This window comes from Nonomuraea sp. NPDC048881, from assembly GCF_040649795.1.
Lineage (GTDB): Bacteria > Actinomycetota > Actinomycetes > Streptosporangiales > Streptosporangiaceae > Nonomuraea.
The window spans coordinates 173,015-219,982 of record NZ_JBEZGC010000014.1 but is presented as its reverse complement, the minus strand read 5'-3'; the positions used below and the strand labels follow the sequence as shown (position 1 = coordinate 219,982).

General features: G+C 69.3%; 40 protein-coding genes and 4 tRNA genes (1 of these 44 running past the window's edge). 26 read left to right on the top strand and 18 right to left on the bottom strand.

The window, feature by feature from the left end; all coding sequences use genetic code 11:
- Nucleotides 1–107: 107 nt before the first annotated feature.
- The 5 genes from AB0C33_RS37975 to AB0C33_RS37955 all read left to right on the top strand — a co-directional run bounded on the left by AB0C33_RS37975 (nucleotide 108) and on the right by AB0C33_RS37955 (nucleotide 5,590).
- Nucleotides 108–824, top strand: a complete 717-nt coding sequence (locus AB0C33_RS37975) for an ABC transporter ATP-binding protein (protein ID WP_358296804.1) — start codon at nucleotides 108–110, stop codon at nucleotides 822–824.
- Nucleotides 821–1,546, top strand: coding sequence for an ABC transporter permease (locus tag AB0C33_RS37970; protein ID WP_358296802.1), 726 nt, complete (start codon nucleotides 821–823; stop codon nucleotides 1,544–1,546). Before AB0C33_RS37975 ends, AB0C33_RS37970 begins: the two co-directional genes overlap by 4 nt.
- Entirely contained in the window at nucleotides 1,543–2,739 is a 1,197-nt protein-coding gene (locus tag AB0C33_RS37965) for a sensor histidine kinase (protein WP_358296799.1), read from the top strand. Before AB0C33_RS37970 ends, AB0C33_RS37965 begins: the two co-directional genes overlap by 4 nt.
- Nucleotides 2,740–2,743: 4 nt before the next feature.
- Nucleotides 2,744–3,370, top strand: a complete 627-nt coding sequence (locus AB0C33_RS37960) for a response regulator transcription factor (protein WP_352360982.1) — start codon at nucleotides 2,744–2,746, stop codon at nucleotides 3,368–3,370.
- 177 nt (nucleotides 3,371–3,547) lie between these two features.
- The gene (locus tag AB0C33_RS37955; protein WP_358296796.1) at nucleotides 3,548–5,590 is read left to right on the top strand and encodes a cellulose binding domain-containing protein; all 2,043 of its coding nucleotides are present in this window, start codon (nucleotides 3,548–3,550) and stop codon (nucleotides 5,588–5,590) included.
- Between the two features lie 129 nt (nucleotides 5,591–5,719).
- Here the strand turns inward: AB0C33_RS37955 and AB0C33_RS37950 are convergent, their stop codons facing one another.
- Both AB0C33_RS37950 and AB0C33_RS37945 read right to left on the bottom strand, forming a co-directional pair.
- Nucleotides 5,720–7,717 carry a protein kinase gene (locus AB0C33_RS37950; protein WP_358296793.1) on the bottom strand — a complete coding sequence of 666 codons (1,998 nt, stop codon included), beginning with the start codon at nucleotides 7,715–7,717 and terminating at the stop codon, nucleotides 5,720–5,722.
- Between the two features lie 435 nt (nucleotides 7,718–8,152).
- Nucleotides 8,153–9,136 carry a DUF5937 family protein gene (locus AB0C33_RS37945; protein WP_358296790.1) on the bottom strand — a complete coding sequence of 328 codons (984 nt, stop codon included), beginning with the start codon at nucleotides 9,134–9,136 and terminating at the stop codon, nucleotides 8,153–8,155.
- A 135-nt stretch (nucleotides 9,137–9,271) separates the two neighbouring features.
- Here AB0C33_RS37945 and AB0C33_RS37940 point away from each other — a divergent pair, with 135 nt between their 5' ends.
- Nucleotides 9,272–10,126 carry an isocitrate lyase/phosphoenolpyruvate mutase family protein gene (locus AB0C33_RS37940; RefSeq protein ID WP_358296787.1) on the top strand — a complete coding sequence of 285 codons (855 nt, stop codon included), beginning with the start codon at nucleotides 9,272–9,274 and terminating at the stop codon, nucleotides 10,124–10,126.
- A gap of 69 nt (nucleotides 10,127–10,195) precedes the next feature.
- On the opposite strand, the gene AB0C33_RS37935 is transcribed toward AB0C33_RS37940, so the two are convergent.
- The 5 genes from AB0C33_RS37935 to AB0C33_RS37915 form a co-directional block, all read right to left on the bottom strand.
- A complete protein-coding gene (locus tag AB0C33_RS37935; protein WP_358296784.1) occupies nucleotides 10,196–11,065 on the bottom strand; it encodes a hypothetical protein in 870 nt (289 codons plus the stop codon).
- A 130-nt stretch (nucleotides 11,066–11,195) separates the two neighbouring features.
- Nucleotides 11,196–11,272 (bottom strand) — tRNA-Phe (locus AB0C33_RS37930).
- Nucleotides 11,273–11,277: 5 nt separating this feature from the next.
- Nucleotides 11,278–11,352: transfer RNA gene (locus AB0C33_RS37925), tRNA-Asp, on the bottom strand.
- A 100-nt stretch (nucleotides 11,353–11,452) separates the two neighbouring features.
- Nucleotides 11,453–11,525: transfer RNA gene (locus tag AB0C33_RS37920), tRNA-Glu, on the bottom strand.
- Nucleotides 11,526–13,031, bottom strand: a complete 1,506-nt coding sequence (locus AB0C33_RS37915; protein ID WP_358296781.1) for a metallophosphoesterase — start codon at nucleotides 13,029–13,031, stop codon at nucleotides 11,526–11,528.
- Between the two features lie 96 nt (nucleotides 13,032–13,127).
- Here AB0C33_RS37915 and AB0C33_RS37910 point away from each other — a divergent pair, with 96 nt between their 5' ends.
- Nucleotides 13,128–13,469, top strand: coding sequence for a metallopeptidase family protein (locus tag AB0C33_RS37910; protein WP_358296778.1), 342 nt, complete (start codon nucleotides 13,128–13,130; stop codon nucleotides 13,467–13,469).
- A 109-nt stretch (nucleotides 13,470–13,578) separates the two neighbouring features.
- Nucleotides 13,579–14,865 carry an MFS transporter gene (locus AB0C33_RS37905; RefSeq protein ID WP_358296775.1) on the top strand — a complete coding sequence of 429 codons (1,287 nt, stop codon included), beginning with the start codon at nucleotides 13,579–13,581 and terminating at the stop codon, nucleotides 14,863–14,865.
- On the opposite strand, the gene AB0C33_RS37900 is transcribed toward AB0C33_RS37905, so the two are convergent.
- A complete protein-coding gene (locus tag AB0C33_RS37900) occupies nucleotides 14,866–15,162 on the bottom strand; it encodes a PspC domain-containing protein (RefSeq protein WP_358296772.1) in 297 nt (98 codons plus the stop codon). It lies immediately after the preceding gene.
- A gap of 91 nt (nucleotides 15,163–15,253) precedes the next feature.
- On the opposite strand from AB0C33_RS37900, the gene AB0C33_RS37895 reads away from it, so the two are divergent.
- Entirely contained in the window at nucleotides 15,254–16,408 is a 1,155-nt protein-coding gene (locus AB0C33_RS37895; RefSeq protein WP_358296770.1) for an acyl-CoA dehydrogenase family protein, read from the top strand.
- Nucleotides 16,409–16,457: 49 nt separating this feature from the next.
- Nucleotides 16,458–16,533: transfer RNA gene (locus AB0C33_RS37890), tRNA-Lys, on the top strand.
- 884 nt (nucleotides 16,534–17,417) lie between these two features.
- Here AB0C33_RS37890 and AB0C33_RS37885 read toward each other — a convergent pair.
- A complete protein-coding gene (locus AB0C33_RS37885; protein WP_358296813.1) occupies nucleotides 17,418–17,948 on the bottom strand; it encodes a transposase in 531 nt (176 codons plus the stop codon).
- Between the two features lie 640 nt (nucleotides 17,949–18,588).
- Nucleotides 18,589–20,079, bottom strand: a complete 1,491-nt coding sequence (locus AB0C33_RS37880) for an alpha/beta fold hydrolase (RefSeq protein ID WP_358296768.1) — start codon at nucleotides 20,077–20,079, stop codon at nucleotides 18,589–18,591.
- Between the two features lie 694 nt (nucleotides 20,080–20,773).
- Between AB0C33_RS37880 and AB0C33_RS37875 the strand changes: the two genes are divergently transcribed.
- The 4 genes from AB0C33_RS37875 (at nucleotide 20,774) to AB0C33_RS37860 (ending at nucleotide 26,240) form a co-directional block, all read left to right on the top strand.
- On the top strand, nucleotides 20,774–21,439 hold the full coding sequence (locus AB0C33_RS37875; RefSeq protein ID WP_358296765.1) for an HNH endonuclease family protein: 666 nt from the start codon (nucleotides 20,774–20,776) through the stop codon (nucleotides 21,437–21,439).
- Nucleotides 21,440–21,586: 147 nt separating this feature from the next.
- Entirely contained in the window at nucleotides 21,587–21,949 is a 363-nt protein-coding gene (locus AB0C33_RS37870; protein WP_358296762.1) for a hypothetical protein, read from the top strand.
- Nucleotides 21,950–22,675: 726 nt separating this feature from the next.
- Nucleotides 22,676–24,190 carry an Ig-like domain-containing protein gene (locus AB0C33_RS37865; protein WP_358296759.1) on the top strand — a complete coding sequence of 505 codons (1,515 nt, stop codon included), beginning with the start codon at nucleotides 22,676–22,678 and terminating at the stop codon, nucleotides 24,188–24,190.
- A 622-nt stretch (nucleotides 24,191–24,812) separates the two neighbouring features.
- Complete coding sequence (locus AB0C33_RS37860) at nucleotides 24,813–26,240, top strand: hypothetical protein (protein WP_358296756.1); 1,428 nt, start codon at nucleotides 24,813–24,815, stop codon at nucleotides 26,238–26,240.
- 404 nt (nucleotides 26,241–26,644) lie between these two features.
- On the opposite strand, the gene AB0C33_RS37855 is transcribed toward AB0C33_RS37860, so the two are convergent.
- The gene (locus AB0C33_RS37855) at nucleotides 26,645–27,562 is read right to left on the bottom strand and encodes an IS3 family transposase (protein WP_358296753.1); all 918 of its coding nucleotides are present in this window, start codon (nucleotides 27,560–27,562) and stop codon (nucleotides 26,645–26,647) included.
- A gap of 2 nt (nucleotides 27,563–27,564) precedes the next feature.
- The gene (locus AB0C33_RS37850) at nucleotides 27,565–27,933 is read right to left on the bottom strand and encodes a transposase (protein WP_357994166.1); all 369 of its coding nucleotides are present in this window, start codon (nucleotides 27,931–27,933) and stop codon (nucleotides 27,565–27,567) included.
- A gap of 170 nt (nucleotides 27,934–28,103) precedes the next feature.
- Between AB0C33_RS37850 and AB0C33_RS37845 the strand changes: the two genes are divergently transcribed.
- A complete protein-coding gene (locus AB0C33_RS37845) occupies nucleotides 28,104–28,511 on the top strand; it encodes an STAS domain-containing protein (protein ID WP_358296751.1) in 408 nt (135 codons plus the stop codon).
- 1,585 nt (nucleotides 28,512–30,096) lie between these two features.
- On the opposite strand, the gene AB0C33_RS37840 is transcribed toward AB0C33_RS37845, so the two are convergent.
- Nucleotides 30,097–30,309 carry a DUF397 domain-containing protein gene (locus AB0C33_RS37840; protein WP_358296749.1) on the bottom strand — a complete coding sequence of 71 codons (213 nt, stop codon included), beginning with the start codon at nucleotides 30,307–30,309 and terminating at the stop codon, nucleotides 30,097–30,099.
- Complete coding sequence (locus AB0C33_RS37835) at nucleotides 30,300–31,118, bottom strand: helix-turn-helix transcriptional regulator (RefSeq protein ID WP_358296746.1); 819 nt, start codon at nucleotides 31,116–31,118, stop codon at nucleotides 30,300–30,302. The genes AB0C33_RS37840 and AB0C33_RS37835 overlap by 10 nt, the downstream gene beginning before the upstream one ends.
- A 578-nt stretch (nucleotides 31,119–31,696) precedes the next feature.
- Between AB0C33_RS37835 and AB0C33_RS37830 the strand changes: the two genes are divergently transcribed.
- From AB0C33_RS37830 to AB0C33_RS37815, 4 genes are all read left to right on the top strand, one after another.
- Nucleotides 31,697–32,185: an ATP-binding protein gene (locus tag AB0C33_RS37830; protein WP_358296743.1), complete on the top strand. Its 489-nt coding sequence runs from the start codon at nucleotides 31,697–31,699 to the stop codon at nucleotides 32,183–32,185.
- A gap of 58 nt (nucleotides 32,186–32,243) precedes the next feature.
- The gene (locus AB0C33_RS37825; protein ID WP_358296740.1) at nucleotides 32,244–32,453 is read left to right on the top strand and encodes a hypothetical protein; all 210 of its coding nucleotides are present in this window, start codon (nucleotides 32,244–32,246) and stop codon (nucleotides 32,451–32,453) included.
- 61 nt (nucleotides 32,454–32,514) lie between these two features.
- Nucleotides 32,515–32,718 carry a hypothetical protein gene (locus tag AB0C33_RS37820; RefSeq protein ID WP_358296737.1) on the top strand — a complete coding sequence of 68 codons (204 nt, stop codon included), beginning with the start codon at nucleotides 32,515–32,517 and terminating at the stop codon, nucleotides 32,716–32,718.
- Between the two features lie 37 nt (nucleotides 32,719–32,755).
- Nucleotides 32,756–33,061: a hypothetical protein gene (locus AB0C33_RS37815; RefSeq protein ID WP_358296734.1), complete on the top strand. Its 306-nt coding sequence runs from the start codon at nucleotides 32,756–32,758 to the stop codon at nucleotides 33,059–33,061.
- Nucleotides 33,062–33,734: 673 nt separating this feature from the next.
- On the opposite strand, the gene AB0C33_RS37810 is transcribed toward AB0C33_RS37815, so the two are convergent.
- From AB0C33_RS37810 to AB0C33_RS37795, 4 genes are all read right to left on the bottom strand, one after another.
- Nucleotides 33,735–35,423 carry a site-specific integrase gene (locus tag AB0C33_RS37810; protein ID WP_358296731.1) on the bottom strand — a complete coding sequence of 563 codons (1,689 nt, stop codon included), beginning with the start codon at nucleotides 35,421–35,423 and terminating at the stop codon, nucleotides 33,735–33,737.
- 5 nt (nucleotides 35,424–35,428) lie between these two features.
- Nucleotides 35,429–35,704 carry a helix-turn-helix domain-containing protein gene (locus AB0C33_RS37805; RefSeq protein WP_358296729.1) on the bottom strand — a complete coding sequence of 92 codons (276 nt, stop codon included), beginning with the start codon at nucleotides 35,702–35,704 and terminating at the stop codon, nucleotides 35,429–35,431.
- 315 nt (nucleotides 35,705–36,019) lie between these two features.
- Nucleotides 36,020–36,964 (bottom strand): DNA methyltransferase, encoded by a 945-nt coding sequence (locus tag AB0C33_RS37800; protein ID WP_358296727.1) that lies wholly within the window; start codon nucleotides 36,962–36,964, stop codon nucleotides 36,020–36,022.
- Nucleotides 36,964–37,911, bottom strand: coding sequence for a hypothetical protein (locus AB0C33_RS37795; RefSeq protein ID WP_358296725.1), 948 nt, complete (start codon nucleotides 37,909–37,911; stop codon nucleotides 36,964–36,966). The genes AB0C33_RS37800 and AB0C33_RS37795 overlap by 1 nt, the downstream gene beginning before the upstream one ends.
- Before the next feature lie 585 nt (nucleotides 37,912–38,496).
- On the opposite strand from AB0C33_RS37795, the gene AB0C33_RS37790 reads away from it, so the two are divergent.
- The 7 genes from AB0C33_RS37790 to AB0C33_RS37760 all read left to right on the top strand — a co-directional run.
- A complete protein-coding gene (locus AB0C33_RS37790) occupies nucleotides 38,497–38,910 on the top strand; it encodes a hypothetical protein (RefSeq protein ID WP_358296722.1) in 414 nt (137 codons plus the stop codon).
- A 374-nt stretch (nucleotides 38,911–39,284) separates the two neighbouring features.
- Nucleotides 39,285–40,121, top strand: a complete 837-nt coding sequence (locus AB0C33_RS37785) for a hypothetical protein (RefSeq protein ID WP_358296719.1) — start codon at nucleotides 39,285–39,287, stop codon at nucleotides 40,119–40,121.
- A gap of 320 nt (nucleotides 40,122–40,441) precedes the next feature.
- Nucleotides 40,442–40,861: a pilin gene (locus tag AB0C33_RS37780; RefSeq protein ID WP_358296716.1), complete on the top strand. Its 420-nt coding sequence runs from the start codon at nucleotides 40,442–40,444 to the stop codon at nucleotides 40,859–40,861.
- 65 nt (nucleotides 40,862–40,926) lie between these two features.
- Complete coding sequence (locus AB0C33_RS37775; protein WP_358296713.1) at nucleotides 40,927–42,594, top strand: hypothetical protein; 1,668 nt, start codon at nucleotides 40,927–40,929, stop codon at nucleotides 42,592–42,594.
- Entirely contained in the window at nucleotides 42,591–43,550 is a 960-nt protein-coding gene (locus AB0C33_RS37770) for a PrgI family protein (RefSeq protein ID WP_358296710.1), read from the top strand. Before AB0C33_RS37775 ends, AB0C33_RS37770 begins: the two co-directional genes overlap by 4 nt.
- Nucleotides 43,547–45,418, top strand: coding sequence for an ATP-binding protein (locus tag AB0C33_RS37765; RefSeq protein ID WP_358296707.1), 1,872 nt, complete (start codon nucleotides 43,547–43,549; stop codon nucleotides 45,416–45,418). Before AB0C33_RS37770 ends, AB0C33_RS37765 begins: the two co-directional genes overlap by 4 nt.
- Nucleotides 45,415–46,968, top strand: the 5' portion of a protein-coding gene (locus AB0C33_RS37760) for a type IV secretion system DNA-binding domain-containing protein (protein ID WP_358296704.1). It continues 1,041 nt past the right edge of the window; the window shows 1,554 of its 2,595 coding nt (coding positions 1–1,554); its start codon is at nucleotides 45,415–45,417; its stop codon lies off the right edge, out of view. Before AB0C33_RS37765 ends, AB0C33_RS37760 begins: the two co-directional genes overlap by 4 nt.

Genomic DNA, 46,968 nt, shown 5'->3' with positions numbered 1-46,968 from the left:
TTTGAACACAAATAACTTTTAATCTGCCCCCCCCGGGGGGGGGGGCCCCCCCCACACCCCGTTTGGGGGGGGGGGGGGCCACGCCGCTCCCGCGTGATCCTCGGATCATGACAGTCATCGAGATCGACGACCTGCGCAAGAGCTACCGGCACACCCGGGCCCTCGACGGCCTCTCCCTGACCGTGGAACGCGGCGAGATCTTCGGGCTCGCCGGGCCCAACGGCGCCGGGAAGACGACGGTCGTGGAGTGCGTGTCCGGGCTGCGGCGTCCCGACGGCGGCAGCGTGCGCGTGCTGGGCCTCGACCCGCAGGGCGACCGGCGCGCGCTGCTCCAGCGCGTCGGCGCCCAGTTGCAGGAGGCCGCACTGCCCGACGGCATCAAGGTCGGCGAGGCCCTGCGGCTCTACGCCTCCCTGTACGACCACCCGGCCGACTGGCGGGCCATCATGGACGAATGGGGCCTGACCGACAGGAAGGACGCCCGCTTCGGCGGCCTGTCCGGCGGCTGGAAGCAGCGCCTGTTCATCGCGCTGGCCCTGGTCGGCGACCCCGAGGTGGTCCTGCTCGACGAGCTGACCACCGGCCTCGACCCCGACGCCCGCCGCACCACCTGGGGGCTGATCCGGGCCATGCGCGACCGCGGGATCACCGTCGTCCTGGTCACCCACTTCATGGACGAGGCCGAGGCGCTGTGCGACCGGATCGCCGTCGTCGACCGCGGCCGGGTCGTGGCCGAGGGCAGCCCGCGCGAGCTGATCGGCCGGACGCGGGCCGCCTCCCTGGAGGACGCCTACTTCACGCTGACCGGGAGGGCCGAGACATGAAGGGCTTCACGAGAGTGGTCGCCGTCGAGCTCAGGCTGGGGTTGCGCGACCCGATGTCGGCGTACTTCGCGCTGGGCTTCCCGCTGGTCATGCTCTGGGTCAAGCTGCGCGGCGGCGACCGGCCGCTGCCCGGCGGCGAGCGGCTGGTCGACGCCACCGTGCCGATGCTGACCGTCTTCGTCGTGGGGCTGGCCGCCCTGGTCGTCCTGCCGGCCACGCTGGCCCAGTACCGGGAGCGCCGGGTGCTCAAGCGGCTGCGGGCCACGCCCGCCACGCCGTTCATGCTGTGCGGCGCCCAGTGGGCCGCGCACATGCTGCTGGCGGTGCTCGGCAGCGTGCTGCTGGTCGTCCTGGGCGTGGCCGGCTACGGGCTGAGCGCGCCCGCCAGCCTGCCCGGCGTGCTGCTGGCCTGGCTGCTCGGCGCGCTCAGCCTCGGCGCCGTCGGGCTGCTCCTCGGCGCGCTGGCCCCCAGCGGGCGGGCGGCGACGGTGATCGGGCTCGCCCTGTTCTTCCCGATGGTGTTCCTGTCCGGCGCGGTGATCCCGCGCGAGACCATGTCGGGGTCGATGCGGGCGATCGGGGACCTGACGCCCATGGCGCCCGCCGTCCAGGCGATCCGGGACGGCTGGTCGGCCGGCGCGCTCCCGCCGCTCGCCCTCGGGATCATGGTGGCGGTCAGCGCCGTCGCGGGCGGCCTCGCGGTGAAGGCCCTGCGGTGGTGAGCCGGTGGGAGCGGACCACGGCGGCCCTGCCGTACCTGCTGGTGCTGCTTCCCGCGCTGTTCTCGCTGCTGCGGGTGTGGCGGGTCGAGGTGCTGGCCCTGGCGCTGTTCGCGGCGGCCTGGCACTGGTTCGTGGTGGCCTGCCGTCCCGCCTGGACCGCGCGGGCGTGGGTGGTGGCCGGGTACTTCGTGGTGCTGCTGGCGGTGGTGGCGGCGCTGGTGCGGATCGACCCGGTCTTCACCGTGACCGGGGTGGGGGTGTTCGTCCAGTGCTTCGCGCTGCTGCCGGGGTTGTGGGCGTACGCCGGGGTCGTGGTGACGGTCGGGACGCTGGTCGCCGCCCGTCCGCCGGCCGGTCGCACCCCGGTCGAGCTGCTGGCCTCCTTCGTGGTCGGGGTGCTGGTCGCGTCCATGACCGGGCTGGTCTTCCAGACCGTCTCCGAGCAGAACGCGCAGCTCAAGGAGAAGAGCGCCAGGCTGGCCGCGCTCGCCGAGGAGAACGCCGACCTCCAGGCCCGGCTCCTGGTCCAGGCCCGCGAGGCGGGCGTGCTGGGCGAGCGGCAACGGCTGGCCAGGGAGATCCACGACACCGTGGCCCAGGGGCTGACCGGCATTCTCACCCAGCTGGAGGCCGCCGACGAGGCCGCCGGAGCGACGCCGGCGGTGCGCGCGCGGCTGGCGACCGTACGAGAGCTGGCCAGGGAGAGCCTGACCGAGGCCCGCCGCTCGGTCCAGGCGCTGCGCCCGGCGCCGCTGGCGACGGCGGCGCAGCTCGGGACCGCCCTGTCGGAGGTGGCGGCGGCCTGGTCGCGGGCCTGCGAGGTGCCTGCTTCGGTGTCGGTCACCGGCGACGCCCGGCCGCTGCACACCGAGGTGGAGAGCACGTTGCTGCGGGTGGCCCAGGAGGCGCTGGCCAACGTGGGCAAGCACGCGCGGGCCTCCCGGGTGGGGATCACGCTGTCGTACATGGAGGACGTGGTGGCGCTCGACGTCCGCGACGACGGGTCCGGCTTCACCCCGGGGTCCGGCCTCACCCCGGGGTCCGGCGGCGGCTCGGGCGGCGGGTTCGGGCTGGTGGCGATGCGGCAGCGGGTCGCCCGCCTGGCCGGCAGCCTCGCCGTCGAGAGCGCCCCTGGCCAGGGCACGGCGATCTCCGCTACCGTTCCGGCCATCCCCGCCGACCCGGGAACGTGAGCCCATGCCGGTACGCCTGATCATCGTCGACGACCACCCCGTGGTCCGCGACGGGCTGCGCGGCATCTTCGAGACCGACGGCTTCGAGGTGGTCGGCGAGGCGGCCGACGGCGCCGAGGCGCTCGCGGTGGCCCTGCGCACCGCCCCCGACGTCGTGCTCCTCGACCTGCGCATGCCGGGGCCGAGCGGCGCCGAGCTCATCCGCCGGCTGCGCGAGCAGTGCCCCGGCACGCACGTGCTGGTGCTGACCACCTTCGGCGACGACGCCGACGTGGTGCCCGCGATCGAACAGGGCGCCACCGGCTACCTGCTCAAGGACACGCCGCGCGCCGAGCTGCGCCGGGCCGTGCTGGCCGCGGCCCGCGGCGAGAGCGTGCTGTCGCCGGCCGTGGCCGGGGTGCTGACGCGGCACGCGCACCCCCCGGAGCAGCGCGCGCTGAGCCCGCGGGAGCTCGAAGTGCTCGGCCTCATCGCCCGCGGCGCGACCAACCGCGAGGTGGCCAGGAAGTTGTTCGTCACCGAGGCCACCGTGAAGACCCACCTGCTGCACGTCTTCGCCAAGCTGGAGGTCAAGGACCGGGCGGCGGCCGTCGCGGCGGCCTACGACAGGGGCCTGCTCAAGCCCGCCTGACCGGCCGGGTCCTGCTCAAGCCTCCCCCTGACCGGCCGGGTCCTGCTCAAGCCCGCCTGACCGCCGTGAAAGTTTCAGCGCCGATTGACGGGCCGGACCCCACGTCGCATGATCATGCTTGCCTCCTGGTCAGGAGGGGGCGTCGAGCCATACCGCTACCCACGGCGAGGTACCCCGATGCCTGGCAAGATCCTGCCCAGGGCCGCGACCGCGGCCCTCCTGACCCTCACCACGCTGATCGCTCCCCCGGCGCGCGCCGACGACGTCACCCCCGTCACGGTGACCGTCAACGCCCGCGCCGCCCTGGCCACCGCCCCCGAGACCGGCATCGGTTCCAACCATGCCATCTGGGACGCGAACCTCGGCACCGACCAGACCGCCGACCTCCTCAAGGACGCCGGCGTCAAGCTGCTGCGCTACCCCGGCGGCTCCTACTCCGACATCTACCACTGGGCCGACCACACCGCCCCCGGCGGGTACGTCGCCCCGAACACCGACTTCGACACCTTCATGCGCGGCGTACGGCGCACCGGCGCGCAGGCCATGGTGACCGCCAACTACGGCACCGGCACCGCCGAGGAGGCCGCCGCCTGGGTCCGGCACGCCAACGTCACCAAGGGCTACGGCGTCAAGTACTGGGAGATCGGCAACGAGAACTACGGCAACGGCCACTACGGCAGCGCCTGGGAGGCCGACGACCACGCCGACAAGAGCCCGGCCGAGTACGCCCGCCACGTCGTCGCCTACGCCGACGCCATGAAGGCGGCCGACCCGACGATCAAGATCGGCGCGGTGCTGACCACCCCCGCCAACTGGCCCGACGCCATCACCGCCGAGGGCGACGACGGGAGCTGGAACAAGGTCGTCCTGTCCCTCGCCGGACCGAAGATCGACTTCGTGATCCTGCACTGGTACCCCGGCGCCCTGGACAAGGCCGGTCAGGTCCCTGACATGATCCGGCTCACCCGGCAGCAGCTCGCCGCGTACGCCGGGCCCGGCTCGGACCGGATCGGCATCGCGATGACCGAGTTCAACACCGGCTCCAGCAGCAACGGCACCAACACCCAGCCCGGCGCCCTGGCCGCCGCCGACGCCTACGCGAGCCTGCTGGCGAACGGCGTGTTCACCGTCGACTGGTGGAACGTGCACAACGGCATCGGCAACGTCACCGAGGTCGAGGGGCACACCGACTACGGCGACTTCGGGCTGCTGTCCAGCGGGGTCTGCAACTCCTCCGGGGTCTGCGAGCCGCCGCTGAACACGCCGTTCGCGCCGTACCACGCGTTGCGGATGGTCAGCGTGTTCGCGCGGGCCGGTGACCAGTTCGTCACGGCGGCTACCGACCAGCCGAAGGTCAGCGCGCACGCCGTCCGGCGGCCGAACGGCGACCTGGCGGTCATGCTGATCAACAGCTCGCCGGACACGTCATACCCGGTCGCCGTGGACTACGCGGGCTTCACGCCGGCCGCGGGCGCGCCCACCGTGCTGACCCACGTCAACGGCGCGACCGCCATCACCACCGCGACCACCGGCACCGCCACCAGCCAGACACTGCCGCCGCTCTCGCTGACCACCGTCGTCGTGCGTCCCGCCGCGCTTCAGGCCGGCCTGCCCGGCGCGCCCGGCCGTCCGGCGGCCTCGAACGTCACCGACCGGACCGCCGTCGTCTCCTGGCCCGCCGCCGCCCCCGGCGCCCGCCCGATCGTCAAGTACGAGCTCCACCGCCAGAACGGCGCCGTCAGCGAGCAGCTCGGCGAGACCGCCGGCACCTCCTACACGGTCGGCAACCTCAAGCCCGGCACCACCTACACGGTCAACGTGATCGCCCGCGACAGCGGCGGCGGCGTCTCCTGGGCCTCACCGCCCCTGACCTTCACCACCGGCACCCCGGCGACCAGCTCCTGCGCCGTCCGATTCACCGACCAGACCGACTGGGCCAGCGGCTACGTCGGCGCCGTCGAGATCACCAACAACGGCGCCCCGGTCAACGGCTGGACCCTGAGCTTCACCTGGCCGAGGCCCTGGCAGAGCCTCGGCAGCGGCTGGAGCGCCACCTGGACCCAGACGGGATCGAACGTCAAGGCCGTCAGCGAGCCCGGCAACGCCTCCCTGGCCACGGGCGCCTCGACCACGATCGGGTTCGTCGGCGACTACGCCGGCCCGAACCTCCTGCCCGCCGTCTTCACCCTCAACGGAACCGTCTGCACCACCAGACAGTGACCCGGCCTGCCGCGCCCGGCCCCTGATCACGGACGCGTGAGCGGGGCCGGGTGCGCCGGGAAGAGCTTCAGGTCCGGCTTGGTTGTCACCACAACATCCAGGGGCTCTCCGCGCCCTGCGGCTTGGTTGTCACCACAACATCCAGGGGCTCTCCGCGCCGCCGCCGAACGCCGCCGTCCCCGTCCGACGCCAGCGCTGCCGCACGTCGTGCTTGGCCTGGATGGCCGGCGCGGTGGTGGTGAACGGCCCGCAGGTGGCGACCTCGCCGTCGTTCCGCGGGGACACCCCGGAGCAGGTGAAGGGCTGGGAGACGTTACGGTCCGCGTCGGTGTTGTAGAGCTGGACGTGCACGTCCGAGCGGACCGAGCTCGCCCCTCGGATGCGTCCCATCAGATAGAAGACGTCGCCCACCATGGCCATGCACGGCGACATCTCCACGCCCGAACCGTCGCCCGCGGTGATCCACGAGCGGCATTTCCAGTCCGGCTGGGAGTTGCGCGGCGGGGCGTCGTCACCGTCGCTCTCGGGGTCCACGGTGTGCGGGGCCTCCGTCTTCCGGCCGGCCGACGTCCGGCGGGGGTCGGCGGTACCCGTGGGGTCCGTCGTCGCGCCCGGCGTCCGTTTCGGGACGGCCGTGCCCGGCGTGCGGACCGGCTCCTTCGGCGTCTTCTTCGCCGACGACTTGAGCGGTTCGTCCGCGGTGCCGGACGTCTCCTCGTCCGCCTCCGACGGGACGGGGCTCTCCTTCGCCGTCCCGGACTCGACGGAAGTCGGTGTGCCAGCCACGTCGGCCGACCTGGACGCCGAGAGCCCGGACGCGTCGTTCACGGCCCCCGCACCCGGCGTCCGCCATGGGGCCATGACGGCCACGGCCGCCGCGGTCAGCGCCACCGCCGTCGTGGTGCTCGCGATGACGACCAGCCGCCGGCGGGACCGTCCGGGCGGCCGCGCAGCCGCCGGGCCCGCCTGGGCGGCGGCGGCCCGCCCGGCGGAAGCAACCATGCCGGACTGGGCGGCGCCCCGCCCGGCGGAAGGAACCGTGCCGTCCCCACCGCCGACGCCCGAGGCCACCCCGCCCCCTGCGACATCCCCAGAGGCCGCCCGCGGACCAGGACCCCGAACGGGCTCACCGGACGGCCCAGCGGCGGCGGCGGCCGATGAGGACCCGGGCGGCGGCCCCGGCACCGACCCCGAGAGCGGCCCAGGCACCGACCCTGGGAGCGGCCCAGACGGCGGTCCCGGGATCGGCTCTGACGTCGCGGACGGGGCGTCGGCCCTGCCCACTCGCGGCAAGGCGGCCAGCCCCGCCACCACCGGCGCCGCCTCCCGCAGCGCCACCGCCACCTGCCCGGCCCCCGGACGCGTCGCCGGATCCTTCGCCGTGCAGGCCGCGATCACCGACCACAGGACGTCGGGCATCCCGGGCAACCGCCGCGGCATGGCCATCGCATGCTGCCGGAGCAGGGCCATCGGATGCTCGCCCACGAACGGCGGACGCCCGGCCAGCAGCTCGTAGAGGATCAGCCCGGCCGCGTAGACGTCCACCGCCGGCGTGGGGGTGCCGCCGTCGGCCACCTCGGGCGACAGGTACGTGGGCGTGCCGATGATCGAGGTGGTCTGCGTCAGCCCCGGCCCGAGGACGATCCGGGCGACCCCGAAGTCCGTCAGCCGCACCTGCCCCGTAGGCCCGTCGATCAGGACGTTCCCCGGCTTGACGTCCCGGTGGACGACGCCCGTCGCGTGCGCCGCCGCCAGCGCCTCGGCGACCTGGGCCATCAGCTCGGCGGCCATGGCCGGCGGGAGCGTGCCGTGCTGCTGCAGCAGGCCGCGCAGATCCCCGCCCTCGACGAGGTCCATCACCAGCGCGAGCCGCTCCCCCTCGATGACGAAGTCGCGCATCGTGACGATGTGGGGATGGCGAAGGGTGCGCAGCACATTGCGCTCCTGCACGAACCGCAGCACCAGGTCCTGGTCACCGGCGAGGTTGCTGCGCAACAGCTTGACCGCCACGATCTCGCCGGTCTCCCGGTGCCGCGCCCGCCAGACGGTCCCCATCGCCCCGGCGCCGATCTCGTCGAGCAGCACGTACCGGCTGCCCAGGAACGCCTCGGCCCCACCCTCGTCCATCGCCCGCCTTCCCCCCGAACAGTGGGGATCACAATAGTCAGGATGATCGAGACAAAAAAGATCAGCGCCGCCGCGGCCGCACCGCACGCCCCCGCCTGACCAGGCCCGGCCCGGCCCGCACCCAGCACCGCACCCGGACCGCACTCAGCACCGCACCCGGCCCCGCCCGGCCCGCGCACTCAGCACCGTCCCCAGCCGCGCACCCAGCACCGGGCCCAGCCGCGCGAACGCGTTCGACCAGCCGCAGCCGCAGCCGCACAGGGCCAGAACGCCCCCACAGCCCAGCAGCGAGCATACGACCCGAACACGCCCCCGTCCGGCCTGTCACCCAAACCACCCGCCGATCAACCGCAACCGCGCCAATGCAGCGAACAGCCGCAGATGCGGCGACCAGCCGCCCCACCCCCACCAGAGCCCCCTCACAAGGCCCGCGATTCACACCTGAGCCGTGAGCAGGGCGTCCGCGAGGCCCGTGCGGGCGTAGAACACCCTGCGGCCCGCCCGATGTGTGCTGGTCAGCCCGGCGGCCCGCAGCGCGGTGAGATGCTGCGACACCCCCGCCGCGGACATCCCCGACCGCTCGGCGAGCTCGGTGGTCGAGGCCGGCGAGTCGAGCTCGGCCAGGATCAACGCCCGGGAACGGCCGATCACCGCGGCGAGCGCGTCCATGGGCGCATGCCTGCGCGACTCCCACAACGCGCCGATGCCACGCGCCGGGTAGGCGAGCTGAGGCGGCTCGGACGCGACGGACCGCGTCAGCACCCGCGGCCACGCGAAGACCGACGGCACGAGAAGCAGCCCCGCACCGGTCTCGATCCTGGTGATCGCACAGTGCCGTTGTGCCAGCTGAAGGCCGCCGCTGTCCCAGCGCACGGTGTGGTGGAGCTGGTCCAGCGTGCGCGCCGTGCCGTGCTCGGCCACCTGGCGGCCCCGGTGGAAGACGTCCGCGTCCAGCACCGACCGGATGCGCGCCCAATAGGGCGCGATCGCGAGCTCCCAGTAGGTCTCGATCTCCGCGACGACCTTGGGCAGATACGCCCGGGGGTTGCGGTGCAGGTTCCGCAACCGGGGCGGCAACCGGCCGTCCCGCTCGGCGGACAACAGGTCGAGGTCGCGCCGTACCTGCTCGGGGTCGGTGGCCTCGATGGCCGCCAGCTCGTCGGGCAGCTCGTGGGACGCGGTCGTCGGATTGAGGAAGTCCGGGAAATGACCGACGGGCGCCACCATGTCGGCCAGCCAGCCACGATCGAGCCCCGCCGCCGCGAGCCGGGGACCCACCTGCCCGGCCCACCCACGATGAGGATCGGGCACCGTGGCCCCGGCCAGCGCCCGGCAACTCGTGACGACCTCCCACATGGCCGAGACGGCGAACCGGGTCTCGGCCAGATCGTTCACCGAAAAGGCCAGCCGTGCCTTCATGCCGCCTCCCGCGGGTCCACGATTCGGTCAGAGCTTAATCAATGGACGCCTACCTCGCGGCCCGGCAACATCCCGGACCAGGCGCCCACCGAGCCATGGTGCCGGATTCCGAACACCCCGAAGGCGGTCACCCACATGTCTGTGGACAACTTCCCCTCCACCGATGCGGCGACGACGAAAAAAGCTGATCTGTTCAGAAAGCTCCACGCCGACTCCGTACTGATCCTCCCCAACGCCTGGGACGCCGCCAGCGCCGCCGTGATCGCCGCAGCCGGCGCCACAGCCATCGCCACGACCAGCGGCGGCGTCTCCTGGTCCCTCGGCCGCGGCGACGGCCAGCACCTCACCCGCGACGAGACGCTGCACGCCGCCCGGCGCATCGTGCACACCGTGGACCTCCCCGTGACGGTCGACATCGAGGGCGGCTACGGCCCCGCCCCCGAGGACGTCGCGCACACCGTCCGAGCCGTGGCCGGAGCGGGCGCGGTGGGCATCAACCTGGAGGACTCCCAGGCCGTCGGCGGCCCGCTGTTCGACCTCGCCGACCAGACCGCCAGACTGCACGCCGCCCGGGAGGCGGCGGCCGCAGCGGGTCTCCCCGAACTCTTCGTCAACGCCCGCACCGACGTCTTCCTCTTCGCCATCGGCCCCTCCGCCGGCCGCCTGGACGAAGTGCTCAAGCGCACGGCGGCGTACGCCGAGGCCGGCGCCGACGGCATCTTCGTCCCCGGCCTCCTCGACCTCGACGCGCTGGCCACCCTCTGCGCCGAGTCCCCGCTCCCGGTCAACGCGATGGCCGTCGCCGGCGGCCCCACCGTCGCCGAACTCACCCAGGCCGGCGTACGCCGAATCAGCCTCGGCACCGCCCTCGCCCAAACCGCCTACACCGCCGCCCGCAGAGCCGCCGAAGAACTCCTCACCACCGGCACCTACAACACCCTCACCGACTCCCTCGACTTCAACACCCTCAACACCCTCTTCCACCCTTGACCCCGCCACGCCATGCCCCGACTGGTCGACAATGCGGCACGCCGCTGGACGGCGGCCTCGGTGGCCCCGCTATCGGGTGTGCCTCCATTTGATCCGATCTCGGAGTACGCGAACGTAGTCGAATCCCTGGGCCTCCAACTGCCGCACGACCCACTGAGCAGCACGATCGTCAGGATCGAGTTCCCGCAAGTGGAATCGGAGGCTCTCGATCGCCAGCCGCTCACGGGCCTTGGCCCTCTTGGGCAAGAAGTTCTGCGGAAGGTTGTGACACAGGTTCGCGATCATGCGCATCTGCTTCAGATGCCTCAGTGCCGCATCCGTTTCTCTATCAGCCAAGGCGTGCTCGACGAGGTGGCTTCGGGCTCGGATCTCAATGAACCCACTCGCCATCAGGAGCCTTATGGCCTCCTGTGCCGAACCACGTGCCAGCCCGGCGGGCCTGTCACGTGCTGTCCGCAGGTCTTCCAGAAACGTGAAGCAGGAGCAATGCCCCGCACGTTCTTCAAGGCAATGCGGGTGCTTGCAGCTGTGGTCATGCCGATGATCACGGGACCACACATGCATGTCCCGCCTGATCCCTCTCGCGCGTCGCGCAGCCCGATACTCCTCCCACCATGACATCGTCTTGGGAAGCTGCTGGAAACGCAGGAGTGGGACCTGCTCGTGAAGCCCCCTCATGATGAGCGCACCATCGCTCATTCTCAGCAGCATGACCGCAGAGACACAGCCCTCGACGGGCGCTTCCCACGACCTGCGCGGCCAGGGGATCACATAGTGGGTCCCTCCTGGAGCAAGGTGAGCAGCCAGAATCTCGGTGGCCTGCGGTTTTGCAGCCCCTGAGGTCTCACCCAGCAACTCGATCATCGTGGCGGTGTCGACGGCGCGAACGGTGTGAAGCGCCTTGGGCAATACGGTGCCGTGATCCAGATCTTTCGCCACGGGCCAAGGAAGTAACCGCACGAGAATCAGCCTGCCATGGACTGGATCAGCAGAGGCGGCGACGTTACTGTCACAGGAACAAGAAAGCCCCGAAGCGAAAATGCTTCAGGGCTTTCTTGATGTTCAAAGCTGGTGGTCAGGGGCAGGGTCGAACTGCCGACCTTCCGCTTTTCAGGCGGACGCTCGTACCAACTGAGCTACCTGACCCAGAGCGGTCCTGACGGGACTTGAACCCGCGACCTCCACCTTGACAGGGTGGCGAGCACTCCAAACTGCTCTACAGGACCTTGCTTTTGTTGCGTTTCTTTCTGTTTGCGCTCGCTTAGCTTACCAGCTTTCCGGTGGCCTTTCGACCAGCCGGTTCGCGGTGCGCCAGGCGCTCGCAAGTGCCCCCAACGGGATTCGAACCCGTGCCGCCGCCTTGAAAGGGCGGTGTCCTAGGCCGCTAGACGATGGGGGCTCAGGATTCCCTGTCGCCTTCCGTCGGAGACCTCTGAAGCATAGGGGACGATTGCCCTTGATGCCAAAGCGGCTGACCGGCGGTCGGTGACGCGGTGCCAGTGACCGTTCCCGTTGGAGACGGGGCGTTCGTTGGCTCCGGAGAAATCATACGTTGTGGGTCGGCCTCCACGTGACGCTGGATGTACACCGACTGCTCCCCCAGGCCGCCCAGCGTGATGTCGTCCCAGGCACGCAGGCGGCGTGTCTCCCGGTCGAAGTACAGGACCGAGGCCTGTACGGGCGTGGGCTGGGCGTGTTCGAGCGCCCGCAGGCCGGCGCCGCCGGTCGAGCCCTGGACGAGCATGCGGGTGCCGGACGGCAGCATGGACGTCGACCGGTCATGCGTGTGACCGGCCAGGATCATGGGCGCGGCCCCGCTGAAGCCGCGGCCGACGACGGGGTCGTGGACGGCCACCAGGTCCGCCTTGTCCACCTTGGGCAGGTGCGAGCGGGCGAATTGTTCGAGCGCGTCCGGGTCGGAGTCGACGGCCACCGATTTGTCGGGGGTGAACCGTGGGTCGCCCAGGCCGTAGATGCGCAGGCCGGCGACCTTCTCCACCCTGTCGTCCAGGACCACGGCGTTCTTCTGCCTCTCGACGGCTCGCTGGGTGATCATCGAGTCGTGGTTGCCCCGTACGTACACGTACGGCACCCCGAGGCGGCTGATCTCGTCGACGAACTTGTTCTCCGGTTTGGTCCCGTGGTCGGAGATGTCGCCGGTGTCGATGATCATGTCGACGGCGAACTGGTCCTTGAGCGAGCGGATGACGTTCCAGGCGATGGGGTTGATGTGGATGTCCGAGACGTGCAGGACCCGGATGGAATTGGGGTCGGCGTCGTACAGCGGCAGGGTCGAGACGGTGTCGTACAGCTTCGAGACGTTCGTGACGAGCTTGGTGAGCTGCGACCGGTACGACTCGAACTTCGTCACGATCGACTCCGCGCTGCCCACCAGCGACGGCGCCGCGGCGACCAGACCCGAGTAGCGCGGCTCCACGAGCGAGCTGGGACGGAACGTGAGGGCGGCCAGCGCCCCGGTGGCCGCAAGCCCCACAGAGGCCGCCAGAAGCCCCACCAGAGCCGTCCTGGGGCGCCTGTAGACCATCAGGACGGCGATCAGCGCCCCCGCCCCGGCACAGAGCATGCTGCGGATCGCCAGGGCGCGCACACCGTCCAGGAGGTCGCTCTCGATGAGGCCCGGCAGGCGGTCGGCCAGTTTGGGGTCCTCGATGAGCGCCTTGGCGCGCTCCTGGTCGATGTTCTCCAGGGTGATGCGGAGCCTGAGCGGGGCGTCGTGGGTTCGGAAGGTCAGCGTGCCGAGGGGGCTGGCGTCGACGACCGTCTCGCCGTTCCAGGCGGGTCTGAGCGACATGCCCGTCTCGACGGGGCCGACCTGGGCGTGCACGGTGCCGCTCAGGAAGATGCCCAGCCAGGCGCCGGCGGCGGCCACCACGAGCACCGCCACGGCCCTCGTTGCGCGTGACCGAATGACTGCTTTCGACCTGTCAACGAACTTCATACAGTTTCTTGCATACCTGACTGACAGGGCAGAATGGCATGCGTGATCGAGGTTTCGCGGGAGAAGTTCGAGGAACTCGTGGCCGAGGCTTTGGACACGATCCCCGCCGAGCTCGCCCGCGTCATGAGCAACGTCGTCGTCACGGTCGTCGATGATCCGCCAGAGCCCCACCTGCTCGGCCTGTACACCGGTGTCCCCCTCACGGAGCGCGGCGACTGGTACTCAGGTGTCCTGCCCGACCGGATCGAGATCTACCGCAATCCCATATGTCAGATATGCAAGACAGAAGAGGAAGTCGTTAACGAGGTGCGCATCACCGTTGTCCATGAGGTGGGACACCATTTCGGGATCAGTGATGACAGACTTCACGAACTGGGCTGGTGACCCTTTGCAGCTCGTTGACTTCTTTGGGTTGCGCCTTGCCTCATGATCGGGCACCTTAGGTCACATAGCGAACACGGTGAGTCAGGCGCAGCGGAGTCCAATGGGGGCCATGCAGGCAGGTAGGCCGCCGGGACGGCATCGCCGTGCCGAGACAGACCAGGCCACCTACGGCGAGGTCATCGCCATCCGGGAGTTCCGGGCACTCTGGTACGGCCAGGGCCTCTCCCTCCTTGGTGACCAGCTCGCCCAGGTGGCGCTCGCCGTCCTCGTCTACTCCCGCACCGGGTCGCCCCTGGCCACCGCGGCCGTCTACGCGCTGACGTACCTTCCGTCGATCGTCGGCGGGCCGCTGCTGGCGGGGCTGGCCGACCGGTTCGCGCGCCGGGGCGTCATGATGACCTGCGACGTCGTCCGGGCGGTGCTGGTCGGCGTGATGGCGCTGCCGGTGATGCCGTTCTGGGCGTTGTGCGTGCTGGTGTTCTTCGTGGTGCTGCTCAGCGCCCCGTTCTCGGCGGCGCGCGCGGCGCTGCTGCCCGAGGTGCTCGAAGGCGACCGGTACGTCGTCGGCTCGGCGTTGCAGAACATGACGAACCAGGCCGTACAGATGCTGGGTTTCGCTGCGGGCGGAGCGATGATCGCCACCTTGGGCCCCTACCGGGCGCTCGCGCTCGACGCGGCCACGTTCCTCGCCTCGGCCCTGATCCTGGTCTCCGGGGTACGGCCGCGGCCGGCCGCCCGCCAGGACGGCGCGAAGCCGTCCATGTGGGCGATGACCAGGGCGGGAGCCCAGCTCGTCTTCGGCTCGCGCAGGCTGCGAACACTTGTCCTGTTCGCCTGGTTGTGCGGCTTCTACATCCTTCCTGAGGGCATCGCCGTGCCCTATGCCGCCGAACTCGCCACGGGGTCGTTGCCGGTGCCCGTGATCACCGGTCTGCTGATGGCCGCGATGCCCACGGGCACGGTGGTGGGCGCGTTCCTGTTCAGCAGGTTCGTGACCCCGGCGCGGCGGCTGCGGCTGATGGGGTGGATGGCCATGCTGAGCTGCGCGCCCCTGGCCGTGACGGCGCTCCGGCCGCCGCTCGCGGTGGTGCTGGCGGCGTGGGTTCTGTCGGGGATCGGTGGGGCGTACCAGCTCGCGGCGAACGCGGCCTTCGTCCAGAACGTGCCGCCGGAGCGGCGCGGCCAGGCGTTCGGGCTGGTGCAGTCGGGGCTGATGGCCGTGCAGGGGATCGGGATCCTGGTCGGCGGGTTCGCGGCGGAGAGACTCGGTCCTGAGCTGGTGGTCGCGCTCTCCGGCATCACCGGAGTGATCGCGGCGGCCGTGCTCGCCCTGATGTGGACCGAGTCCCGGGACGACCGTGATGCCCAGGAGCTGCCCGCCCAGGCGCCGGCCTGATCACTGCTGCGGCTTGTGCTCGCCGGTCCAGTCGGTGGCGTTCCGCTGCTGCTGCTGCTTGCTGATCAGGTCCTGGACGATCGAGGTGTCCCGCTCCTCGTCCGGCAGCAGGAGCCAGCCGATCGCGTACAGGCCGACGCCGACCCCGCCGAACAGGGTGGCGATGGCGAGGCCGACCCTGATCAGGTTCGCGTCGATGCCGACGTACTCACCGATGCCCGAGCAGACGCCCGCGATCATCCGGCCCTTGTTGGTGCGACGGAGCTTCTTGACGTTGTGCTCGCTGTATTCGTTCATGTCTCAAGACTGCCCCTGGGGCCGGTGTTAGCACATCAGGATTGTCCCTGGTAGAACCCTGGTAACCCCTTACGCGAGGAGAGGACCCGCCATGGACGATCTGCTGCGCCTCGACGACCGCCTCAACGGCGACCAGCGGCTGATCCGCGACACGGTCAGGTCCTTCGTCTCCGACCGCGTCCTTCCGCACGTGGGCGACTGGTTCGAGGAGGCCGTCTTCCCGGCGCGCGAGCTCGCGCCGGAGCTCGGCTCGCTCGGGCTGCTGGGCATGCACCTGGAGGGGTACGGGTGCGCCGGCACCGACGCGACCTCTTACGGCGTGGCCTGCCGCGAGCTGGAGGCGGGCGACTCGGGCCTGCGCTCGTTCGTGTCGGTGCAGGGCTCGCTGGCGATGTTCCCCATCTGGCGGTACGGCTCCGACGAGCAGAAGGAGGAATGGCTCCCGCGCATGGCGGCCGGCACGGCGATCGGCTGCTTCGGCCTGACCGAGCCGGACCACGGGTCCGACCCCGCCAACATGCGCACGTACGCCAAGCGGGACGGCTCCGACTGGGTGCTCAACGGCTCCAAGATGTGGATCACCAACGGCTCGATCGCGGACGTCGCCGTCGTGTGGGCGCAGACGGACGAGGGCGTCCGCGGCTTCGTCGTCCCCACCTCCACGCCGGGCTTCTCCGCCCCTGAGATCCACAAGAAGCTGTCCCTGAGGGCCTCGGTCACCTCGTCCCTGTACTTCGACGACGTCCGCCTGCCCGCCTCCGCCGTGCTGCCCGGCGTCACCGGCCTCAAGGGGCCGCTGTCGTGCCTGTCCGAGGCCCGCTTCGGCATCCTTTGGGGGGTCGTCGGGGCCGCCCGCGCCTGCCTGGAGTCGGCGGTCGACTACGCGAAGACCCGCGTCCAGTTCGACAAGCCGATCGGCGCGTTCCAGCTCACCCAGGAGAAACTGGCCTGGATGTACGTCGGCGCCGCCCAGGCCCAGCTCACGGCCCTGCACTTGGGCGCACTGAAGGACGAGGGACGCCTGGAGCCCCGGCAGATCAGCTTCGGCAAGCTGGCCAACGTACGGGCCGCCCTGGACATCGCCCGGCAGGCCCGTTCCATCCTGGGGGGAAACGGGATCACCCTGGAGTACCCTGTGATCAGGCACATGAACAATCTGGAATCTGTGCTGACGTACGAGGGTACCCAGGAGATTCACACACTGGTGCTGGGGGAGGCTCTGACGGGGCTGCCCGCTTACCGGTGATGGATGCGTCGCGGGCGGGGCGGTAATCTCTGTACCCTTGCTCGTGCGAGGGGCGTTAGCTCAATTGGCAGAGCTGCGGACTTTTAATCCGTAGGTTCCGGGTTCGAGCCCCGGGCGCCCTACCACTCCATACCCATCCCGACCTGCGCTTTCTCGGTTCGCACCCCTCTCCTGAGAGGCGAGAATGCCGGAGTTCGTGCTCGTCCAGTGCTCTTCGGCACGCGTCCGGCACATCGACGACCGGACAGCGGGGGCAGGAATGGCGCGCTGCCCGCTTGGCAGACCAAGTTAGGCGTGCGAGAAAATCAAGGGAACACCAAGCCAGGAGACCGGCCACATGCCTCGGGTGCCGACTTCGCCTGAAAGGCGCTTAAGGATTGATCAAGTCGCTCACCAATCGACGTAGAAGCTGCTCCTGCCTGGCCTGTGACAGGTGCGCGCTGCTCGTCTGGGGGCGGGGCGTGGAGTACGAAGGGCTTCTCACCGGACGAGGCGAGGCGGAGTGGAAGCTGCTCCCCGCACACATGCGCGGCGACTTCGACGACGCCCTGATGCTCTACGCCGGAGGCAACAACCGGACCGTGTTCATCAAGGGCGACCAGGCGATGGACTTCCACTGGATCGACGGCCCCACGAAGATCGGCACGTGGGCGCAGGTCCTGCCGGGGCTCGGCGCCCTACCCGCCGCCTACCGGACTCCCCGGCTGCCCGCCGCCGGACGTTTCTCCGGGACGGCCGACGGCGAGCGGATCGATCTGCGCATCGACCTGACGGGCGCGCTGCCGGTGATCTCCGGGGACACGTTCGACGTGGCCGACGACGCCTACGTCAACTCCTTCGTCCTGCAGGGCAACCAGGCCGTCACGCTGCCCGCCACCGTCTCCGGCACCGCGACCTTCGCCAACCCCACCCAGATGCCCAAGATCTCGGTACAGGTGGACAAGCTCGCTCCCGGCGGCACCGCCGTCCTGACCCGCAGCACGGCCGACGAGACCGGTTCCACCACCACCTACACCTGCACGTACGTCTCCCGGTTCCTGCGCACCATCGACTGGGAGGTCGACGCCATGGCCGGCACCAAACCGGCCGCCCGCGCGAGTTCTTCCTGCTTGGTCTTGGAGGTGGGCATCCGCCAGGAATCGACCCGCAGCTGATAGCGGTCGGCCCAACCGGGCACCTCCAGCACCTGTTGCACCCAGCCGGGCGCGGCCACCGCAAGCGCCTCCACTGCGGCCCGCACACATTCCCCGGCCAGCTCTACCCGGTTGACGTCCCGCACCGCAGAGATCACATCAGTGGAATCGGTACGCTGCCGGCCACCCGCCCCCAGCAGGCCTCGCTCCTGCAACGCCGCCAACAGCAGATCCAGCGGCGTCTCCTCCAAATCATGAGCGATCACCCGGGAACGGAACTCACTCAGCACACTGGCGTCAAACCCTGGGTCATCCAAGCTGAGGCCGAGCGCATACTTCCAGGTCAGATCAGTGGCGACCGCCTCGGCGGCCTGCCGGTCGGTAAGGTTGCCCACCCGCTGCAACACCGTGATCAACGCCCGGTGACCAGCCCGGCCTGCCCTCCTTGCCGAAGGCTCCTGCGAACGCCTCATCGGCGAACACCTCGCCTAATTCATCACGCACCCGAACCGGCAACGGCACCTGCCTCTTGCCCCGGTAGATCGTCCGGATCGCCGCCACGACCTCCGGCGTCGGCTCCGGCCAGGCCTGGGCTGCATCGACACGGCTCCCTCTATCCATCCCGCAGCCAGGGCGGAGGCAACGGCTGCTCCCACGAATGTGATCAAGGACAGAAGCCATCAGATCACGAACCAGCCGACACCGCGCGAGTTAACCAGCAGGGTCCTTCAGGGTCACATGGGCTCCTGTGGTGAAGTCGCGGGGTACGCGAAGTGTGTCTCTGACGGCCGCCGGATTCCCCGATGATCTCCGAGGCCGCACTGCCGATCGTCGGCGAGTGACAGCGATTCGGTCTCCTCCCGGAGGGTGAGCCTGCGGCCTGAGGGAGGACTCGTTCCGTGCCGTAGGAGGACGGCACCGCGGCCTGCAACGATCGGCCTACTTTGGGCTGGGGACGCCATCGGGAGGAGGATGCCTTCTCCGTCGGGCCGCCGTGGCCGATGGCGTTCAGGGCAAACGGACAGGAAGACGAGGCGACGCCGGAGGTCAGGCAGCGGGGCAGGAGGTTCCCTTGGCGGGGACCTTGCCGGTCACCATGTAGTCCTCGACGACGCCGATGACGCAGGGGCCACCGGCCGGGTAGGCAGCGTGCAGATCGCCTCCATAGGTGACCAGCACGCCGTTGGTGAGCTGCCTGGTCAGGCTCGCCGCCTCCTTGGTCGGCGCGGCCGTGTCCTTCTCCGAGCTGATCACCACGATCGGGGCCAGACCGGTGTGCCTGACCGTGCGGCCTTCCGGGTCGACGGGCACCGGCCACTGCGCGCAGGTGGGGATCAGGAAGGCGGTCGTCGGGCTGAGCTGGCCGAAGATCGGGGAGATGCGGGTCAACTCGGCCTCGATCCGGGGCAGGTCCCGTACGGCGGGCCGTTCGCGGTCACGGCAGTAGACCGCGCTGTTGTACGGAGCCGAGCCGAAGACCCCGAGGGACGGGTAGGCGCCGTCCTGGCGTCCGGTGATCGCGTCGGCCAGCTTCAGCAGCGGATCGCCATCACCCTTGATCGCCTGGGCGAGTCTGGCCTCCAGCTCCCGCCAGAGCGGCTCTCCGCCGCCCGCGGCCTGCAGAGCGGTGATCGCCAGACTGGCGCCGAGAGGACGGTCGCCAACCTTGAGCGGCTTGCTCTTGAGTCGCTCGACCAGTCCCTCGATGGCGCCGTTGACCACCTTGGTGTCCTTGCCAAGGTCACAGCCCTTCTTCACGCACCAGGCCAGGAACCTCTCGTAGGCGAGCTGGGAGGTGCGGGTGAGCTGCTTCACCACCTCGACCAGTGACTGCCGGGGGTTCAGCCCAGCGTCCAGAACCATCCGACCGACCCGCTGGGGATGCAACGTGGCGTAGACGCCGCCGAGGACGCTGCCGAGGGACATGCCGTAGTAGTCGAGCCTGTCCTCGCCCAGCGCCGCGCGCAGCCGGTCCATGTCCCTGGCCGTGTCGCCCATGCCCGCGTGCGGCAGTATCCCGCCGCTCCCCTTCTCACAGGCGCGGACGAAGTCGGCGGTCGCCTGCAGGAACGCCTTGCGGTCGTCCGGGTTCCTGACGCCCGGGTTGACGGCGAACAAGCGGTCGGCCACGGCACCCGAGCCGCAGACCAGCGGGGAGGTGCCGCCCGAGCCACGTGGGTCGAAGCTCACCAGATCGTAGTGTTCGCGCAGGGCCGCGTACTTCTGGTGGCTCGCCGCCAGGTTGATGACACCGTTGCCGCCACCGCCGAAGTTCATCACCAGCGAGCCGATCCGGGTGCCGGTGGCCTTCGCCCTGATCACCGCGACGTCGATGGTCCTGGCTCTCGGGTCGCCGTAGTCGCGCGGTACGGTCAACTTGCCGCAGTCCAGGCCCGCGGGGGACACGGGCAGTCCGGCACACGCCTCCCAGGAGATCGCGGGTGCTACGGCGGCTGTACCGGCGGTCGTGCCCGCGACGGCGGCGGTGGGCGCGATGGCATACGCGGGGGTGAAGGCGGAGCTCGCGACCAGAGCCATGGCGAGGGCCGCTCCGGTGAGCGCGCTAGGCAGGGATCGATGTAGGGATCTTCGCGTCATGCGGTCAACTATGGGCACCGCTCACGTGGCATGCCTCCTGCTGAGGAGGGAGCCCGCTTCTCCGCCGATTGGCCGCCGCTCCTCCTTCAACAGGTCGCCAGGTCAGCTGGCCCAAGCGGAATGCAGGTCGAGTTGGCGTACTCGGATCCGGTTCGGCATCGACGCGGCAGGGGCGGCCCTGATCCCGGAAGCCGCTCGGGTTGCAGCCGTCGCGGTCGGCGTCGGCCCCATGGCTGAGAGGGCTGCGCTGTAACTCTCACGTCGCTCGTCGGCTTTCGGCAGCGATGGCTGGTCCGCCGCGCAGTACGGCGGGAATGACCTGTTTTAATCTCGGGTCTAGGTGCCGCGCCATGTGGGGGTGTTCTCGCCGGTGAGTCGGCGGGTACGCATGCAACTCGGTGCGCTTAATGACCTCCACGGTGACTCGGGCGACCGCGTGTACCACCGTGCGAGCGGCTGACCGTCGTAGCCGGAGTCGGCCCAGATCAGCTTCAGTCGGGCTGCTGGAGAACCACCGATCGCCGCTGGCTCTCCGGAGGAAGAGGGGTCTTACCGCTACGGCAGTGACTCCCCCACCTCATAGAACTACTGTCTGCATGTAGTCAGTTGCAGACAGTTATGGTTCTGGAGGGTCATGCGTCTCCCCTTGCGGCACACGGTACTCGCACTGGCACTACTGGCCCCTCTCGTCGGCGCCGGGCCCGCCCAGGCGCAAGCGACCCGCCATGCCGTACCCCCGCCCCTGCTGCGAGCGGCCGTCGCCGATCTGACCGTCGCCACCGAGAACCGGGAAGGCTACAAGCGCACCAGCTTCAAGCACTGGGTCGACGCCGACGGCGATTCGTGCAACGCCCGCCAGGAGGTCCTCATCGCCGAGGCCATCGACGCCCCCGAAGTCGGCCCGAGGTGCGCCCTTGCCGGCGGCGTCTGGTACTCCTACTACGACGATCAAATCGTGACAGACGCAGGCAAACTGGACGTTGATCATCTAGTTCCGCTGGCCGAAGCCTGGGATTCGGGCGCCTCGACATGGGACGCGGCCCAGCGCGAGGCCTACGCCAACTACCTCGACGCCCCCGAGCACCTGGTCGCCGTCACCGCCCGCTCCAACCGCCAGAAGGCCGACAAGGACCCCGCCGACTGGCTGCCGATCGAGGCCGTCCGCTGCCGCTACATCGCCGAGTGGACCGCGGTCAAACGCCAGTGGAGCCTGACCGTCGACGAGCGGGAGAAGCAGGAGCTGACCTCCATCGCCGCCCAGTGCCCGAACGCGCCCCTGCCCACACCACCTGCCCACTGACCTCCCGCCGACTTCCGCTGCCTCACCACTGTCTGCCCGCCCTCTCCGGCCGCTGCTCACACACCTGCCCGCCCGGGGCCGGCCGCCAGCTCCGTCCCTCGGAAGGCGCTGAACGCTTTCCCTCATGACCTGAGGAGGTCACCCAGCATGAACATCGCCCGCCGTACTCTGGCCACCATCGCGCCCTTGACCGGCGCCCTGGCCCTCGCCCTGGCCGCCGGTATCGCACAGCCAGCCGCTGCGAACGCTCAACCAGCCGCAGCCGACTTCGCATGCCCGCTTGTGGCGGGCATCTGCGCCTACGACGTGGACGACAACCTCAGGGTGCTCTACGACGATGAAGCGGACATCATCCCGCCCATCGTCCGGGCGGCCAACTTCAGCGGCGACTCCTGGTGCTTCTACAACTGGTTCGGTTACGGCGGTGCCCGCCAAGAGCTGGCCCCGGGACAGGTCGCCGACGACTTCGGCTTCGTCGTCCGCGCCGCACGACGCGGGTCATGTGACTGACCATGTGACTGACTGACACGGCGGCCGAAGGCCCTCCGGCTCGCCTCGCGCGGCGTCGCGCGTTCTGGAGGGCCTGGACGCTGCCCGCGCCGCCGACGGTCTGCGAGCTGTTCCGGCTGTGCCGCGACCTCATCGACATCCACAACGTCCGCGACCGGTGCACCGCGGACGGCGTCGCCCTGCGCGTCCTGTCGGGGCCGCTCCCGAACTTCCAATCCTCGCCACGAACGACCCCACCACGGCGCTCCTCATCAACGTCATCACCGCGGTCGGACAGTTTCAGCGCGACCTGCAGAACGAGCTCACCGACGAGGGCATCGCCGCGCCGCCGAGGGCCAAGGCCGCTACCGAGGCCGGCCACCCGCGCTCAACGGCGCCCGCCGCGCCGCCGTCCGGACCGCTCTGGCTGACTTGCTGCCCGACCAGCCGACCTGACCGGGGCTCGTCACCGAACGGGGCACCGTGATCCTCAGCCGGGATAGGTGGGTGCGCCGTGCGTGACGGGCGACGGATCGCCTCCCGACGTCGGAAACCGTGCGATTCTGTGGCGGCCCGGATGATCTCTGGGGCGGCGCTGCATCGCGCCTGAATCCGCGGTGCGCCGTGGGGCATGGCCGAAGCGATCCCGTCTTGTTGCATGTGCTTGAGATGGCGCAGTGAAACCTCTTGTCACCTGCTGTTTTCACAGGTAGTTATTTATCAACTACTTAAAGTGAGGATAGCTAGTTGAACCCCACACCGCGTCTCCGACGCCACCTCGCCTCCCGGGTCAAGGTCATGGCGACGGCGACCCTCACCGGAGCACTCATGCTCCCCCTGCTCGCTGCCACCTCCGCCATCTCACCGGCACAGGCCGATGCCCGCACCGCCGCCGGCGCCACCGCATCGCGCAGAGTCGTCCATCAGGCCGCCGGCCCCTGTGTCCGGCACGGCCAGGCCAACTATCCCGTCGAGTACTACTGGAAGAACATCGCCGGCTGGCGGCTCGGCAACGGGAACATCTCCGTCACCACCTCGCCCAGTCTGTGGGGCGGCCAGATCGCGCCGGGCAGCACGTTCACCCTCACCTTGCGGCACCAGACGGCGAGGTGGCCGCTGGTGGTCAGCTCCTACACCACCACCTGGGACGTGTCGTCCCTGCTGGCCAACGCCACCGTCGTCGGGCCGGTGCAGAACGGCTCCCTCGGCGGCAACACCCTCACCGTCCGGTCGCCGGGCGGCAAGACCGACCCCGGGCCGACGGTCATCACCTTCCGCGTCAATCCCGGCACCGTCGGGCGCAGCATGACCATCCGGCCGAGCGGCATCAGCAGCGTCATCGCGCTCCCCGGCCAGCTCGGCAACAACACCGCCGCGCCGCCCATCCAGATCGTCAGCGGCAACTCCATCTCGCCCACCAACGCCGCCGACGACACCGCCTCCACCACCGACAACACGCCCGTCACCGTGCCCGTCCTGGCCAACGACACCGGGACATCACCGACGATCAGCGCCGTCACCCAGCCCGCCTACGGCAAGGTGACGATCTCGGGTGGCAGGCTGATCTACACGCCGGACAAGGACCGCGCGGGCACCGACACCTTCACCTACACCATCGAGACCGCCTGCGGCACCAGCACCGCGACAGTCACCGTCACCGTCGAGTGCACCCGCCAGCCCATCAACCTGGTCAACGGCAGCTTCGAGACACCCGCCGTCGCCCGCATCGACTGGGACATCCCCGACGCCTCCACCAACCCCGCCGTCGGCTGGCACACCACCGCCTCCGACCGCAAGCTGGAGTTCTGGAACAGCGCCAGCGGCGTCCCGGCCGCCGACGGCCAGCAGTTCGCCGAACTGAACGCCACCCAGGTCTCCACGCTCTACCAGGACGTCCCCACCGTCCCCGGCACCGTGATGACCTGGTCGCTCTACCACCGCGGCCGCCTGGGCACCGACGTGATGCAGGTGCTCATCGGCGCCCCGGGCGCCCCCACCCCCCAGAACCCGGACGGAGCTTCCTCTCCCGACATCTCCGACGGCAACACCGCCTGGGGCCACCACACCGGCACCTACGTCGTCCCCGCCGGGCAGACCGTCACCCGCTTCGCCTTCGAGTCGGTATCGGCGGCAGGCGGAAGGCCGACATTCGGCAACTTCCTCGACGGCGTGGTCTTCCAGACCCCGTCCTGCCTGCCCATGACCAGCAACGCCGCATCCAGGAACGCTGCCAGGAACACTGCCAGAGCGCACCGTCGGTAAGGCGTTGGTGCGCACTCATCACTGATCAGCGGCTCCTTGCAGTCGAACGCCGACGGTAGTGGAAGGGGAACCGTGAACAGAAGGGGTGCGCCGCATGCCGCCGCCCCCTCTGTCTTCCCTTCCTGGACCGGTCGGCGGCGACCGGCCGAGAAACGCTGTGCTGGCCTGAGGAGGATCCATGGCTTGCGGCCATCCGGCTCGAACTCTGCGGCTCGTTCATCGCCGCGACCAGCGTCAATTACGTTAAGTGGACGATCGAGAACGGAAAGCATTCGGAGTCGGAAGGCCCTGACCGCCCCGACCTCTGCCGAGTAGGAGAAGCCGGGCGCTGACCGCCAGGCCGTCAAGCCTTCTGCTGAGCACAACCGGATCACTTCTCGCCGCAGACACCCGCTCACGACCCGACGACCGCGCTCCTGGCTCGCTTACCCGACCTCGACTCCGCCCGCCTACCACGCAAGGCCATTCGCTCGTGCACGCCGACAAGTCATCCCAAGCCGCCCGTCTGTGGTCCGCCCTGCGCTCTCGCACCCGTAGCAGCCCACTGCGCAGGCCCCAGACGGCGCACACGAACGCCGGCGACGCCGACCAGTTCGCCGCCACCTCGACGGAAGGACACCTCATGGCCGTACCCCAAAACCCCGCCCCCGGCGGATGCGGACCACGCATCTCCCTGATCAACGGCAGCTTCGAAGCACCCGTCGTCAGCAACTACGAGATACGGCCCGACGCCTCCCACAACGACCCCCGCGCGGTGCCCGGCTGGCGCACCACCGCCTCCGACGGCCGGATCGAACTCTGGCGCACAGGCTTCCAGAACGTGCCCGCCGACGACGGCCAGCAGTTCGCCGAGCTCAACGCCAACATGGTCTCCACCCTGTACCAGGATGTGCCCACCACACCCGGCACCAAGCTGTACTGGAAACTCTCACACCGCGGCCGCCAGGGCGCCGACACCATGGCACTGCAGATCGGCCCCCCGAACGCCCCGGTGGAACAGGCCCGGATGACCGACGGCAACACCGCCTGGGGCCACTACACCGGCGAATACGTCGTCCCGCCCGGCCAGAGCACCACCCGGTTCGCCTTCAAGTCCATCTCCGCCGCCGGCGGCAACCCGGCGATCGGCAACTTCCTGGACGGCATCGTCTTCGGCACCGCACCCTGCGTCGTGCTCACCAAGGCCGCCATCCCCGAGGGCGAGGTCGAGGTCGGCGACGTCATCACCTACCGGGTCAACGCCAGGAACGAAGGCGGCGCCCCGGCCGACAACCTCGTCCTGACCGACGACATCCCGGCCGGCACCAGCTACGTCCCCGGCTCCCTGCGCGTCATCGACGGCCCCGGCAGCGGCGGCAAGAGCGACGCGGCCGGCGACGACCAGGCCTACGTCGACGCCGGAGCCGGGCGTGTCGTCTTCCACCTGGGCCAGGGCGCCACCGCCCAGCAGGGCGGCAGCCTGCCCTCGACCGCGGACGCGCCCAACGGAACCACGGTGGAGTTCCGTGTCCGCGTCGAACGCGCCGGAGCCGGCCGCCAGATCGAGAACCAGGCCCGCGCCACCTACGACAACACCCTCGGCAACGCGCCCGACCACCTCACCTCCACCTCCAACGCCACCACCACGCCGGTGAAGCGGGTCGTCGAGCTCGCCGTCGTCAAGGCCGCCGACCGTACCGAGGCCGCCGTCGGCGAGGCGGTCACCTACCACGTGGCCGTCACCAACAAGGGGCCCAACGACGCCACCGGCGTCACGGTCGTCGACCAGCTCCCCGAAGGGCTGGCCTTCATCTCCGCCACTGCCACCGCCGGCAGCTACGACCCGGCCACCGGCCTGTGGGACGTCGGCGCGATGGACGTCGGCACCACCCACACCCTCACCCTGCTGGCCAAGGCCACCCAGCCCGGCCCGCTGACCAACACCGCCACCGCCACCGCCAACGAGACCGACGGCCCCGTCACCGACGAAGTCGTCGTCTGCGCCCGCCCACCGGCCCCCTGCCCGCCCCACGGCGGGTGCGGTTGCGGGGGAGGCTGCGGCGGCTGCTGAGCCGTTGGCGCCAGGCTGACTGTCGATGTGCCTCGTCCGCCAGGACGAGGCACATCGAGGCTTTCAGAACCACGTTCTCAGCATCAGTGCGCGAGCTCAACACGGGGTACGCGTCGGTGGAGAAGCGATGGCGGCAGCCGCGGAGGGCCGGCAGGAGTGGCGGCCGCCTGGCCACGGTCACCGATGACGCGCTGGCCGTGGCGCGGGCCCGGCGCGGGCGCGGCCAGTCGGTCACCCAGATCGCCCGCGAGCTCGGCGGGGATCGCTCGACGCTGTACGGCTGTCTCCTCCCGAACGTGTCCACGCGGAAGGCATACCGACAGGCTGGAGTTGGCCCGGTTTGGTGGACAGCTGATCTCTGGGGAACCCTGGTTTGTCAATCCCCTGAAAACGTGGAGACGGTTCTATGCCACAGCGGTCCTCAGCAGGGCCGATGAGGCTTGTCTCTTCTCGATCATGTGACGTTCGAATGTGATGGGCGGCAGCCCGTCGTTGGCGCTGTGCCGCCGGGTGGTGTTGTAGAAGTCGGCGATCCAGGTGGCGATCTTCAAGCGCGCTTCGGCCCGGGTGCGGAACCGGTGGCGGTGCACGTACTCGACCTTGAGGGTGCTGTTGAAGACCTCGGCGGCAGCGTTGTCCAGCGCGCAGCCCACGCGGCCCATGGACTGGACCACGCCCAGGCGCCGGCATAGCTCCTGGTAGCGGGCCGCAGTGTATTCCGAGCCGCGATCCGAGTGGAAGATCACGCCGTCGATGTCGCCGCCGCGGGTGGCCACCGCCATCTGCAGCGAGGCGCTGGTCAGCACGGCGTCGTGGTGCTCGGACATGGCGTAGCCGAGTAGCCGGCGGGAGAACAGGTCCTCGACCGTGGCCAGGTAGAGCTTGCCCTCGTCGGTGTCGATCTGCGTCACGTCGCCGCACCACAGCACGTCCGGAGCGACCGCAGTGAACCTCCGGCGGACCAGGTCCGGGGCGGCGGGCCGCTTGCCTTGCCGGGTCAGCGAGCGCGGCTTGCGGCGCACGCGAGCGACCAGGCCGAGCTCTGCCATCCGCGCCGCGACCGTGTTCTCCGACACCCGCCAGCCCGCCTCGTGCAGGTCACGGGTGACCCGCGGCGAGCCGTGGGTGCCGCCGGACGCCTCGAACGAGCGGGTGATCTCCACATCCACATCGGCCCGCCGACGTTGGCGGGTGGTCAGCTTGTCCTGGTCGATGCGGTTCTTCCACTTGTAGTACCAGGACTGCGACACACCTAATGCCCGGCAGGAGGTGACGTGGTCGATGCCGTGCTCGGTCTTCTGGGAGCTGATGAAGGCCGCCACGCCTATCGGCCCATCGCCTCTTTGACCCACAAGACCACCGAGCGCTTGAGCACGTCACGCTCGTCTTCCAACTCGGCGCGTTCCTTCTCCCACGCCGCCTTCTCACGGGCGTGCTGCTTGGCCAGCTCGGCCTTCTCCCGCCGCAGCCGGGCCAGCTCTTCCTGCTCGGTCTCCTCCAGCGTTCCGCTCCCATCGCCGTCGCCGTTGTAGTGCTCGGCGAGCCGATCCATCTGCACCCAATTGTGCAGCGTGTACGGACTGATCCCCAGATCCCGCGCCACCTGCGCGACGGGTTTGCCGGTCTCCTTCACGATACGCACCGCACCTGCCCGGAACTCCGGATCAAAGCGCCGCCGCGTGACCCCTGCCACGACCAAACCTCTCCCGGTTCGGTCTCCACGCTATGAGGGGAAGGCCACGGCCTGGCTCCCCCTCCAGCAGCCCCGGCCGCCCACCATCTATACCACCAGCGGAGCAGGCCAGGGGGCTGGATCGCGCATGGCCACCGCCCGCGCCGGCTACCCAGAGGATGATGGTCGTCATGGAAGAGCAGAGCGACCCCAGCGAGCGCTTCACCGTCTCCATCGGCCTGCACGAGAACTTCATCGTCGCGCGCGCCGCCGGCGAGCTCGACTATGCCTCCGCCGGACTGCTGAACCAGCAGGTCAAAGACGCCTGGGCGACGGCGCAGTCCGGCGGACTTGTCGTGGATCTGGACGGGCTGACGTTCTGCGACTCGATGGGCATCGGCGTGCTGGTGCTGCTGCTGCGCCAGAGCCGCGAGCAGCAGAGCACCCTGGTGTTGTCGGCCATCCCGCCACATCTGGAGCGCATCTTGACCATCACCGGCCTGCGCACCGCCTTCCAGGTCGAGGCATCGGTGGAGGAGGCCATCCAGACGGTTCAGGCACCGCCGAAGCCTCCGCAAGCAACGGACTCCGATGATTGATCCCCGGGACGCCGATCCCCTCGGGTTAGCCGCTCACCGAGCCAAGGAGTATCCGATCCCCGCTTGGCGACCGCCAGAGCTGGCAATGATCCGGGATCTTGAGTGCCCTCGATCGTGGCGATGGCGAAGGCTAGATGAGATGGATTCTCCCCCACCCACTGCAGCACCGGGCCGGCGCATTGTGGACAGCGCGGGCGACAGGTTCATCGCCATCCGAGAGGTATCTCAGGAGGGCTGGGACCATCCCCACGGGATAGCCGGGCCGTACACGCTGCCAGAACGCCCACATGGCCGCACCCCTGCTAGTCAAGCAGAAACTATGTCGCTGCCCCGAAGTCTGGACTCCGGCAGACGCGCATGCATTTAGCGCGTACGCTGTCCCCTCACCCGAAACTGTGCCACCGGATCACGGACGGGAAGTCAAATTCCAGGATTGCGAGCCCGGCGGCCAGGGCAAGGTGAACGAGACGCGAAACCCCGGCCGTCTCCCCTTCTCCGTCGCAGTGCTAGCTGCGGCCTTGGGGCGACGATCCGGGGTCTGCGTCTTACTTGTGCATCTGCCTGGACTGGCAGTTACTTGATGAAGTAGGCCCAGGCTGCGGCGCCAACCGCGATCAAGATGCACAGGCGGATGGTCCGGGGCGTGCTGTCCACGACGACCTGGACCATCCGCACCACCTCTCCTATCCAGGAGGAGGATTCGGAGCAGCTTCGAACTTCCGCTGGCAAAGTCGGTTCCTGTCGGTCATCTGCTGGAGAGCTGCTGGCCTCCATCGGCATCCCTTGCCTCTCATCATTTGATCGTGCATTCCCCTTGTAAAATGACGAAAGGCCCGCACGGAAACGCCAGACCTATCGTTCATCTGGTCGCTACCGTTGCGAGCCATCCGTCACACCTCCGGCCGTGACACATCCTGACGCTCCCTATGGCGCAGCCTTTCCAGGCGTACGCCATCGTCTCCGGAGCGCCCAATCCCACCATCCGGAGCTTTGTCGGATCACACTCAACAGCGCTCGGTCGAGATCTGCAACCGATTCCGCACACTCCGCCACATGACTACTCTCAGTCATGAACAGTTACAATGAGCGAAGGCGATGCGTCTGCGGCACGATTAGGGATATTTACGACATCTATGGAGATCCGAGCGCAGTCTGGCTTACATCTGCAAGATCGAGATCCCATAGATATACGCATTTCCTGCTAAGCACACATGGACGGCTGGCACCGACGCGGAAGATTGGATGACCGGGCCAGAACATTTCAGACCCTGGGCAGGTGATCGAGCCGCGCGCTCGTCCGCCCTCGACTCCGGCGCCTCGGGGAGCTCGACGGCGCCGACTGCCCGCGGTCAACGCCACGACCGATCCCACCGGGCTCTTGATGCAAAGATCGACTATTGGGCTGACTGCCTGTACTAGGGCAATCCATCGATGACAACCGGCCGGCCTTCGAGCACGGCCACGAACTTAAGCATCGATCGCCTTGACCTGTTTATGCAACTTGGTGAAACTTCGTCACAGTCAGGCCGAAGAGCGAAGGGGGCTTCGGCAAGCGCCGAAGCCCCCTTCGTCTGCGCCTGGCGTACTAGAAGTCGAACTCACCGTTCTTCGCACCATCGATGAACGCGGCCCATACTTCGGATCGGACAACGAAAGGGGCCTGGTCAGGCGCTTCGGTGTCACGGATACCGACCCGACCACCGGACAGTGGTGCGACTTCGATGCAATCTCCGCCATTGCCGGTCGAGCGTGTCGCCTTACGCCAGGCCGCCGTCTCCAGCTCGGCCGTCAGGTCCATTTCTCCACCATCTTCCTGATGAACTCGACCGACGCCCTCTGGGGGAGAGCATCCGCCCGGATGGCGTCCAATTTCACGGTAACCACCTCAACCACCTCGGCATGGCTCGTGACGAGCGGTTCCGCGGCAGTCTCCAGATACACCGTGCGACGGGTGCCATTGGGAGCCTTCGCGATGACCATACCTCCGCTCAAGCCCGGGTTGGCACCCAGCGGGCAGATCTGCACGGTGATGTGTGGGACGTGCGTGGCCTCCAGCAGCCGTTCCAGTTGCTCGCGCATGACGCTGGTCCCGCCGATGGGCCGACTGAGTACCCCTTCGTCCAGCACCACCAGGTAGCGGGGCGGATTGGTGCGCGTGAGGATCTTCTGTCTGGCCAGGCGGGTCGCCACGAGGGCATCGATGCGTTCGGCGTTGTAGCCGTTCTCGCTTTCCAGTAGGGCGCGGGCGTAGTCGGCTGTCTGCAGCAGCCCGGGGACCACCAGGGGCTGCCAGGTGCGCAGGGACTGGGCTTGTTCCTCTTCCTGCAGCCAGGGGGCGAACCAGGTTGGGGCGGTGTCGCGGTGGTGCGACAGGGAAGCCCACAGGTCACGCAGTCCGGGCCCGAGTGCCTTCTCGACCTCGGTGAGGAATTGTTCGGTTGGTGGGCGTTTGCCGACCTCGACCGCGCCGATCTGGCTGGATGAGTATCCGGCGCGACGTCCGAGTTCGGCCTGGGTGAGCCGCGCTTCCTCGCGCATGCGCCGCAGCTCAGCGCCGAATGCCGCTGTCCTGCTCTCGTTCGGGTCGAGTTGGCGTGGTGCGGGCATTTCCACCTCCACATGTTTGGTCCCACATCGGCTGCGCATCCCACAATCATGAATGCGACAAGCTGTCGGATAAATGGCGGCGAAGACTACGCCACAACCTACCGCCAAGACGCCAAGCTATGGAGGGAACACAGGGAGTTAAGAGGTTCGCAACTCTTCATCCCACAAGTGATCTCGTAAATGGCGCGGCACTTCCGGCCACAAAGAGAACAAAAGCGACAGAAGGTGCTTCGCGTGAATTCGCATCCGTATGGCGATTCGGTGCGCTTCGGCCTGGGCTTGCGCAAGAAGTGGCACGCCGTCATCCAGACCAGAGAGATTCACGCCAGCATCAACCTGGGGGCCCTGAAGCAGGTCGCCGATGCTGGCAGAGGTCGTGGAGCATTCCCGAACTCAGACATGCTGCGGCTGACGGAACCTGGTCTGGCCTCCCATGTAGGGCCTTGCCGACTCACCGCCAACCATCGGGTCTCTTTCCCGGACATGCGCGGAGGTCGGCGATCACCACAGCGTTTGTCTTCACTTCAAGAGGATGCAGATGGCGCCGCTAGGGGCTGGGACGCAGGGAGGCGAATTAGGTGATCCATCCGATGACTCACATCACCCACTTTGAGGAACTCGGCGTCAGCCAGCTAACGTGCAGCGATCAAGCGCCATACATGGCGCGGCAGGCGGTGCGCGCATGGCTGGGAACCGAACATGCTGCCTTCGAGATCGTGACGTTGGCGACCTCTGAACTGGTCACCAACGCCGTGAAGTACACCGACGCCCCCACCGCTGACGGCGACCCTGGCCAGATCACGCTCAAGTTGTCCCAGGACGAGGCCGTCCTGCGGCTGGTGGTGACCGATCCTGGCTCACGCTGCTCGGCACCTGCCCGCATCCCGATGCAGGGGCCGAACCTGCACTCCGAGCACGGGCGCGGGCTGGCGATCGTGGACTACCTGTCGCGCAGCCGATGGGGAAGCTACCGGCTACCCACAGGTGGCTATCGCTGCGTGTGGTGTCACCTGGACCGCGAGCCCACCCCGGCGCAGCTGGAAGAGCTCTTCCAGGCCCCGATCTAGTTCGCCGCCGAACCACGCCCTGAGTTCTTGGCTGACATCAGACAAGGGGAGAGCATCCGTGCGACGCCATCACCTGATCATGCTCCTACCGCTGTTCGTCACCGCCGGCTTCGTCGGCTGGGTCACCGTCTCCCCCGAGAGTGTCCCCATGCCGGTCATCGTGGTGGTGCTGGTGCTGGGGCCGGGCGCCTTCGTGGCCGCCGTGCTCGGGCATCAGTCGCGGGGCCGCCGCCGAAGGGCCAACGGCCGTTCGCTGTTCGGCCGCTGACTGCTGCGGACTACGATCCCGCCTCCGTTCTTCTCCACCACCTGTGAAGAAAGGTTCCTCCATGTCCCGTGACAAGGTGCTCTCCGCGCTGGCGCTGCTCCTGACCGCTGGGTTCGTTGCCTTCGTGCTCCTGGCCCCCGCCACCTTGGCCCGGCCGGTGTCCCAGGCGGTGCTCGGCGCCATCCTCTGCGGCGTCGTTGCAGTGATCGCGCGGAAGGTCTACCTCGCCCGGCGTTCGGCCGGCCGCACCCAGCCGCCCGCCTAGAATCCGCCGCTGCCCGACCTGTTTGGGAGACCGTCTCATGTCCGAACCCGTCTCGGCCGCCGTAGCCGACCAGGCCACCGCCTACCTGGGCACCCTGCAAACTCTGCTGCAGGCGCAGGGCCTGCACACCCGCATCCTCACCCAGCCTGAGCGGCTGCCGCGCCTGCGAGTGATCAACCCCGGCTGCACCTCCCTGTGTGAGGTCATCACCGCTGCACCGGTGGAAGACGAGTGGAGCTTCTGGTGGTCGTGGGCCGAACCGATCACCCCAGTCAGTGAAGCGGCCACCGCCGCCGACCGCATCAGCCACGTGCTGACCCAGGCCGCCCATCAGCCCTCTTGACCTACTCCGGACGGGAACCGTCCCCCGATGTCGTGCGCCCGCCATCCCATGACGACGGCGGGCAGGGGTCGACGCCGACTCAACCCCGCGCACGAGGTCGCCGGACAGGTCGCACAACCCTGTCAGCCGCAAGCCGCCACAGGTAGTGGCTTCCTGCGGCTGGCAGCGCTCTCACCCGGCCCTGTCTGGAGGCCAGGTGAGAGCACCCTTCTCGGGAGCGCACGACCGTCGACCAGACGAGCTCGGCACGCTCTCGAGAGGGTGACCGCGAACGCCTGTAGTGCAGGCGTGGACGCGGTCACCTCCGAGGTGGCTGGCCGGTAGGTGGAGACCGGCCTGCCACCTGTCCGGCGGCGATCACGGCGGTGCCCCCGTCCGCCTGATCGCCGCCCAGGGCGGCCCCTCGAGTCAGATGGCGTCGCGAGTAGAGCCGCGCGACACGAGGGGCCGCCCACCTCCGTAGACGTCCGGCAGCAGCACGCCACCTTCCCAGCCTGTGCTGCTGCCGGACCGGGCCCCTTCGGGAAGCGCCGCAGTCACGCCCGCACGCCACAGCACCGATAGAGCGCAGTGTCCCCTTCCCGACGATCTGCTCTCGGTTGAGAGACCAAGAAGCACGTCGCAGGCCGTCAGTCGTACGACTGACGGCCTGCGACGTGCTTCTTCCTGACAGCTACCTGGTGGGCAGGTGGATCACTTCCCCCCTCGTCTCGCTGGCCATCTCGGTCCCTACGGGATCAGTGGCGACTCGTCCGGACGGCACGGGACGGGGCGCGGGAACGGCCGGTCCGGTAAGGAAGGCTGCGGTGGCTTCGGCCGCCGCAGCCGCTGCTTCGGGGTAGACGCTGGTGTAGGTGTCGCGGGTGAACGCGGAGGTCTTGTGCCCGAGCGTCTCCTGCACGATCTTGATGTCCACCCCGGCGGCGAGCATGGCGGTGGCCGCGCCGTGGCGCAGGTCGTGCAGCCGGATCGGTGGCAGGCCCGCTTGGTAGCAGATCTGGTAGAAGCGGTCGGTCACGTGCTGGGGGTGCAGAGGCCGGCCGAGCTCGTCGGTGAATACGAACGCCGAGTCCCCCCAGTCCGCGCCCGCAGCCAGCCGCTCTCGGGTCTGCCGCTTCTTGTGCTCCCTGAGCAAGGCCATCGTCTCGGCGTCGACGGCGATCTCGCGGTCGCTGGCGTCGGTCTTGGGGGTGCCCTGGATTGGTTCCCAACCGAGCTGGGTGATCTGCCAGTGAATCCCGATCCTCGACCGCTCGAAGATGACATCGCGCCAGCGCAGGCCCACTCCCTCCCCCCGCCGCAGGCCGCGCATGGCGATCAGCCGATACAGGATGAACAACCGGTCCTTTCGCGCGTGAACGAGGAAAGCATTCGTCTGCTCGGGTGTCCACACCATGACCGGCGAGGGCCGAGGCGCGCCGATGTAGACGGCCACCGGGTCGACCCGCTTACCCTGGCGGGCCCGCTTGAGCCGGTCCAGATGAGCGGCGTGGTCCTGTCGCCACTGGGTCACGCGCTCCTCGGTCCAGATGACCGGCTTGGGCCGCGTCACCGCGCCGAGCTCGACAACGGCGGCCGGGTTGAAGTCCAGCAGCCGATCTTGTCGAATCGCCATGTTGAGCGCGTGCCGGAGCGTCGCTCGGATGCGGTGCATCGTGGTGGGACCGACAGGACGCCGATACCGGACGGCCTGTACGCGGGCGGGGTCACCGCTAGCTCGCTCGGTCGCGATGATCTCGTTGAACTCCTCGATCGCGTCGAACATGCCCGCGATATCCGACACCCGCAGCCGATCCAGCCGGATGTCGCCCAGGTACGGCTTGAGGTACAGCCGGATGTGGGACTCATAGGTGCGCTTGGTGGTCGGCTCGATGGCGCGCTTGCGCTTAAGGAACTCCTCCAGCCACTCGGCGACGGTGACATGCCGGTTCAGGTCCTGATGCATGCGGACCTTGCGCCGCACCTCTTCGGTGTCGGGAAGCTGTTTGGTGTCCTTGAGCACCGACAACATCAGAGCGGCGATCTGCCTGCGCACCGCCGGGTCGGAGTCCAAGGCCAGCAGTCCGCGAGCGTGACCCAGCTCCGCCTCCGCGTCCTCCAACGTCGCGAACCCCCGCCGCCGCAGCGGGGATCGCCGCCTGCCATCGGCGTGCGCGGGCAACTCCAGTTGATAGGCCCACGTGCCGTGCGTCGAGCTCCACCGCTGACCGCCGTCGGCATGCCTGCTACGCAGCTTCGGACACGTCTTACCGACGTTCTTGCCGGTCTCGGGATCGATACAGGCGCAGATCTTGTGTGTGGTGCCCTTGGCGACGGTCGGCCCCCTGCCCGCCGTCGTCTTGATGTTCGGCTTGCTGGCCATCGTGGTCATCCTTCCGCAGTGGTCGGACGGCTGCCGCTGTCCGGATTGATGTGCTCGAGTCGTTCTGCTGGCGGGTCGAGTAGCGCCCGCAGCCCGCGCACCGGTACGGCGTACCGGCCGCCGATGCGCAGCACCCGGCACGGGAACTCACCCGCCTTCGCGAGCCTGTATGCCTTGGTGCGGCCCATCCCGAGCAGCCGTCCGGCCGCCAGCAGGCTCACCACCTCCGGCCGCTCGACTGCCCCGGCTTCGAGGAGCTTGTTCGGGGTTGTGCTGGTCATGCGTCACCTCCATGCGCGTTGATGAACAGGGGCCGGGTCCGTGCCTCGTGGGATGCGCGGCCCGGTTCGGCCAGTGCGGGCTGTGGTGGGCGCTACGCCGCCGACCCGCCCGCGCCCGGTCCGGGGCCGGGGGTGGCCGTCCCGTTGACACCGGGCGGTCACAGCCCCCCGGCACGCCGCGCGCGGGCGGGGTTGGGTTGGCGACGGGCGGTATCGACGCCCACCTTCATGGCCCGTGTCAAGCGAAATCCGCAGGTCAGGGCACGAACCTCTGGTCCTGGCCCGAAGCCGGGCCAGGAACAGGGCCACGCGGCGCTACTCCAGCTCGCGACCGTCTCGAAGGTGCGAGCCCGGCGCCGCTGGCGCCGGACGAGGCAACTGCGGGCGAACGAACACCAGCAGGTCCTCGTGCGCCACCGCGTGCACGGGCAGGCCGCGCGCCCATGCCTTGCGCGCCTCGTGGAGCTGGAAGAACGACGCCCGGTTGAGGAGGTGGCCGTCGCTGAGGCCGCACAGCAGGCACACGATCCGGTCGGCGAACACCAGCCCGGCGGCCTCAGCTACCTGGTGGACGTGGCCGGGCAGATCGACCAGCTCGCCCCGCACCCGGTACGGGCGCACGGTGATCGCCACCACCCCGCCGGGACGCAGCAGGTCCTTACATCCGGCCAGGATGCGGCCGAACCCCTCCAGCAGCGCCGGGAGCTGCTGATGGGCCAGGTTGCCGCGATCGTGTGAGTAGTGGTGGTTCCACTTGCGCACCCCTGGCTCGCCGGTGTCTCGGGTGGAGCGGATGTGCCCGTGGGTATAGGTCCCGTAGGGCGGGGAGGTGAGCACCAGCGCCGCCTGCCCGGCCAGGTTCGGCAGCAGCCGGGCGATGTTGCGCGAGTCCCCAGCCACCACCCGGCCAAGCCCTGCGGCTCCCTGCTTCCGGGCGTGGGCGAGGTTGGCGACCGCCAGTCTCGCCCATCTCTCCTCGTACTCCACCCCTGCGGCGTGCCTGCCGAGGTGCGTGGCTTCGACCAGGGTGGTGCCGATCCCGCACATCGGGTCGACCACCAGCTCCCCCGGCCGCGTGTAGGTGTCGATCACGCGGGCGGCGATGGAGGGGAGCATCTTGCCTGGATGCCCCATCGACTCCGGCAGATACCGGCCGCGCCGCTGCAACCGCGACGGCTGCTGCCCAGTCGCCCATACTGATGTGGTCGTCGTGATCGCTGTCGCCTCGGTCGAGGGCCGGTCCTTCGTCGGCTTGGTCATCAAAGCTTCCCTCCCGCTGGTGCCGCCGTCGCCGGCTCGTTGGCTTCGCCGTGCTGTTCGGTGGGCCCGGGTTCCGGCATCGATGTACTCGAAGGCGTCATCGGCTTGGTGAACAGCAGCACGTCGCTGTGCGCCCTCGCGCTCGTCGGCAACCCGGCATACTCTGGCGACTTCTGCCAGGCGGCCGGCGCCTGACGGGAGAGGCGGGGTTCGATGCGGTCGCTGCGAGCGGGCTGGCGCAGGGCGATGATGTGCTGCAGATACACCAGCCCCGCCTCACGTGCTCGGGCGATGATCTCCGGTAGCGGATCGACCACACGATCGGCGCGGTGCAGTCCGGTGACCACGGCCAGATGTCCGCCCGGCTTCACCAGCCCCGCCATGTCGGCGAGGTCCAGGACCTGCGCCTCAGGGCTGGAGTCTGGGCGGCCAGCAGCAGCGAGCGCCTGTGGGCAGGACCGCTCGGCCACCACCAGGCCCGCCTTCCCTGCCAGGTCGGCCAGCACTGACGGCCCGTAGTCTGCGGGGTCGGTGACGCGCAGGTCGGTGACCTCCAGGTCGTAGTCCGGGTGGGTGCGCGCCAGCCGGGTCCAGGTCACCCCCGCCCGTCCCGCGTCGGCGAAGACGGCGACCGGCAGACAGCCCGCCGTCAGCGCGGCCGAGACGACCTGGTGGTCGGTGGCGCCCAGATGGATGACGCTCTCGCCCACGTGGGTGCAGGCGGCGATCAGGTGACAGGCCAGCGGTCCGGAGACCGGGTGGCAGCAACCCGCCTGGCAGGCGGCGGCTGTTTCGGTGTCGGCTGCGGCCAGCCACACCGTCAGCGGCACGTGTCCCCGTGAAAGGTCCTGAACCTCGCGGCTGACGCACAACTCCCGGAAGAGATCGATAGCCGGGGTGGAGGTGGTGGAGGTGCTGGACGATGAGGTGGTGGTCGGTTCGGTCATGTGGGTGTGGCCCGAATACCGGGTCAGCGATCCCTGTCACTGATCCAAATACCGATGCAGGAGCCTGGGTTGGGACATCAGGTCAAGCAAAGATCCCGTAATGCCTACCCGTATCGGACTCGCCCTGGCTCCTGCCCGGGGCCTCTCACCGATTGTCCACAGGCTGTGGCCAGCCTGCGCCAACCGGGCCGCCTGCTCGCTCATCGAGACCGCGCCAGCATCCGGTAGGGCGCATTACCGGATTTCGATAACGCCATTCACCCAACGTCCTCGCTCGATTACCCACAGGCTGGTGTGGCGGGTCGGACGCTGGGGGGGGTCCGCCCCGTCCCGGGTTGTCCTGGCCCGGCCGCACCCTCGCCTCACGCCAGCACCCCAAGACTGCCGCCGCCGTACCACCGCCAAACCTCGCCAACCTCCGCCTCTGTTCCTGTTTCCGCAGGTCACGGCTTTCTTGTACACGTGCCGTACACCTCTCGGGCAGCGATCCGTCGCCCCCTTTATCTCGGTTAGCCGCCACGGCCTGGCAGCATCGGCCTAGGGCGGGAAGACACGCCCCAGCCGTGTCAGCGGGAGGTGGTGCACATGCCAGACCGGAAGAACGAACTGGCCGAACGCCGCTTCGCCAGGCTCGTCGATCAACTCAAGGCAATGATGAGCGCCGGCCTCAAGCCGGAGTACCGCGGCTTCTACGGCCAGCTCATCCTCACCCACGACGCCGTGACGGAACTGGGAGAGCTCGCCGACCTACGACGAGCCGCCCGAGCAGCCGGACGCCAGCTCGGCTGGCACGTACGCACTCACGTCGCCGACAACGAAACCCTCTTCATCATCGACGACCGTGACCCTCCGCAGGCGATCCGCCAACTGGCGGACCGTCACGCGGCCGAGGCTGTCTCGGCTGTCATCACCCGCGCCCGGAACGAAGCCCGCATGCGCCGCACCAGCCAGCCCACCGCCTTTCCCGGCCAGCCGGACGACGTTGACCAGGATCACTGAACGCCCGGTCCGGCAGCCAAGACTGTGACCGGGCTGCAGCACTGGATCACCAGACCGAACTTGTGAGACCGCGGCCAGATGATGGCCCTACCCCCTTGACGCAAGCTTGACCCGACAGTTTTGGCGACGTCTTGTTATCGCAGGTCAACGCAGTTTCCTGCGTCCAGTACCACGAAAAGCGATCTCCTGCCCACCTGTGTCCCCCCGCCCCACAATCGGGGTTTCCGCAGGTCACGCATGGTTCCCGAGCATGGCTAGATCCTGGTGTGATCATTGCCGTGCCCGATGTCTGATCATTTCCCGCCCGGTTCCTGCACGGGCGCTCTGACCAGATGGCGACGTCCGAACCGAACCTCCTCTTCGGGAGCGTCGCCATGTTCCACACCTCGGTCCATCTCTCCACGGACCCCACCTCGACCACCACCACGTCGACCACCTCGGCCATCACGAGCGCGAGTTCGCTGCCGCTGGATGTGGCCGGGCACGCGTTCGAGCTGCTCATGCGCGGCCCGCAGCCACTGTCCGTCGATGGAGCCGCGCTCGGGGAAGGGCTCCCCGCCCGGCTCATCCCGCTGGACGAACTACGGCATCTGCTGCTTCACCCGTCCTGCACGCGCACCACCCGCGACCACGTGTGGCGGCACCTCATCGCCCAGGCCCGCACGCACCGTGACGCGTGGATGGTCGCCGCCGTCGCACTCGCCCGCCCCCTGCTGGGCCGCCTCGTCACCGCCCTGACCGACAAAGCCTGCATCGAACAGAGCGGCCATCCGGACCGGCTCGCCCGCGTGGACCAGGAAGACCTGGAAGCCGAAGTCCTGACCGCCTACATGGAAGCTCTGCTCCGGGTGAACCTTGCCTGGTCGCACCCGCTGCTGCGGCTGTCCCGGCTGACGCAGTTCGCCGCACTCCGGGCTCTGGCTGTCGAGCCGCCGCGTCCGCTGGCCGATCCCGATCTGCTCGACCGCGCCGAGAGCGGGCAGCGGGCGCTCACCTACCCGGCCGGCCACCCCGATCTGCTGCTCGCCCAGGCGGTCGCCGAGGGGGTCATCACGCGGGGTGAGGCGGAGCTGATCGGCTTCACCCGGCTGGAGGGCATCTCGCTCAGTTCCTACTGCCGCCGCCGCGGCCTGCTGTACTGCACCGCGCTCAAGCGGCGGCAGCGCGCCGAGAACGCCCTCTACCAGGCGTTTCTTATGCGCAACCTGTAGCGATCGGACCGGCGCCAGCGCGAGTTTGCCAGCAAACACCACGCAAAATCCGCTGGCCGCCATGTCCTAACTCGACGCTTCGACTCGGTCTTTGGACAGGTGAAGGCAGCGCGGAAGATCGCCGAGCCCGGCAGCGGGACCCGTACCTGGTCACCGGTCCCTGTCACCCGGCCCAGCCCACGCTCCGCACCTCGAAGGAGGACGCCCACCTCGGCCCCGCAGCCGGGCCCGGCACCTCCGCGCCGCCCTCTCCCCGCACCATCGGCCCGCCGGCTACCACGACCGCCGTTCGCTCCGCTTCACGCCCTGGGAGGCAGCACATGACCCGCCCGCGCCGCACCACTTCGCCGCATGCCCACAGCTTCAACATCTGTCTCATCGTTCTGGTCGTTCTCGGCGGTCTCGTCATGGGCACCCTGCTCGAATACGTGATCGTCCACACCGTCGCCTTCGCTGCCGCCTACGCCGACTCCACCGGCCTGGACCCGGTCAACGCGGCAGCGGCTCCGTCCTCACTGAACGCGGTGATCGACAACCTGCGCAACGTCATCGTGGGCCTCCTCGTAGCACTCGCCACCCTGTTCCTCACCATCGCAGGAGTCCGCTACATCCTGGCCGGCGGTGACCCCGGCGAAGTAGAGGCCGCCAAGAAGGGCCTGCGCTACGCCGCCCTCGGCTACGGCATCGCCGCCCTCGCCCCACTCCTGGTGACCATCCTCAAAGGCATCGTGGGCGCGTAGTGATCCGCCGCCACGAACCGGGCGGAGCAGGAAGGCGGCCGACGGCCTGGCTGGTTCAGGCATGCTTGAGCTTCCTGCTCGCCGCCGCCGCAACCGGGCTCGCCGCACCTCCACCAGCCTGCGCCGAACCCACCCCGACGCCTTCGGCCATCACGAGCCCGAGTCCGGCTCCGTCGCCGCAGGTGACCTGGATTCCGCCCGCCACCACGCCACCTTCCGTTCCGTCCGGCGGGGTGCCGGAGTGCGGGTGGATGGATGTCGGTTGCAAGATCAACCAGGCGATGAACGGCTGGTTCACCAGCCTTGTCACCGACGCGATCAACCCCGCCTTCGTCCTGGTCGGCAGCACCCTGCTGGCCGCCCCGCCGCCGATGATGCTGGAGCGGGTTCGGGAGCTGTCCGGCCATGTGCAGCTCGTCGCCAATGCGCTGCTTGTGCTCATGGTGCTGGCCGGTGGCGTGATCGTGATGGCCTACGGCAGCCACCCCGGCAACTCCACCACGCCCGGCGAGATCATCCCACGCCTGATCGTCGCAGTGATCGCGTTGAACGCCTCGCTGACCATCTGCCAGTACGCCATCGAGCTGACCAACGCCATGGTCACCGCGCTGCTCGGCGATGGAGTCGACGGAATGCGCGCGGGGAACCTGATCGCGGCCAAGGTGGATGGCCTGATCAAGGACCCGAAGGGCACCGTGCTCTTCCTCATGCTGCTGATCGGCGCGGCGGCGCTGATGGGCCTTGTGCTTGCCTTGATCGGCCTCATCCGCATCACCCTGCTCATGTTCCTGATCATCGCCGCGCCGCTCGCCCTGCTGTGTCACGCGCTGCCGCAGACCGAAGGGATCGCGCGCCTGTGGTGGCGCTGCTTCTTCGGCCTGCTCGCCATCCAGGTCCTGCAAGCCATCGGGCTGATCTTGGCGTTCAAGCTGTTCCTCACGGACTCCGCCGCCGCCTACCCCCTCGCCCCCGCCAGCCCAGGCACGGGCGATGCGGTCGAGGCCACGATGCGGCCCACATTCAACCGGGCCCTGGACGCGCTCATCTTGATCGGTGTCCTGTTCGTCCTGATCAAGATCCCTGGCTGGGTCGCCAAGACGATCTGGCAGCAGGGCCAGCCCACCACGCTCAAACGCCTCGTCAAAGCCGTGATCGTCTACAAGGCCCTCGGTGCCGCCCGCTTCCTCGGCAAGACCGGCCGAGCCGCCGCTGCCCGCAAAGGCGGTCCGGCAGGAGCCCGCCGGCACGGCGGACCAGGCAACGGCATGAGCGGCCCCGGTCGAAGCCCGAAGCCGGGCAGCCCGACCATGCCCAAGCGCCCTGGCCCCACAACTCCGACCAGCCCGCAGACGGGAGCCGCCATGCCCAACCGTTCACCGTCCTGGCAGCAACTCGAGCTCCCGCTCAACCTGCCGGCGTCCATCCCATCCGCTCCAACCCCGGAAGCGGCTGCCGCCTCAGCCCGCCGGGCCCGGCAGGGCACCCAGCTCACGCTGCCGTTCCCGGTCACCCGCGCCTCCCGCCCACCCGTTCCGCTGGGTGCTGCGCCGTCGCGCACGCCTTCGGTGTCGGCGTCGGGGCCGTGGATTCGACCCCGCCCGCCGTGGGTGCAGGACCGGCTACCCGGCATGCCCACGCGCGCGCCCCGCCCCGGCCAGCTCCGCCTGCGGCTCGACCCGCCACCCCGCCGCACCCCCCGTGCCCAGCGCCAGCCACGAGGAGGGAACGGATGAAGCACGAGGCAGAGCCGCCGCCGTTGCTGGCCCGTATTCCGGCCGACATCAACCAGCCCGACAAGATCGCCTACGGGCTCTCCTTCCGCCAGCTCCTCATCGTCGCTCTGACCGGCGGCATCGCCGCCGCTGTCTATTACCTGTTCCACCAGCTCCTGCCCATTGTCATCCTGGCTGCGATCCTGCTCCCGCTCATCGCCCTCGGCATCGCCATCGCCCTCGGACGACGGGACGGGCTGAGCCTGGACCGGTTCGCCCTCGCCGCCGTACTGTTCGCCCGGACCTCCAAGAGGCTGGTCGCCGCGCCGGACGGAGTCACCGAGCCGCCGAGGTGGTGCCGCCTGCGCGGCAGGCTGCCCGCGCCCCTGCGGCTCCCGGTGCGGGCCATCCGCACGGACGGCGCGCTCGAACTCGCAGACGGCGGCGTCGCCGTACTGGTCGAGACCGGCACCCTGTCGTTTCACCTGCGTACCACCGGCGAGCAGGCCGCGCTGGTCAGCGGGTTCGGCAGGTGGCTGAACTCCCTCGAAGCACCCGTACAACTGCTGGCCCGAGCACGGCCGGCGGACCTGTCCGACCTCATTCAGGCCGTCGAGGCCCAAGCAGAGGTCCTGCCGCATCCGGCGCTGGCCCAGGCAGCACGCGAGCACGCCGCCTACCTGGCCGAGCTGAACACCTCCCGCGAACTGCTGACCCGGCAGGTCCTCGTCGTGCTCCGTGACCAGGCGGCCTCTGGCCGAGGCCGACGGTCAGTACGGCGGGACACCTCCGCTGCGGTGGTCTTGCGCCGGGCGGCAGAAGCCGAACGCGCCCTGGCCTCGCTCGGCGTGACCACTCGTGTCCTGGCCGCCGATGAGGCCACGCACACGCTCACCGAATGCCTCGACCCCGGCGCCCGTCATCCCGCAGGCCAGGCTCTGCCCGACGAACTCACCTCGACCAGGAGTACGTCATGAAACTGCGCCGCCGTACCCGAGAGCAGGAGCCGAGCGCGCTGACCCGTCCCGCCGCTGTTGGCGTGGGCGTTCGCACCATCGCCCTGCCCAACGCCGTCGCAGCGTCCTTCGCCGTAACCGGCTACCCCCGCGAGGTCGGCGCGGGCTGGCTCGAACCCCTGCTCACCTACCCCGGCCACCTCGACGTGTCCCTGCACATCGAACCCATCCCGCAGCAGGTCGCGGCGATGCGGCTACGCCGCCAGCTCGCCCGCCTGGAATCGGCCAGCCGCGCCGACGCCCAGCATGGCCGCCTCCAGGACTTCGCCACCGAGGCCGCTGCCGATGATGCCACCGACCTGGCCGACAGCCTCGCCCGAGGCCATGGCCGCCTGTTCAGAGTTGGCCTGTATCTCACCATCCACGCCTCCAGCGAGGTCGAGCTGGCCGCTGAGGTCGAACGCGTGCGGGCGCTCGCCTCCTCGCTGCTGCTCGACGCGCAGCCTGCCACGTTCCGCGCGTTGCAGGGGTGGACGACAGGTCTGCCGCTCGGCGTCGACTCCCTGAACCTGACCCGCACCTTCGACACCAGCGCTCTCGCGGCGGCCTTTCCGTTCACCTCACCCGACCTCGCTACCGAGATCGGCGAGACGAGCGTGCTGTACGGACTGAGTGCCACCGGCTCCGGCGTCGTTCTGTGGGACCGTTACGCCCAGGACAACCACAACTCCGTCGTGCTGGCCCGCTCCGGCGCGGGCAAGAGCTTCTTCACCAAACTCGAAACGCTCCGCCTGCTCTACCAAGGGGTCGAAGTCGCGGTCGTCGATCCCGAAGACGAATACGCCCGGTTGGCCCGCGCGGTCGGCGGCACCTGTCTGAGCCTCGGCGCGGCCGGGGTCCGATGGAACCCGTTCGACCTGCCCGCCAGCCACGGCCCACGCGATGACGTGCTCTCGCGCCGGGCGATGTTCCTGCAGACGCTCATCGCCACCATGCTCGGCGGACAGCTCAGCGGCCAGGCCAGAGCTGTTCTGGATTCGGCGATCATCGCCACCTACGCGGCTGCTGGGATCACCCGCGGCCCTGCCACCTGGACGCGGCCCGCCCCGCTCCTCGCCGATCTGGTCACCAGCCTTACCAGAATCGGAAGCCGAGGCGGAGAAGCCATCAGTTCGGCCGGGGCGGAGCTGGCTGCCCAGCTCGCACCCTACGTGTCCGGCTCCTACCGCGAGTTGTTCGACGGCCCCACCACCACCCATCCGTCCGGGCACCTGACCGTGTTCTCGCTGCGGGATCTACCGGAGGAGATGAAAGCGGTCGGCACCCTGCTCGCCCTGGATGCGATCTGGCGGCGGGTGGCCAACCCCCGCGACCGCAGAAAGCGCCTCGTCGTCGTGGACGAAGCCTGGCTCCTCATGAAGGAGCCCGAGGGCGCGCGGTTCCTGTTCCGGATGGCGAAGGCCGCACGCAAGCACTGGGCCGGGCTCGCCGTCATCACCCAGGACGCCGCGGATCTGCTCGGCTCAGAGCTGGGGCAGGCGATCGTCGCCAACGCCGCCAACCAGGTCCTGCTCCGCCAAGCCCCTCAGGCCATCGGCGCGGTCGGGGACGCCTTCGACCTGACCGACGGCGAACGCCAGTTCCTCCTCACCGCCGAACGCGGCGAGGCGCTCCTAATCGCCGGCCCCGCCAGCCGAGCCGCCTTCCACATCATCGCCTCTCCCCGAGAAGCAGACCTGATCACCACCGACCCCGCCCACCTGGCCGAACTCGAGCAAGGCGATCAGCACGCCCCGCAACCGGCCGGGGCCGCTTGTCCGCTCGATGCGCCCGGCTTCACCGAGTTCAGCCGTGACCACCAGGACGATGAGGAAGGCGACCCGCTGTGATAACGGACCTGCGATTCAGCTCAGGACCGACGCCCTCGGATCCGAACTCACCCTGTCTGCTGTGCGGCATCGATGAGAACCACGTCCAAGACGCCCTGGACTTCCTCGCCCAGCTGCCTACCCGCCTGCCCGAGTTCGCTCTCGCCCACGGGCCCTATCTGCTCGCCGTCCTGGCCCTGACCTGGGTGGTGGACCGCGCGGTACGCTCCCTACTCGGCTGGGCCCGTCACGCCGACATGACCCCCCAGGCCCGGCTCATCGAGATCTCCTCCCCGCCGCGCAGCGACCCCGAAGGCGCAGCGGTGCTGTGGCGGCAGCTCATCGGCCTGCTCCGCCCCGCATGGAAACGGTTCTTCGACGGGCAGCCGCATCTGGTGTGGGAGTACCACGGCAGCGACGCAGGAGTGCGCATCCGGCTATGGGTACCCGGAACCATCCCGCCCAGCATCGTGGAGAAGGCCATCCACGCCGCCTGGCCCGGCGCGACCACCACCATCAGCCCCGCCACCCCGCCCCTCCCCGCAGAGGCGAAGGTCGCGGGCGGGCGGCTCGTACTCGCCGCGCCCGAGCACTTCCCGCTCACCACCGACCACGACCACGACCACGATCCGGCCCGCTCACTGCTGGAGGCGATGAGCGGACTGCGCGAGGGCGAGCACGCCGTCGTACAGATCCTCGCCCGCCCGACCACTGGCCGCCGCCTGCGGCACGCCTACCGGGCCGCCGCCCACCTTCGCGGCGGAGGCAGCCGACACCACCTTGGCCGCCTCTTCGACGAGATCCTTCCGCTGCCCGACAGCCGCGACCGCCACCGCACAGGCGAGCTCACCCGCGACTTCCCCGAACGCGCCGAGCAGGTGCGCGCAATCCTGGCCAAGGCCGGCCAGCCGCGTTACACGGTCGCCATCCGCTACGCCGTCTCAACCAGCCGCGAGCCCGCTGCAGCCCAGCAACCATCCGAGGTCCGAGCCGGTGCCACAACTTCTCCGGACCTGGTCCGCGGGTGGCTGCGAGGTCAAGCTCACACCTTGGCCGGCGTCTTCGCTCTCTACACAGGCAGTCACCAGTACCTGCGCCGAGCACGCCTGCGGCGGCCTGGCCGCGCGATCAGCTCGCGCCGCCTCGACGACGGCTGTCTGCTGTCGGTCGCCGAGCTGGCCGCGCTCGCCCACCTACCGTGGGACATCGACGCCCCCGGCGTCACCCGCGCCGGAGCCCGCCCCGTCGCCCCGTCACCGGCCATACCCCGCAACGCGGCCGGTGGTACCGCACGCATCCTGGGCGACGCCGACAGCGGCCCACAGCGCCCCGTCGCGCTACCGGTGCGGGACGGGCGGCACCACACCCACGTGATCGGCGGCACCGGCGTCGGCAAATCAACCCTGCTGGCCAACCTCGTCCTGGCCGATGCGGCAGCAGGCCGGGGCGCCCTGGTCATCGACCCCAAGGGCGACCTGATCACCGACATCCTCAACCGTCTTCCGGCACGGGCAGTGGGAAAGACAGTCGTGTTCGACCCGCAAGATGCAGGGCCGCCGCCGTCGATCAAC

What these genes read in the sequence shown, in the direction of transcription:
- AB0C33_RS37845 (WP_358296751.1), top strand. Translation starts at nt 28,104, where the DNA reads ATGGAAGAGCAGAGCGACCCCAGCGAGCGCTTCACCGTCTCCATCGGC.
- AB0C33_RS37820 (WP_358296737.1), top strand. Translation starts at nt 32,515, where the DNA reads ATGTCCCGTGACAAGGTGCTCTCCGCGCTGGCGCTGCTCCTGACCGCT.
- AB0C33_RS37805 (WP_358296729.1), bottom strand. Translation starts at nt 35,704, where the DNA reads ATGACCAGCACAACCCCGAACAAGCTCCTCGAAGCCGGGGCAGTCGAG.
- AB0C33_RS37795 (WP_358296725.1), bottom strand. Translation starts at nt 37,911, where the DNA reads ATGACCGAACCGACCACCACCTCATCGTCCAGCACCTCCACCACCTCC.
- AB0C33_RS37880 (WP_358296768.1), bottom strand. Translation starts at nt 20,079, where the DNA reads ATGGCTCTGGTCGCGAGCTCCGCCTTCACCCCCGCGTATGCCATCGCG.
- AB0C33_RS37970 (WP_358296802.1), top strand. Translation starts at nt 821, where the DNA reads ATGAAGGGCTTCACGAGAGTGGTCGCCGTCGAGCTCAGGCTGGGGTTG.
- AB0C33_RS37765 (WP_358296707.1), top strand. Translation starts at nt 43,547, where the DNA reads ATGAAACTGCGCCGCCGTACCCGAGAGCAGGAGCCGAGCGCGCTGACC.
- AB0C33_RS37835 (WP_358296746.1), bottom strand. Translation starts at nt 31,118, where the DNA reads ATGCCCGCACCACGCCAACTCGACCCGAACGAGAGCAGGACAGCGGCA.
- AB0C33_RS37780 (WP_358296716.1), top strand. Translation starts at nt 40,442, where the DNA reads ATGACCCGCCCGCGCCGCACCACTTCGCCGCATGCCCACAGCTTCAAC.
- AB0C33_RS37785 (WP_358296719.1), top strand. Translation starts at nt 39,285, where the DNA reads ATGTTCCACACCTCGGTCCATCTCTCCACGGACCCCACCTCGACCACC.
- AB0C33_RS37940 (WP_358296787.1), top strand. Translation starts at nt 9,272, where the DNA reads ATGTCTGTGGACAACTTCCCCTCCACCGATGCGGCGACGACGAAAAAA.
- AB0C33_RS37875 (WP_358296765.1), top strand. Translation starts at nt 20,774, where the DNA reads ATGCGTCTCCCCTTGCGGCACACGGTACTCGCACTGGCACTACTGGCC.
- AB0C33_RS37895 (WP_358296770.1), top strand. Translation starts at nt 15,254, where the DNA reads ATGGACGATCTGCTGCGCCTCGACGACCGCCTCAACGGCGACCAGCGG.
- AB0C33_RS37860 (WP_358296756.1), top strand. Translation starts at nt 24,813, where the DNA reads ATGGCCGTACCCCAAAACCCCGCCCCCGGCGGATGCGGACCACGCATC.
- AB0C33_RS37900 (WP_358296772.1), bottom strand. Translation starts at nt 15,162, where the DNA reads ATGAACGAATACAGCGAGCACAACGTCAAGAAGCTCCGTCGCACCAAC.
- AB0C33_RS37810 (WP_358296731.1), bottom strand. Translation starts at nt 35,423, where the DNA reads ATGGCCAGCAAGCCGAACATCAAGACGACGGCGGGCAGGGGGCCGACC.
- AB0C33_RS37905 (WP_358296775.1), top strand. Translation starts at nt 13,579, where the DNA reads ATGCAGGCAGGTAGGCCGCCGGGACGGCATCGCCGTGCCGAGACAGAC.
- AB0C33_RS37800 (WP_358296727.1), bottom strand. Translation starts at nt 36,964, where the DNA reads ATGACCAAGCCGACGAAGGACCGGCCCTCGACCGAGGCGACAGCGATC.
- AB0C33_RS37840 (WP_358296749.1), bottom strand. Translation starts at nt 30,309, where the DNA reads ATGGACCTGACGGCCGAGCTGGAGACGGCGGCCTGGCGTAAGGCGACA.
- AB0C33_RS37945 (WP_358296790.1), bottom strand. Translation starts at nt 9,136, where the DNA reads ATGAAGGCACGGCTGGCCTTTTCGGTGAACGATCTGGCCGAGACCCGG.
- AB0C33_RS37790 (WP_358296722.1), top strand. Translation starts at nt 38,497, where the DNA reads ATGCCAGACCGGAAGAACGAACTGGCCGAACGCCGCTTCGCCAGGCTC.
- AB0C33_RS37975 (WP_358296804.1), top strand. Translation starts at nt 108, where the DNA reads ATGACAGTCATCGAGATCGACGACCTGCGCAAGAGCTACCGGCACACC.
- AB0C33_RS37815 (WP_358296734.1), top strand. Translation starts at nt 32,756, where the DNA reads ATGTCCGAACCCGTCTCGGCCGCCGTAGCCGACCAGGCCACCGCCTAC.
- AB0C33_RS37770 (WP_358296710.1), top strand. Translation starts at nt 42,591, where the DNA reads ATGAAGCACGAGGCAGAGCCGCCGCCGTTGCTGGCCCGTATTCCGGCC.
- AB0C33_RS37950 (WP_358296793.1), bottom strand. Translation starts at nt 7,717, where the DNA reads ATGGACGAGGGTGGGGCCGAGGCGTTCCTGGGCAGCCGGTACGTGCTG.
- AB0C33_RS37960 (WP_352360982.1), top strand. Translation starts at nt 2,744, where the DNA reads ATGCCGGTACGCCTGATCATCGTCGACGACCACCCCGTGGTCCGCGAC.
- AB0C33_RS37955 (WP_358296796.1), top strand. Translation starts at nt 3,548, where the DNA reads ATGCCTGGCAAGATCCTGCCCAGGGCCGCGACCGCGGCCCTCCTGACC.
- AB0C33_RS37870 (WP_358296762.1), top strand. Translation starts at nt 21,587, where the DNA reads ATGAACATCGCCCGCCGTACTCTGGCCACCATCGCGCCCTTGACCGGC.